The sequence below is a fragment of the Maribacter caenipelagi genome (assembly GCF_004364175.1).
GTDB lineage: Bacteria > Bacteroidota > Bacteroidia > Flavobacteriales > Flavobacteriaceae > Maribacter > Maribacter caenipelagi.
Genome location: NZ_SNZW01000011.1, coordinates 346,030 through 403,700 on the forward strand (window position 1 = coordinate 346,030; position 57,671 = coordinate 403,700).

At 35.0% G+C, this 57,671-nt stretch carries 52 protein-coding genes (2 of these 52 only partly in view); 28 read left to right on the top strand and 24 right to left on the bottom strand.

Translation table 11 applies throughout. The annotated features are described in order from the left end of the window. Positions 1 to 156 carry the 3' portion of an MATE family efflux transporter gene (locus DFQ03_RS02345; RefSeq protein WP_133671421.1) on the top strand. The gene continues 1,221 nt to the left of window position 1, outside the view, so the window shows 156 of its 1,377 coding nt (coding positions 1,222–1,377); its start codon lies beyond the left edge, outside the window; its stop codon occupies positions 154 to 156. Between the two features lie 206 nt (positions 157 to 362). Here the strand turns inward: DFQ03_RS02345 and DFQ03_RS02350 are convergent, their stop codons facing one another. Then, positions 363 to 1,667, bottom strand: coding sequence for an alpha/beta hydrolase family protein (locus tag DFQ03_RS02350; protein WP_133671422.1), 1,305 nt, complete (start codon positions 1,665 to 1,667; stop codon positions 363 to 365). 273 nt (positions 1,668 to 1,940) lie between these two features. Here DFQ03_RS02350 and DFQ03_RS02355 point away from each other — a divergent pair, with 273 nt between their 5' ends. From DFQ03_RS02355 to DFQ03_RS02365, 3 genes are all read left to right on the top strand, one after another. Beyond that, positions 1,941 to 5,084 (top strand): VPS10 domain-containing protein, encoded by a 3,144-nt coding sequence (locus tag DFQ03_RS02355; RefSeq protein ID WP_133671423.1) that lies wholly within the window; start codon positions 1,941 to 1,943, stop codon positions 5,082 to 5,084. 166 nt (positions 5,085 to 5,250) lie between these two features. Continuing rightward, entirely contained in the window at positions 5,251 to 8,376 is a 3,126-nt protein-coding gene (locus DFQ03_RS02360) for a VPS10 domain-containing protein (RefSeq protein WP_133671424.1), read from the top strand. 86 nt (positions 8,377 to 8,462) lie between these two features. Beyond that, positions 8,463 to 9,014 carry a CopD family protein gene (locus DFQ03_RS02365; RefSeq protein WP_133671425.1) on the top strand — a complete coding sequence of 184 codons (552 nt, stop codon included), beginning with the start codon at positions 8,463 to 8,465 and terminating at the stop codon, positions 9,012 to 9,014. Positions 9,015 to 9,053: 39 nt separating this feature from the next. On the opposite strand, the gene DFQ03_RS02370 is transcribed toward DFQ03_RS02365, so the two are convergent. Then, complete coding sequence (locus DFQ03_RS02370) at positions 9,054 to 12,305, bottom strand: ligand-binding sensor domain-containing protein (protein WP_133671426.1); 3,252 nt, start codon at positions 12,303 to 12,305, stop codon at positions 9,054 to 9,056. A gap of 488 nt (positions 12,306 to 12,793) precedes the next feature. Between DFQ03_RS02370 and DFQ03_RS02375 the strand changes: the two genes are divergently transcribed. From DFQ03_RS02375 to DFQ03_RS02390, 4 genes are read left to right on the top strand one after another with little or no spacing between them, the layout of a single operon-like run. Beyond that, entirely contained in the window at positions 12,794 to 14,206 is a 1,413-nt protein-coding gene (locus DFQ03_RS02375; protein WP_133671427.1) for an ATP-binding protein, read from the top strand. Positions 14,207 to 14,223: 17 nt separating this feature from the next. Continuing rightward, positions 14,224 to 15,006: an enoyl-CoA hydratase/isomerase family protein gene (locus DFQ03_RS02380; protein ID WP_133671428.1), complete on the top strand. Its 783-nt coding sequence runs from the start codon at positions 14,224 to 14,226 to the stop codon at positions 15,004 to 15,006. 17 nt (positions 15,007 to 15,023) lie between these two features. Next, positions 15,024 to 16,577 (top strand): hypothetical protein, encoded by a 1,554-nt coding sequence (locus DFQ03_RS02385; protein WP_133671429.1) that lies wholly within the window; start codon positions 15,024 to 15,026, stop codon positions 16,575 to 16,577. A gap of 49 nt (positions 16,578 to 16,626) precedes the next feature. Beyond that, on the top strand, positions 16,627 to 17,700 hold the full coding sequence (locus DFQ03_RS02390) for a PA0069 family radical SAM protein (RefSeq protein ID WP_133671430.1): 1,074 nt from the start codon (positions 16,627 to 16,629) through the stop codon (positions 17,698 to 17,700). A 96-nt stretch (positions 17,701 to 17,796) separates the two neighbouring features. Here the strand turns inward: DFQ03_RS02390 and DFQ03_RS02395 are convergent, their stop codons facing one another. After that, entirely contained in the window at positions 17,797 to 18,231 is a 435-nt protein-coding gene (locus tag DFQ03_RS02395) for an endo-arabinase (RefSeq protein ID WP_133671431.1), read from the bottom strand. Positions 18,232 to 18,511: 280 nt separating this feature from the next. Between DFQ03_RS02395 and DFQ03_RS02400 the strand changes: the two genes are divergently transcribed. Then, positions 18,512 to 19,912, top strand: coding sequence for a glycosyltransferase (locus DFQ03_RS02400; RefSeq protein WP_133671432.1), 1,401 nt, complete (start codon positions 18,512 to 18,514; stop codon positions 19,910 to 19,912). An 86-nt stretch (positions 19,913 to 19,998) separates the two neighbouring features. On the opposite strand, the gene DFQ03_RS02405 is transcribed toward DFQ03_RS02400, so the two are convergent. From DFQ03_RS02405 to DFQ03_RS02415, 3 genes are all read right to left on the bottom strand, one after another. After that, entirely contained in the window at positions 19,999 to 20,679 is a 681-nt protein-coding gene (locus DFQ03_RS02405; protein WP_133671433.1) for an HD domain-containing protein, read from the bottom strand. After that, a complete protein-coding gene (locus DFQ03_RS02410) occupies positions 20,676 to 21,260 on the bottom strand; it encodes a lysophospholipid acyltransferase family protein (RefSeq protein WP_317128152.1) in 585 nt (194 codons plus the stop codon). The genes DFQ03_RS02405 and DFQ03_RS02410 overlap by 4 nt, the downstream gene beginning before the upstream one ends. A gap of 234 nt (positions 21,261 to 21,494) precedes the next feature. After that, positions 21,495 to 21,905 carry a BrxA/BrxB family bacilliredoxin gene (locus tag DFQ03_RS02415; protein WP_027065332.1) on the bottom strand — a complete coding sequence of 137 codons (411 nt, stop codon included), beginning with the start codon at positions 21,903 to 21,905 and terminating at the stop codon, positions 21,495 to 21,497. A gap of 130 nt (positions 21,906 to 22,035) precedes the next feature. On the opposite strand from DFQ03_RS02415, the gene DFQ03_RS02420 reads away from it, so the two are divergent. The 4 genes from DFQ03_RS02420 (at position 22,036) to DFQ03_RS02435 (ending at position 25,518) form a co-directional block, all read left to right on the top strand. Continuing rightward, positions 22,036 to 22,776, top strand: coding sequence for a TerB family tellurite resistance protein (locus DFQ03_RS02420; RefSeq protein ID WP_133671435.1), 741 nt, complete (start codon positions 22,036 to 22,038; stop codon positions 22,774 to 22,776). Positions 22,777 to 22,801: 25 nt separating this feature from the next. Next, complete coding sequence (locus DFQ03_RS02425; protein ID WP_133671436.1) at positions 22,802 to 23,386, top strand: HupE/UreJ family protein; 585 nt, start codon at positions 22,802 to 22,804, stop codon at positions 23,384 to 23,386. Between the two features lie 84 nt (positions 23,387 to 23,470). Continuing rightward, the gene (locus DFQ03_RS02430; RefSeq protein WP_133671437.1) at positions 23,471 to 23,908 is read left to right on the top strand and encodes a deoxycytidylate deaminase; all 438 of its coding nucleotides are present in this window, start codon (positions 23,471 to 23,473) and stop codon (positions 23,906 to 23,908) included. 14 nt (positions 23,909 to 23,922) lie between these two features. Next, positions 23,923 to 25,518, top strand: coding sequence for a S41 family peptidase (locus tag DFQ03_RS02435; RefSeq protein ID WP_133671939.1), 1,596 nt, complete (start codon positions 23,923 to 23,925; stop codon positions 25,516 to 25,518). Positions 25,519 to 25,544: 26 nt separating this feature from the next. Here the strand turns inward: DFQ03_RS02435 and DFQ03_RS02440 are convergent, their stop codons facing one another. Together DFQ03_RS02440 and DFQ03_RS02445 are read right to left on the bottom strand one after the other, a co-directional pair. After that, positions 25,545 to 25,748 carry a hypothetical protein gene (locus DFQ03_RS02440; protein ID WP_133671438.1) on the bottom strand — a complete coding sequence of 68 codons (204 nt, stop codon included), beginning with the start codon at positions 25,746 to 25,748 and terminating at the stop codon, positions 25,545 to 25,547. A 36-nt stretch (positions 25,749 to 25,784) separates the two neighbouring features. Next, positions 25,785 to 26,363, bottom strand: a complete 579-nt coding sequence (locus DFQ03_RS02445; protein WP_133671439.1) for a MarC family protein — start codon at positions 26,361 to 26,363, stop codon at positions 25,785 to 25,787. 115 nt (positions 26,364 to 26,478) lie between these two features. On the opposite strand from DFQ03_RS02445, the gene DFQ03_RS02450 reads away from it, so the two are divergent. Next, a complete protein-coding gene (locus tag DFQ03_RS02450; RefSeq protein WP_133671440.1) occupies positions 26,479 to 27,048 on the top strand; it encodes a DUF3109 family protein in 570 nt (189 codons plus the stop codon). Here DFQ03_RS02450 and DFQ03_RS02455 read toward each other — a convergent pair. Beyond that, positions 27,041 to 28,978: a tetratricopeptide repeat-containing sensor histidine kinase gene (locus DFQ03_RS02455; RefSeq protein ID WP_243834396.1), complete on the bottom strand. Its 1,938-nt coding sequence runs from the start codon at positions 28,976 to 28,978 to the stop codon at positions 27,041 to 27,043. The two genes, DFQ03_RS02450 and DFQ03_RS02455, sit on opposite strands and share 8 nt — an antisense overlap. A gap of 52 nt (positions 28,979 to 29,030) precedes the next feature. After that, entirely contained in the window at positions 29,031 to 29,765 is a 735-nt protein-coding gene (locus DFQ03_RS02460; protein ID WP_133671441.1) for a LytR/AlgR family response regulator transcription factor, read from the bottom strand. A gap of 325 nt (positions 29,766 to 30,090) precedes the next feature. On the opposite strand from DFQ03_RS02460, the gene DFQ03_RS19130 reads away from it, so the two are divergent. Continuing rightward, positions 30,091 to 30,213, top strand: coding sequence for a hypothetical protein (locus tag DFQ03_RS19130; RefSeq protein ID WP_262711549.1), 123 nt, complete (start codon positions 30,091 to 30,093; stop codon positions 30,211 to 30,213). Between the two features lie 21 nt (positions 30,214 to 30,234). Continuing rightward, complete coding sequence (locus DFQ03_RS02465; RefSeq protein WP_133671442.1) at positions 30,235 to 30,792, top strand: hypothetical protein; 558 nt, start codon at positions 30,235 to 30,237, stop codon at positions 30,790 to 30,792. Positions 30,793 to 31,728: 936 nt separating this feature from the next. Here DFQ03_RS02465 and DFQ03_RS02470 read toward each other — a convergent pair. From DFQ03_RS02470 to DFQ03_RS02480, 3 genes are all read right to left on the bottom strand, one after another. Beyond that, positions 31,729 to 32,652 carry a hydroxypyruvate isomerase family protein gene (locus tag DFQ03_RS02470; RefSeq protein WP_133671443.1) on the bottom strand — a complete coding sequence of 308 codons (924 nt, stop codon included), beginning with the start codon at positions 32,650 to 32,652 and terminating at the stop codon, positions 31,729 to 31,731. 80 nt (positions 32,653 to 32,732) lie between these two features. Beyond that, complete coding sequence (locus tag DFQ03_RS02475) at positions 32,733 to 33,380, bottom strand: gluconate 2-dehydrogenase subunit 3 family protein (protein ID WP_133671444.1); 648 nt, start codon at positions 33,378 to 33,380, stop codon at positions 32,733 to 32,735. Further along, on the bottom strand, positions 33,380 to 35,089 hold the full coding sequence (locus tag DFQ03_RS02480; RefSeq protein WP_133671445.1) for a GMC oxidoreductase: 1,710 nt from the start codon (positions 35,087 to 35,089) through the stop codon (positions 33,380 to 33,382). Before DFQ03_RS02480 ends, DFQ03_RS02475 begins: the two co-directional genes overlap by 1 nt. Before the next feature lie 172 nt (positions 35,090 to 35,261). Between DFQ03_RS02480 and DFQ03_RS02485 the strand changes: the two genes are divergently transcribed. The 4 genes from DFQ03_RS02485 to DFQ03_RS02500 all read left to right on the top strand — a co-directional run bounded on the left by DFQ03_RS02485 (position 35,262) and on the right by DFQ03_RS02500 (position 39,252). After that, positions 35,262 to 36,254: a sugar phosphate isomerase/epimerase family protein gene (locus DFQ03_RS02485; RefSeq protein WP_133671446.1), complete on the top strand. Its 993-nt coding sequence runs from the start codon at positions 35,262 to 35,264 to the stop codon at positions 36,252 to 36,254. Between the two features lie 15 nt (positions 36,255 to 36,269). After that, positions 36,270 to 36,713 carry a DinB family protein gene (locus tag DFQ03_RS02490; RefSeq protein WP_133671447.1) on the top strand — a complete coding sequence of 148 codons (444 nt, stop codon included), beginning with the start codon at positions 36,270 to 36,272 and terminating at the stop codon, positions 36,711 to 36,713. Then, positions 36,714 to 37,943 carry a nucleoside permease gene (locus tag DFQ03_RS02495; RefSeq protein WP_133671448.1) on the top strand — a complete coding sequence of 410 codons (1,230 nt, stop codon included), beginning with the start codon at positions 36,714 to 36,716 and terminating at the stop codon, positions 37,941 to 37,943. A gap of 169 nt (positions 37,944 to 38,112) precedes the next feature. Next, on the top strand, positions 38,113 to 39,252 hold the full coding sequence (locus DFQ03_RS02500) for a Gfo/Idh/MocA family protein (RefSeq protein WP_133671449.1): 1,140 nt from the start codon (positions 38,113 to 38,115) through the stop codon (positions 39,250 to 39,252). 70 nt (positions 39,253 to 39,322) lie between these two features. Here DFQ03_RS02500 and DFQ03_RS02505 read toward each other — a convergent pair whose 3' ends face one another. Both DFQ03_RS02505 and DFQ03_RS02510 read right to left on the bottom strand, forming a co-directional pair. Continuing rightward, complete coding sequence (locus DFQ03_RS02505) at positions 39,323 to 39,784, bottom strand: ASCH domain-containing protein (RefSeq protein ID WP_133671450.1); 462 nt, start codon at positions 39,782 to 39,784, stop codon at positions 39,323 to 39,325. A gap of 64 nt (positions 39,785 to 39,848) precedes the next feature. Further along, positions 39,849 to 41,552: a GMC oxidoreductase gene (locus DFQ03_RS02510; protein ID WP_133671451.1), complete on the bottom strand. Its 1,704-nt coding sequence runs from the start codon at positions 41,550 to 41,552 to the stop codon at positions 39,849 to 39,851. Between the two features lie 160 nt (positions 41,553 to 41,712). Between DFQ03_RS02510 and DFQ03_RS02515 the strand changes: the two genes are divergently transcribed. The 6 genes from DFQ03_RS02515 (at position 41,713) to nadD (ending at position 46,516) form a co-directional block, all read left to right on the top strand. Continuing rightward, complete coding sequence (locus DFQ03_RS02515; RefSeq protein WP_133671452.1) at positions 41,713 to 42,765, top strand: sugar phosphate isomerase/epimerase family protein; 1,053 nt, start codon at positions 41,713 to 41,715, stop codon at positions 42,763 to 42,765. Between the two features lie 10 nt (positions 42,766 to 42,775). Beyond that, a complete protein-coding gene (locus tag DFQ03_RS02520) occupies positions 42,776 to 43,516 on the top strand; it encodes a 3-keto-disaccharide hydrolase (protein ID WP_133671453.1) in 741 nt (246 codons plus the stop codon). 12 nt (positions 43,517 to 43,528) lie between these two features. After that, complete coding sequence (locus DFQ03_RS02525; protein WP_133671454.1) at positions 43,529 to 44,353, top strand: 3-keto-disaccharide hydrolase; 825 nt, start codon at positions 43,529 to 43,531, stop codon at positions 44,351 to 44,353. A 132-nt stretch (positions 44,354 to 44,485) separates the two neighbouring features. Continuing rightward, positions 44,486 to 45,343, top strand: a complete 858-nt coding sequence (locus DFQ03_RS02530) for a YicC/YloC family endoribonuclease (RefSeq protein WP_133671455.1) — start codon at positions 44,486 to 44,488, stop codon at positions 45,341 to 45,343. Beyond that, positions 45,344 to 45,925, top strand: a complete 582-nt coding sequence (gene gmk / locus DFQ03_RS02535) for a guanylate kinase (protein ID WP_073241776.1) — start codon at positions 45,344 to 45,346, stop codon at positions 45,923 to 45,925. Positions 45,926 to 45,931: 6 nt separating this feature from the next. Beyond that, positions 45,932 to 46,516, top strand: a complete 585-nt coding sequence (gene nadD / locus DFQ03_RS02540) for a nicotinate (nicotinamide) nucleotide adenylyltransferase (RefSeq protein ID WP_133671456.1) — start codon at positions 45,932 to 45,934, stop codon at positions 46,514 to 46,516. Positions 46,517 to 46,538: 22 nt separating this feature from the next. Here nadD and DFQ03_RS02545 read toward each other — a convergent pair whose 3' ends face one another. From DFQ03_RS02545 to DFQ03_RS02560, 4 genes are all read right to left on the bottom strand, one after another. Further along, positions 46,539 to 47,258: a Tim44 domain-containing protein gene (locus tag DFQ03_RS02545; protein WP_133671457.1), complete on the bottom strand. Its 720-nt coding sequence runs from the start codon at positions 47,256 to 47,258 to the stop codon at positions 46,539 to 46,541. Positions 47,259 to 47,319: 61 nt separating this feature from the next. Then, positions 47,320 to 48,039: a DUF6503 family protein gene (locus tag DFQ03_RS02550; protein ID WP_133671458.1), complete on the bottom strand. Its 720-nt coding sequence runs from the start codon at positions 48,037 to 48,039 to the stop codon at positions 47,320 to 47,322. Positions 48,040 to 48,070: 31 nt separating this feature from the next. Then, positions 48,071 to 50,338: an inorganic phosphate transporter gene (locus tag DFQ03_RS02555; RefSeq protein WP_133671459.1), complete on the bottom strand. Its 2,268-nt coding sequence runs from the start codon at positions 50,336 to 50,338 to the stop codon at positions 48,071 to 48,073. Positions 50,339 to 50,571: 233 nt separating this feature from the next. Continuing rightward, complete coding sequence (locus DFQ03_RS02560; RefSeq protein ID WP_133671460.1) at positions 50,572 to 50,961, bottom strand: carboxypeptidase-like regulatory domain-containing protein; 390 nt, start codon at positions 50,959 to 50,961, stop codon at positions 50,572 to 50,574. Positions 50,962 to 51,134: 173 nt separating this feature from the next. Here DFQ03_RS02560 and DFQ03_RS02565 point away from each other — a divergent pair, with 173 nt between their 5' ends. Continuing rightward, positions 51,135 to 52,478 (top strand): deoxyguanosinetriphosphate triphosphohydrolase, encoded by a 1,344-nt coding sequence (locus DFQ03_RS02565; protein WP_133671461.1) that lies wholly within the window; start codon positions 51,135 to 51,137, stop codon positions 52,476 to 52,478. Here DFQ03_RS02565 and DFQ03_RS02570 read toward each other — a convergent pair. Together DFQ03_RS02570 and DFQ03_RS02575 are read right to left on the bottom strand one after the other, a co-directional pair. Then, positions 52,475 to 53,593 (bottom strand): DUF3078 domain-containing protein, encoded by a 1,119-nt coding sequence (locus tag DFQ03_RS02570; protein WP_133671462.1) that lies wholly within the window; start codon positions 53,591 to 53,593, stop codon positions 52,475 to 52,477. The genes DFQ03_RS02565 and DFQ03_RS02570 overlap by 4 nt on opposite strands. Positions 53,594 to 53,598: 5 nt before the next feature. Beyond that, positions 53,599 to 55,365: a 1-deoxy-D-xylulose-5-phosphate synthase gene (locus tag DFQ03_RS02575; RefSeq protein ID WP_133671463.1), complete on the bottom strand. Its 1,767-nt coding sequence runs from the start codon at positions 55,363 to 55,365 to the stop codon at positions 53,599 to 53,601. Between the two features lie 64 nt (positions 55,366 to 55,429). On the opposite strand from DFQ03_RS02575, the gene DFQ03_RS02580 reads away from it, so the two are divergent. Beyond that, positions 55,430 to 55,873: a nucleoside deaminase gene (locus DFQ03_RS02580; RefSeq protein WP_133671464.1), complete on the top strand. Its 444-nt coding sequence runs from the start codon at positions 55,430 to 55,432 to the stop codon at positions 55,871 to 55,873. Between the two features lie 64 nt (positions 55,874 to 55,937). Here DFQ03_RS02580 and DFQ03_RS02585 read toward each other — a convergent pair whose 3' ends face one another. From DFQ03_RS02585 to DFQ03_RS02595, 3 genes are all read right to left on the bottom strand, one after another. Next, positions 55,938 to 56,129, bottom strand: coding sequence for a cold-shock protein (locus tag DFQ03_RS02585; RefSeq protein ID WP_027065298.1), 192 nt, complete (start codon positions 56,127 to 56,129; stop codon positions 55,938 to 55,940). Between the two features lie 67 nt (positions 56,130 to 56,196). Continuing rightward, positions 56,197 to 56,466 (bottom strand): hypothetical protein, encoded by a 270-nt coding sequence (locus DFQ03_RS02590; protein WP_133671465.1) that lies wholly within the window; start codon positions 56,464 to 56,466, stop codon positions 56,197 to 56,199. 34 nt (positions 56,467 to 56,500) lie between these two features. After that, a protein-coding gene (locus DFQ03_RS02595) for a chloride channel protein (RefSeq protein ID WP_133671466.1) crosses the window boundary here: on the bottom strand, positions 56,501 to 57,671 show its 3' portion. The gene runs 614 nt beyond the window's last position; 1,171 of the gene's 1,785 nt are visible here — the last part of the coding sequence; its start codon lies off the right edge, out of view — the gene reads right to left on this strand; it ends in the stop codon at positions 56,501 to 56,503.

Sequence of the window (57,671 nt, forward strand, 5' to 3'; positions counted from 1 at the left end):
TGCCGACAGGGATTTTTCTTTATTCCATTAATTTTAATATTACCTAATTATCTTGGTGAATTAGGAGTGTGGATTTCCTTCCCCATTGCAGATGTACTTGCTACAATTGTTACCGGGTATTACTTAAGAAAAGAGATCAATACCAATTTGGTCTAATCTTTCTAAAAACCAAACCTCAAAAAACATTTTCCGTAAGTAGCTTTAGAAACACTAAAGAATATTGTTATGAATTTTATTTTATCACTATTAATTGCCGTTGCTATATTTCTATTAGCATGGAAACTCAAAGAATTTATAAGCAATCAAAATACCTATATAAAACTACTTAAGGAAAATGCTATTAAAGTTTCAAAGGTTAACTATTAGTTAGTTGGTGCCGCATGTAACAACTCCATACCTGTAGACGATCTTGGTTTAAATCCTGGCCAGTCTTTTCCATTTGAATTTTCTTGTACATCTAAAAATTGAGCATTGTCTTGGTTTTTAAGATGCTTGCCGATAAATGCTGTTACAAAGTGCTGATTTATGTTGTTTATTTTACGTTGATCCCATGATGGCTCTGCGTATCTATAATATTCATCAATATGTAAACCTGGTGCTAAAGCTTCTGCCGGTGGAGGATTAGGGGCTACATTATGTCTTGCATTTTCGTACGTTAGCAAGTAACGATCTGCATGTACCGCACCTTCGTAAATTGCTTTGATTCCTTTTTCATATCCTGAAATATCATCTTGGCTTCCGGCAACAAAGAAAATGGGGGTCTTTAATCCTTTCAATCCTTCTGCATCCCAAACACCACGTTCCATTCCCCATGGGGCAAAGGCAACTATTGCTTTAATTCTAGAATCTGCCATTTTCTGATATTCGGCATTTCCTGCTGTATTCACTGCAATTGCAGTACTACCACCTGTCATACCTGTAAAAAATTGACCTAAACCTTCGCTATATCCGGCTCCGCCAACATTTAATACACCGTATCCTCCCATAGAATACCCTATTATGGCTGTGTTACTGGCATCAACTAGTCCTTCAACCATATTCTTAGAACCTTTAGCTCCTAATTTTTCCATTTCATTGATTACAAAACGAATATCTTTTGGTCTGTTCAAAAGCGTACTTTGAAATGCATTGGCATCTTTAAAGGTGGAATCTGTATGATCAATTGCCGCCACAATATATCCTTTCGAGGCTAAATTCTCCGTTAGGTAGGTCATTAAAAAACGTGACCCTACATAGCCATGAGATACTACGACCAACGGAAATTTATTGCCCTGTAATGCTTCGGCATCTCTGTAAGCTCTTCCTTTAAACGTAAAAGGTGTTAACGGTCTTAGCGAATCTCCTCTTGTGCCCATTACTTCGTCATAAACAACGGTTTTTGCATCATCAGCTACACTTGCAGGATACCAAACTTCTATAGTTATAGGTCTGTCATAACTTGGGTCTTTACCTTCTTTTGAATTTAAAATATCAACTTGATTCGGATTCACAAGGTTTACCGTTTGTACGCCGATTTTATATTCGCCTCTAGCACTTAATTCAGGTGCATCGGGCATTTGGTCTCCGTATAAAAAATCTTGTGTTTGGGCATTTATCGAGTTAACAGCCAACCCGTTAAAAAGGATAGCAATTAATGATACCGAAAATAATAACGATCTAAATTTCATAATTGTTAGTTTGTTGGCTTAAATATATGAATACTTTAAATAATTAGTATTTTCTGTTGAATATGTTGAAGAAATATTTACTTGAAGAATGATTCTCTAGTTTGTTCTGTATAACTAGAATTATCAAATACTACTGAGAATTAAATATTGAAATACTCTACTGATTCTCAATTTGATAATTATGCTAGTTTAGAAATGCTAATAAAATCTTAAAATCAACATTTACACTACAAAATGTTTAATTTTAGAGAAGACTAATATCAAACTATCAAAATGAAAAAGCACCTTACCAATGCTGGCATTCTCATGCTGGCATGTTTCCTATTACCGTTATCTTTATTATCTCAAAGAAAGAGCAAAGCTCAAAATACCGCACCGACATATCCTGAAGAATTATACTCCAGTTTAGACTATAGATTAATCGGACCTTTTCGTGGTGGTCGTTCTGCAGCAGTTACGGGTGTGCCTGGCGAACCTAATTTGTTTTATTTCGGCGCAGCTGGTGGCGGAGTATGGAAAACCTTAGATGGAGGACGTACTTGGGATAATATATCTGATGGATATTTCGGTGGAAGTATAGGTGCCGTTGAGGTTGCAAAAAGTGATCCCAATGTAATTTATGTGGGTGGTGGTGAAAAGACCTTGAGAGGAAATGTTTCGTCTGGTTATGGAGTATGGAAAACAGAAGATGCTGGTAAAACTTGGGCTTCAGCAGGTTTAGAAAAAAGCAGGCATGTACCTAGACTTCGTGTGCACCCAACTGATTATAATACGGTTTATGCGGCTGTACTTGGTGATATTTATAAACCAACTAAAGACCGCGGAATCTATAAAAGTACCGATGGTGGTAAGAATTGGAAGCAGGTGCTGTTTGTAAATGAACAGGCTGGTGCAGTAGATTTGACTTTCGACCCAAATAATCCTAGAATTCTGTATGCTTCTACATGGCATGCACAGCGTACGCCATACAGTTTAATAAGTGGTGGTGACGGTTCTGCACTTTGGAAAAGTATGGATAGTGGTGAAACCTGGACAGAGATTTCTAAGAATGAAGGATTCCCTACAGATACTTTGGGTATTATTGGTGTAACGGTATCGCCAAAAAACTCTGAAAAGGTTTGGGCAATCGTAGAGAATAAAGAAAAAGGCGGTTTATATCGTTCAGAAGATGGTGGTAAAACATGGTCTGTTGTAAATGAAGAACGTAAAATTCGCCAACGTGCTTGGTATTACACTAGAGTTTATGCTGACACTCAAGATGAAGACGTGGTTTATGTATTGAACGTAAACTACCACAAGTCGACCGACGGCGGTAAAACATTCAATACGTTCAACGCACCGCATGGTGATCATCATGACTTATGGATCTCTCCAGAAGATTCGCAACGTATGATTATTGGCGATGATGGTGGTGCTCAAATTTCGTACGATGGTGGTGAAACTTGGAGTACGTATTACAATCAGCCTACTGCTCAATTTTATCGTGTTACGACGGATAACTCTTTCCCGTACAGAATTTATGTAGCACAACAAGATAATTCTACCTTACGTATAGAACATCGAAGTGATGGTAGAACAATCGATGATAGTAATTGGGAAGAAACTGCTGGTGGGGAATCTGCTTGGATAGCTGTGGACCCAAAAGATAATGATATTGTGTATGGTGGTAGTTATGACGGATTTTTAACTCGCGTTAATCACAAGAAGAAAACGGTTAGAGGTATAAACGTTTGGCCAGACAACCCAATGGGTGCTGGTGCAGAAGCAATGAAATATCGTTTTCAGTGGAATTTCCCCATTCTATTCAGTAGACATAATCCGAAGAAATTATATACATTTTCAAACTATGTACATGTAACGGAGAATGAAGGTCAAAGTTGGGAAGTATTAAGTGGTGATTTAACAAGAAACGACCCAACAAAACTGGGTTCTAGTGGTGGTCCAATTACCCAAGATAATACCAGTGTAGAATATTACTGTACCATTTTTGCAGCTAATGAGAGTCCGTTAAAAGAAGGTCTGTTATGGGTAGGTAGTGATGACGGATTAATTCATGTTTCTAAAGATGCCGGTGCAACATGGGAAAATGTTACTCCGTCTAATATGCCAGAGTGGAATATGATAAATAGCATCGAGCCTTCCAATTTTGACGAGGGTACATGCTATGTAGCGGCTACTAGATATAAACTAGGTGATTTTCAGCCGTATTTATACAAAACTACCGATTATGGCAAAACATGGACGAAAATAACCAACGGTATCCCTTCTGAACATTTTACTAGAGTAGTTCGAGAAGATCCTAAAAAGAAAGGTTTATTGTATGCCGGTACCGAAACAGGCATGTACGTTTCTTTTAATGACGGTGCCAGTTGGTCTCCTTTTCAAATCAATTTACCAATTGTGCCAATTACAGATTTGACTATTAAAGATGATAATCTAATAGTGGCAACGCAAGGTAGAAGCCTTTGGATAATAGATGATTTAACGGTGTTGCATCAATTAGATGAAAACAAAAAAAGTGCAAGTACCGTATTGTTCAAGCCAAAAGATTCGTACCGTACAAAAGGTAGGGCAGCTAAGAAGCCATCAAAAACTTCAGGTCAAAATCTGGAGAACGGTGTCATTACCCATTTTCTATTGAAGAACTATTCTGAAAAAGACACGGTTCAGTTAACGTATACAAGTATGGCTGGTGATACATTGGCAAATTATAGTACTTCTGCCAAGAAAAAAGACAAAAAGTTAGAAGCTAAAAAAGGAGGTAATACTTTTGTTTGGGATACCCGCGGTAAAGGAGCTGAAAAACTAGAAGGAATGATTTTCTGGTGGGCTAGTTTTGACGGTGCCAAAGCGGTACCTGGTAATTATAAAGTGCACTTGAATGTAAATGGAAATAATAGTAGTGAAAACTTTACCATTTTACCAGACCCAAGAGCAGAGAGTTCGGTGGCAGAAATGCAAAAACAATTCGATTTTATTACCGATATCAATACTACCATCGAAAATGCACATCAATCTATAAAGAAGATTAGAAATGTGACAAAGCAGTTGAATTCTTTCACGGAGCAATATAAAGATGATGCTAGAACTAAAGACTTGGTGGTAAAAGCTAAGGCTATGAAAGAGAAATTGGGTGAAGTAGAAAAAGCATTGTACCAAACTCAAAACAGAAGTGGTCAAGACCCTTTGAACTTCCCTATTAAATTGACTAATAAATTGGGTCATTTAAATAGCTTGGTTTCAATTGGTGACTTTCCGCCAACGGAGCAAGATGTTGCCGTGAAGAACGAGTTGACAGCTAAGATCAATAAAGAGCTTGAAATTTTTAATAATGTAATATCATCAGAGCTTCAAGAGTTTAATAAAGGATTTAACGAGCTTCAATTGAATTACTTGTTCATTGATGAAAGTAAGTAGCGTACAGTTTTGTCATTTCGAGTGAATTTTTGAAGTATGAAAAAATTTGTATCGAGAAACCTTTTATGTATAAAGGGTTCTTGATACAGTTTTTCTATATGTTTTACTCCAAAAAACCACTCTAATAGACAATATAAATACCAAAACAACATCCAAACAAACTATCATGAAAAAACAACTACTCTTTATTATGCTGGTACTCACAGCCACCATAACTTTTGCGCAGACAGCCAATGATTATTTTGAACCCTTAAAATTCAGGAATATTGGTCCGTTCAGAGGTGGTCGTTCGGTAACAGCTACGGGAGTTATTGGTGACCCTATGACGTATTATATGGGAACTACAGGCGGCGGAGTTTGGAAAACAGAATCTGCAGGGCAACGTTGGGAGAATATTTCAGATGGCTATTTTGAATTAGGGTCGGTAGGGGCTGTTTCGGTATCGGCATCTAACCCGAACATCGTTTATGTAGGTATGGGAGAACATGCACCACGTGGTGTAATGACATCTTACGGTGACGGAGTATATAAGTCTACTGATGCGGGTAAAACTTGGAAGAAAATGGGACTTGAAAAAACCCAGCATATTTCAAGAATCATTATACATCCTACAAATCCTGATATTGTTTATGTGGCTGCGCAGGGTGCTCTTTTTGAAGGTAATGCAGAACGTGGTATCTATAAATCTGTTGATGGGGGTAAGACTTGGAAAAACACGCTTTTCGTTAATAATTTAACTGGTGCTTCTGAACTTTCTATGGATGCCAATTATCCTGAAATTATGTATGCTGCAATGTGGGAGCATCAACGTAAGCCGAATATGGTAATAAGTGGAGGTGCAGGTAGCGGATTATACAAATCTACAGATGCAGGAGATACTTGGAAAAAAATTCATAAGGGTCTACCGGAAGAAAAAGGAAAAATGGCGATAGCTGTGAGTCCGTCAAATTCTGACAAAGTTTATGCACTTATTGAAAGTGATTCTAATGCCGATAAAGGCGGTTTATTCGTTTCTAACGATGCTGGTGAATCTTGGACCATGGTTAGTGGTGACAATCGTTTAGTACAACGTGCTTGGTACTATATTGAGGTTTTTGTAGACCCTAATGATGAAGATACTGTTTATGTATTGAGTGCGCCTGCTTTACGTTCTGAAGATGGTGGTAAAACATGGGAAGTTGTTGAGGTGGCCCATGGCGATACGCACGATTTATGGATAAATCCTGCAAATTCTAAAAATATGGTTTTAGCAGACGATGGGGGTGCTTCTGTTTCTTTTGATTATGGTAAAACATGGTCTACACAAAGCAATATGCCTACTGCACAGTTTTATCGTATTAGCGTAGATAATTTATTTCCATATAATATTTATGGAGGTCAACAAGATAACAGATCGGTAAAAATTACAAGTCTATCTACAGGTAGCGGAAGTATTACTACTAGAGATTGGACGGATTCTGCAGGTGGTGAAAGTGCATTTTTAGCATTTGATCCAAATAACCCAAGGTATGTAATGGGTGGTCAGTACTTGGGAACTGTTGAGGTGATGGATATGGAGTCTAAAGCGGCTACTCAAATCATGCAAGCGCCTATTCAATATTTAGGTCGCGAAGCTAGAGACATGAGATATCTGTTTAATTGGAACGCTCCAATTATAGCATCTACACATGAATTAGGCACATTTTACCACGGTGCGCAATATGTATTTAGAACTCGAGATATGGGTCTTACTTGGGATAAAATCTCTGATGATCTTACCCGAGATATCGATGCTAAACAAGGCAATGGTGGCGGACCGTATACTAATGAAGCAGTTGGGGCAGAAAACTACGGTACGCTTGCTTACATTTTAGAATCGCCACATGAAAAAGGATATATTTGGACGGGTAGTGATGATGGATTGGTGCACTTAACTAAAAACGGAGGTGAAACTTGGGAAAATGTAACGCCTAAAGGGTTAAATGAATGTTTGATCAATGCAATTGAGGTTTCCCCGCATGATCCTGCCACCGCTTATATTGCTACAACAAGATATAAGTTCAACGATTACACTCCTGGTTTTTATAAGACAACCGATTATGGTAAAACCTGGACGGCTATTAATTCAGGTATTCCTTATGGTGCTTTTACCCGTGTAGTTCGCGAAGATGAGTTTAAGAAAGATTTGCTATATGCAGGTACTGAAAAGGGAATCTATGCCTCATGGAATGGTGGTAAATCTTGGGAACCTTTTCAATTGAATTTACCTAAAACACCAATTACAGATTTAAAAATGCATAAAGGCGATATGGTAGTAGCGACTTCTGGTCGTTCATTTTGGATTCTTGATGATGTTGTTGCTCTTGGGCAATACCAACCTTCTAAAACGGGACTCCAAATTTTGAAACCTAAAGACGCATATAATGGTTCTTGGGGTAGTCCGTTGAGTGGTAATTCTGATAAATTTACCGGTAGCGATGCTTTTGAAGGTATTAATCCTGCAAACGGAGTAGTACTATATTATGAACTTCCTAAATTAAAAGATAGTACTGCTATAACTTTAGAAATTTCTGATGCTAAAGGGAAGGTGATTAGAACTATCAGTTCAGAAAAAGATTTAGATTATATACCTCATAATGGTGGTGGTGCTCCACCGGCACCGATTTTAAATAAGAATCAAGGGCTAAACCGTTTTGTTTGGGATATGAAATACCCAATTATGTCAGGTATACCAGGAGTGTATATTGAAGCAGGTTTCAGCGGACATAAAGTATCTCCTGGTACATATACTTTTAAACTAACGGTTGATGGGCAAACTGTTTCTACTACAGGTACAATTAATGAGGTGCCTACCTATGAAACAAAGCCAGGTCAGTATGAAGAGTATGATGCTTTTATGACTACGGCAGAGGCAGAGTTGACCGAAATGCACAATATGGTCAATCAGTTATATGCTGCTCAAAAGAACCTATCTGAAGTCTTAAAAAAGGTAACCGACACTACTGCGAAATCAGCCGGTGAAAAATTATTGGCAGACATGAAAGCTTGGGATGGTGATATGGTACAGCGTAAATCGCAAGCTTACGATGATGTAGAAAATTTTCCTAATAAATTTTCTGCCGAATATATATTTATGATCAATCAGACGAATAGTGGTATTCCAAGATTAAATGAGGCCAGTAAAGACCGTAAGGCTGAATTAGACGCACAATGGACTAGTTTAAAAGCCAAAGGCAATCAATTCATCAACATTGCTATACCAGCCTATAATAAAACGTTATGGGATGCTGGACTTGGCGCTATAAGATTATAAAATAAGTTCTATTCACTTTTGCTAACTTTGGACATAATTTAGTGCTTGAAGGTTAACTTGCACTTAATTGAAGAACAAAGCGAATTATGACAGAATATTACAACTATATAAAATCTCTGCATCTCATCTTCGTAATAACATGGTTTGCAGGGCTTTTTTATATTCCCAGATTGTTCATTTATCATATAGAAGCGAACCAAAAATCATCACCTGAAAAAGAAATTCTTTCTAAACAATTGAAGTTGATGACCAAACGGTTATGGTATATCATCACTTGGCCTTCATCTATACTGGCAACATTATTTGCAATTTGGTTACTGATAATTTACCCGGGTTGGTTATCGCAGCCTTGGATGCATGTAAAACTAGGTTTCGTTTTGCTGTTGATTCTTTATCATTTAAAGAACCATCAAATTTTCAAAAAGTTTCAACGTGATGATATTCAATATACATCGAACTATATGCGTATATGGAACGAAGGCGCTACCCTTATTCTATTTGCTATAGTTTTCTTGGTGATATTAAAACATACCTTCAACTGGATTTTTGGAGTTATAGGTATTGTGGTTTTAGGGATACTTTTAATGCTGGGGATAAAGCTTTATAAGAGAATTCGGAATAAAAATCCGGAGGCATAATTGCTTATATATTATGGTTTTTTTCTAATTTTTCAGAATTTAAGACATTAATGATTTTCTTGCATTTTGTGCAGCTATTTTAGCCTTCGGTAGTACAAGTTTAAATGTAGCACCTTTTCCTTTACCCTCTGATTCTGCGAGAATGGTACCGCCATGAGATGTGGCAATTTGTTTTACCATATATAGACCTAAACCGGTTCCTTTTACATTATCATGAAAACGTTCAAAGGGGGTGAATAATTTTTTCATTGCTCGCTCGTCCATACCTGATCCATTATCAATGAACATAAAGCTGTTGGTGTGACCATTATCTTCGTACGATACGATTATTTTAGGGTTTTCTTGGTCTCCCATATACTTAATGGCGTTATCTAAGAAATTACTGAAAACTTGAATTATTCTATTACGATCACCAAAAATATCGGGCATATTTTCAGCTATTGTAAGTTCTATATTTAGTTGTTTGATTTTGCTTTTAATTAGATTTCTTGATAAGTCTAATAGCTCGTTGGTTTTCAGTAACTCATTTTTATTATCTATTTTACCTAACCTTGCGATTTCAGTAATATCAGAGATTAATTCGTTCATATTATTACACGAAACATCGATAAGGCCCAAATATTCTGCAACACCAGGATGATCTTCTAATGATACTTCTAAAGGTATAAGACTTGCTAGTCCTTTTATATTTCCTAATGGACTTTTCAAATCATGCGAAACAGCAAACGTAAAACGTTGAATTTCCTCGTTTTTTGATGCTAAGTTGTCTGCAGCTTCTACAAGTTTATTTTTTTGATATTGTAATTCTTTGGTACGTTCGTCAACTTTCAACTCAAGTCTTCGTTGATTTTTTCTAATATTTTGTAGTTTAATATGTTGCGCTATATAGAATAACAATAATACTAGAGCAATAATTAATGTTTTAAACCACCAAGTTTGCCAATAAGGTGGTGTCACGATAATATAAAGATCTATTTCGTTATCGACCCAAACTCCGTCTGAATTGGTAGATTTAATTCTTAATGTATATTCTCCAGGATTTAAGTTTGTGTATGTTGCTGTAGGATTGTTACCGACATAATTCCAGTCTTTTTCAAAACCTTCAAGGTAAAATGCATAATTAACACTTTCTGGATGTCTAAAAGTAAGGGCTTTAAAATCTATATTAATTACAGATTGGTTGTAGTTAAAGGTTAACGAGTCTACTTGACTAATATCTTTATCTAATACTCCAAAATCATCATTAGGTAGTACGGGTTTATTGAAAATTTTTAATCCAGAAACAAAGAGGGTAAGGGTATCTTTTCGTTTTTCAACATCACTTGCAGTAAATATATTAAAGCCGTTAATACCACCAAATATATATTCGCCTTTTTTTGTAGTTATGGATGAACTTGCAATAAATTCTTTAGACTGAAGACCGTCACCTACATCGTAATTAATTGTTTTTCCGGTATTCGTATCATATCTAATGATACCTTCTTCAGTGCTTAACCACAAATGTTTTTTCTGGTCATCTATGATACTTTTTATAGCATCGTTTTTTAAACCATCATTTTTGGAGATCACTGAAAACGAATCAGTTTGTGGATTATACTTGTGAAGTCCGCCTTGAGTGCCAACCCAAATAGTTTCTTCTTTATCTTGAATTATGGCATTAATAAGACTATTATTTAAAGAATTTTTGGTATGATAATGAACAGCTGAATATTCGTCACCATTTTCTATCAATTTAAATAAACCGGTGTTCAAGGTCCCAACCCAAATATTACCTTGGTTGTCTTCAAATATTTGATATATGGAGTTAATTATACTGCCATCAATTTCTGATTTAAGCGTTATATCTCGGTGAGTTTTTGTTTTGGGATCATACACTTGCACTCCTGCAAAGTAGTTTACAATCCAAATTTTTTCGTTTTTATCCTTTAGGAGATCAGTTATTATGTTTGATTTTAAAAATGAATTCTCTGAAGTAAGTACACTGTTTGTTTTTGTTTTTGTATTTAGAACGGCTATACCATTTGTCCATGTTCCCGCCCATAACTCGTCATCTTTAATCTGTAGTATTGAAAGAACTACATCACTGGCAAATGTTTTATTAGTTAGTGAATAGTTGTCAAATGTATTTGAAGATCGGTCCCAGAAATCTATTCCTCCGCCATCTGTACCGATCCAAATATTTCCTTTATCATCTTCGATAAAGCAATTCACTAACTTATTACTAAGCGATTTAGGGTTGAATGGGTCAGAATTTATATGTTTAAATTTATAATATTCTTTATCATAAAAATTTAGTCCGCTTTTGTAAGGGGCTATCCACATTGTGCCATTTCGAGCACATAATAAAGCCCATATAGAATTACCAGAAATGGAATTGGGTCTAGTAACACTGTACTCTATATGTCTTATGAAATCTAGATTTTCATTGTAAATATATAAACCTTTATTTTCGGTGCCTATCCATAATTCATTTTCTAAGTTTCTTTCTAAAGAGCGTATGCCAAAACCGGGGCTAACATCTTTTTCTTTGGTGATGTTGATTGAAGTTTCAGCTATGGCTAGCTTATATAATGAGCCCATGCCCGACCCAAGTAAAAATGTATTTTCTGATGATTTTATGCTGGTAATAATCTCTTCTGTTTCTAATATTTCACTAATTATCTCCATCTCATAATTTAATATAAGTGCGTTATAAGTGAAAACAGCTAGAATACGGCGAGCATCTAAAATCTCAACTTTAACAACTTTATTAAATCTAGGGTTTTCAATTTTTACGTGTTCATTAGGTGGTGAAAGATGTTTTACTTTTCCAGTTTCTAGCTCGTATGTATAGAGACCACTTGATTCTGATCCTAACCAGAGTATGCCGTCTTTTTTAACTATAATCTCAAACACTTCGTCTTTGATGGTTTCACCTTCATTGATAAACGGGTAAGGCGTTATAATATTTAAATTACGAGTATAAAGACTTAACCCTTCATTTGTGCCGATGATAATATTTTGACCATCTTCATGTAAGGCTACAATATATTCGTGTTTTAGACCAGTTATTCCATCTAAACTTTTGGTGTAGATTTCAAAATCTTTTCCATCATATCTGTTCAGCCCATTTCTGGTTCCTATCCAAATAAAACCAAAATTATCTTCTAAAAGTACCGTTGCTGTACTTTGAGACATGCCTTCTTGAATATGTTGAAAGGTAAGCGGCTCAGAATATTGAGAATTTAGTGCTATAGGGGTGCCAAAGGCAATGAATATAGTAATTAAACTTAATAGTGACTTATATAACATCCCAGAATTTTATAGAAAAGATAAATTAGAACATAGTATTAACGTAAAAAAAAGTAAGAAATTACTTTCACGCTATGATTTTATAACAAAAATCATTGTGTTAAGTATAAAAGATAAATATCCTAATATGAACATCCTTTTTAGTTTAAATAAAACATTGATCTAAAGCCTCAAGAATTAGCTAGAAGTTTTAAGAAAATTATTGAAATGTAGACAATGGTAAACTAAGTCTGTTTATCACCTCGTATTAGTAAAAAGTTTAAAAGTTAGAATAATTTTTCTTTCTATCCTTTACAAAAATAGCATGGTTTTTATGCTGAAATATATAATCTGCTTGAAGTGTACTTATACAATAAAACGGTGCTTGAATGTTAATAAAGTTATCAAACTAATATTTCATATTTTTTGGTTCGATATTTGCTAACTTTAGACGAAATAGTAGAATCTTGTTAACGAGAGTATCTTTACGGTCACGCATTTTCTTATCCATGATATTTTTGGTGCTTATCGCATCGGTTTTGATTGCTGGTGTTACAGTCTATCAATACCGTGAGCAATCTAAAGATTACCATGAGAATAGAATGGAACGTAAAGAGGAGCAAATACGGCAAAGTATTGACCTTGCGATTCAGAAAACGACGTATCCGGTTACTACAGAAAACCTAGACCTTATTTTTAAAAATGAGATTTATGAGATTGCAGTGGTGCAAAACATGAATTTCAATATCTACAGCTTAGACGGGGAACTTATAAAAAGTTCACGCCCGAAATTTGCCAATGACTCTATTTCAATGTGTTTAGATGCTGAGGTCTTGAATAAATTGGAAATTAGTCCTAATAAGCATTATGTACGCGAAAACGCTTTGGCAGGAGATAAATACAAGGCATCTTTCTCTTATATCGCAGACCAAAAATTTAAACCTATTGGTATTCTTAATCTACCTTATTTCGAAGATAATTCATTCAATGATTATGAATTAAAAGAGTTTTTATTTCGGTTATCTGGAGTGTATTTATTGATGTTGCTCATGGCGATTGCTTTTGCATTTTTTATATCGAAATATATTACCCGATCTTTAGAAACGATTTCTACCATGATGGGGAAAACAAACTTGAGCAAACAGAATAAAAAGATTTATATAGACAACCCTGGCGAAGAGATAGAAAAGCTAATTGCGGCGTATAATGGTATGATAGATGAGCTTGGTCAAAGTGCTGTAAAATTAGCGCGTAGCGAGCGTGAACAGGCATGGCGTGAAATGGCAAAACAAGTGGCACATGAAATCAAAAATCCGCTAACGCCTATGCGATTGACAGTACAGAGTTTTGAGCGTAAATTTGATCCTAGCGACCCTCAGATTCATGAAAAATTAAAGGAATATTCTAATACCTTAATTCAGCAAATAGATACCATGAGTAGCATAGCCTCTGCCTTCTCAAATTTTGCTGAAATGCCCGCGCAGCAGAACGAAACCTTAAATGTGGTCAAAATTGTAAAATTGGCAATAGATATCTTCAATGAAGATTATATACATTTCATAGCCGATGAAGAGGAGATTATTGCGAAATTAGACCGGACGCAGTTAATACGTGTAGTTACTAATTTGGTTAAAAATGCTATACAAGCAGTACCAGATGTTGCATCGCCTAGAGTTTTGGTCAGTGTAGCATCAGAAGGTGATATGGTTAAAATATCAGTGGCAGATAATGGTCATGGTATTGAAAAGGATAATGAAGAAAAAATTTTTGAACCGAAATTTACTACAAAAACTAGCGGTATGGGATTAGGTTTAGGAATGGTAAAAAATATTGTGGAAACTTATAAAGGAACTATCAACTTTACATCTCATTTAGGTAAGGGTACGGTCTTCTGTGTTAAGTTTCCGAAAGAGAATACATAATCAACAAATCAACAACTATGTCATACAATACAATTCTTATAGATAGAGAAGCAACAACGGCAATTGTAACGATTAATCGTCCGAATAAATTAAATGCTTTAAACAAAGAAACCATAGGTGAATTACATGAAGCTTTTAAAGATTTACAAAAAGATAAAAATGTAAAAGCTATCATTTTAACCGGTAGTGGAGAAAAGGCATTCGTAGCGGGTGCAGATATTTCAGAGTTTTCTGATTTCAGCGAAAAGGAAGGAAAGAAATTAGCTGCGAAAGGTCAAAAACAGTTATTCGATTTTGTAGAGAAATTAGATACGCCCGTTATTGCCGCTGTAAATGGTTTTGCGCTGGGTGGCGGATTAGAATTAGCAATGGCCTGTCATTTTAGAGTAGCAAGTGATAATGCTAAAATGGGACTTCCAGAAGTTTCTTTAGGTGTTATACCCGGTTATGGAGGTACACAACGTTTACCGCAGTTGGTTGGTAAAGGCAGAGCTATGGAAATGATTATGACTGCAGGTATGATTACTGCAGAACAAGCACATGCTTATGGTTTGGTAAACCACGTTACTACTCAAGAAGAATTATTGTCGTTATGCCATAAAATTATATCTAAAATAACCAATAATTCATCTGTAGCCATTGCTTATGCAATAAAAGCAGTAAATGCTGGTTTTAAGAATACTGTAAATGGTTATGAGCAGGAAATTGAGGCTTTCGGTGCCTGTTTTGGAACAGATGATTTTGCCGAAGGTACCAGCGCATTTTTAGAAAAAAGAAAGGCAAATTTTCCGGGTTCATGACATAAACCAAACTGGTTATGTTTAAACGTAGCGCATTCTTATTCTTGTTCATTATTAATGTAGTTAGTTCTTTCGCTCAAGAAGAACTTGTATCATACACCATTGGTGAAAAATTCCATGATAAATATAGGTACTCTAACATGCTTGCCATCGCAGATGATGGTAACGAGGGTACTGTTGTAGTTCGTGCCTATTATACAGGTGTTATATTAAGACCTAAAGGCTATTTTATTGAACATTACAACAAAGATTTAGAGCTCGTTTCTGAATACAATTATAAGTTGAAAGATGCCAACTTTATAGACGCTTACGTGCGTAATGGTCAAGTATATTTGTTGTTTTTAGAATATAGTTACAAAAACAAGAGTTACCAGTATGAGGTGCATAGAAGTCCATTTTCACAATTTCAGTTTACCAAAGAGACTATTTTATCTATAGCATCTGACCCTGTAGAGCAGCCTTTAGACAGAAATTTTTATAACCGCAATTTCACGTCTGGGTTTACTACATCTATTTTATTTAACGATGATAAATCGGCTTTTGCCATAACTACGCATTATAAGAAAAGAAAGGTCGATCAACATTTAATTCATGTGTTCAATACAAATTTGAATAAGTTAGTGGAGCATGATTTTTCTGATGAGGTTGAGGAAAAGAACTATGCATTTGAAAATATAGCCTTTTCTAAAGATTTACAAAATGTGTATTTGGTAGGTAAGGCATATTTTAAAAAGAAACGTTTTAATGCTACAGAGCGTAAGTTTCAATATGAAATGGTTCGAATTTCGAACAATAGCAGAAGTGTACAGTCTTTTTATACTCCGGGTAAATTTCCTGAAGCTTTGAAACCTATTTTTAGAGAAGACGAATTGCTTTGTATCGGATTTTATGCGGATAGAAAAGATAATCGATATAACGGAATTTCTTATTTCAACTTAGACCCGAAATCTTTAGAAATGAAGACTGAAAAATTTAACCAGTTTTCAGATCAATTTATGATGGATAAGTTTGGTAGAGAGGAGGATAAGGCAATAAAAGATTTAGTGTTCAAAGGAATGGATTTTACCGAAGAGGGCAACATTCTATTTAATGCCGAAGAATATTTTACAAGTAACAGTGTACAATCTAATTCAAGCGGCGGGCGTGTTATGGTTACTAGATATCACCATAATGATATTATTAGTGCGAAATTAAGCCCAACAGGAGATTTGCTTTGGGCTCGAAATATCAATAAAACGGAAGTTACACAAGGCGATGGTGCTTATGCATCTTATAGCTCGTATACCAAAAACAATACTACATACTTTTTTATAAGTACGTCTGCAGAGAATCCTCAACAACTGAGCGATGATCGTATTATGTTCAAGCAAGGATTAAGTAGAAATAGAAATGTGTTCTTAATTCGATTGGATGAAAACGGACATATGAAATACGACAAAGTTATTGATGATACCGAAGCTCGTTTACCGCTAATGGTATCTGTACCCTACATTGATCGCCAGAACCATGAATTAGTGTTTTACGCTAAAAGAGGAACCAAAAAACAATTGGTTCAAGTGGGTGTTAAATAAATTTATGTTTAGGATTATTTCCATAAATTTGGAATAAATCCTATTTTTAATGAATTCTAATTCTTCGGTAAAAGGAAGAGGTGCCCAAAAAAATACCGGTAATAAATTTTCTACATATAGTTATGAAACAAGAGATGATTTTCTCGAGTTTTGCCGTGTAGAAGGGGAAGTTGCCGATAGAAATAAGACCCAATACCTTCCTGTTTTTTCTAAAACAATAGTGAACAAAGTCACTAGTCCAGATGTGGGTATGAGTTATTCAATGAACATGTATCAAGGTTGTGAGCATGGTTGTATTTATTGTTATGCTAGAAATGCACATGAATTTTGGGGCTATAGTGCAGGGCTGGATTTTGAGCGTAAAATACTGGTAAAACACAATGCGCCTAAACTGTTAGAAGCTAAATTGAGAAGTAAAAGCTGGAAGCCCACTACTATTGTGCTTTCTGGGAATACTGATTGCTATCAACCTGCCGAACAAGAATTTCAGTTGACAAGAAAATGTTTAGAGATTTTTTTGAAATACCGACATCCAGTAGGTATCATAACCAAAAATGCCTTGATTTTACGTGATTTGGATATCCTTAAGAAATTGAATGAACATGGGTTAATTGGCGTTAATATTTCGGTTACATCGCTATCGGAAGAAACTAGAAGAATTCTCGAGCCTAGAACCACCACTATAAAGAAGAGGTTAGAAGCTATTCGGGTATTATCTAAAAATGGAATTCCGGTAAATGCAATGCTAGCACCAATTATACCAGGTATTAATAGTCACGAGATTTTGAATTTGGCAAAGGCGGTATCAGAGAATGGTGCGCTATCTATGGCATTTACCGTAGTAAGATTAAATGGGGCAATAGGTGAGATTTTTACAGACTGGATCCGTAAAACGTTACCCGACAAAGCAGAGAAGGTATTGCATCAAATACAAGAATGCCATGGTGGTAGATTAAACGATAGTAGGTTTGGTTTAAGAAGCAGAGGTGAAGGTATAATAGCCACGCAAATACATGATATGGTATGTTTGGCAAAGCGTAAATATTTTAAAGGCAAAACATTTCCAAAACTAAATACTACTTTGCACGAAGCTTATAAAGATGGACAATTGAAATTATTTTAATTTCTCATAAGGATTTAGTTCACCTTCGCTTAAATCGAAAAATAAAATAATTGTTCAGAAGAATACCCCGTATGCTTGGTTCGAGGCCGTGGATTTTTATTCTGTTTTTCTCGGGTGTATCGATTGTCCTACGAGTTTCCAGCTACCATCAATTTTTTCTAGAATCCGCATTTCATAAGTATAATTGGTTATTCCTTCAGTATTGGTAGATTCTTCATCATGAGTAACCCAAGCGTGATTGCCACTTATATTCATCTTATAATTAGAATTTTTAGATGTCCCCCCTTTACCAACCAAGTGTTCTGGAGGATTGATCATCATTGCCGGTGGTACATCCATACTATTTCCATCTGCCATAGAAACAAAGATTCTACTATAGGGTTGAATTGACCAGCATGAAGCATGTGTTTCTAAATCACCTGAACGCCATGCAGAAGATTCTTTCTCTAAAAGTAAAATAATAGCCTCTTCATCTGTTTGTGCGAAGCCAGAAGTAATGGTGAACAATAACAATAGAAAAGCGTATTTCATGAGAAATTTATTTTAGATGTTTAAATATAGGTTAAAAATGATTGGCTGTTAAATGATCGGACTAACTGTATGAAAACGAGGTAAATATTGTAAATAAGTCAAAAATTTAGGGTTTTAAATTAGCAGATGAATTTTAAAAAGAGTGCAATAGTTATAGGTGAAATTATTCTTTAGAAAGTTTTGTTAAAATAAAGTCCAAAAGATACTTCTAAGCGTAGATAGGGAGAAGAAATAAATACGAGAACTATTTCTGAAAACCAAGAATACTACCAAAAACGAAATGAAAACATTAAAGAACAATACAGAAAAAACGGAAAAGAAGTCTTTCTTTTCAAGACTTAAACATCTAATTGAAAATGCCAATGCATGGGGTATTTTTGTAATGGGTAGCACATTCGTGCTAATGTTTGGTTCAGCTTATTTAGCTTACATATTACAAAACGACTTTACTGAACTACATTTGGAGAGAAGAAGCACGATGATCGGTTTAATTTTTATGATCGTAGCCGCTGCTTTTTTTGTGTTTAAATTGAGTTTCTTTATTTACACCTTTTTAAGATTTTTAAAATACAAGGCAATACCTTCTGTTTCTGACAAAGAATTACCAACGGTTACAGTTATTGTACCTGCATATAATGAAGGTAAACAAGTATGGGCAACGTTAAAGAGTTTAGCTGAAAGCGATTACCCAGAAGAAAAAATTCAATTGTTGGCTATTGATGATGGTAGTAAAGATGATACTTGGAACTGGATGCTTGAAGCCAAAAAAGAATTAGGCGATAGAGTTTCTATTTGTCAGCAGCCAAAGAACATGGGTAAACGTCACGCATTGTACAGAGGTTTTAATGAAGGTACAGGTGAGATATTCGTAACCGTTGATAGCGATTCAATAGTAGATAAAGACACCTTAAGAAATTTAGTTAGTCCGTTTATCATTGATGAAAACTGTGGTGCTGTTGCGGGTAACATTCGTGTATTAAATAATGACAAGATTCTACCTAAAATGCTAGACGTAAGTTTTGCACTTAGTTTTGAGTTTGTACGTTCTTCTGAAAGTACATTAAATTCTGTCTTATGTACTCCTGGTGCTTTAGCAGCTTATAGAGCCACTGCGGTTTTTGGCTGTTTAGATGCGTGGATCAATCAAACATTTATGGGTCAAGCATCAGATATAGGTGAAGATAGAGCTATGACGAATATGATCTTAAAGCAAGGTTTTCACGTTTTATTCCAAAGAAATGCTTTTGCATATACTAATGTTCCTGAAAAATATAAGGGACTTTACAAAATGTTCATTAGATGGGGTAGAAGTAATGTACGTGAGAATATTCAAATGTCTAAATACGTATTTAAAAACTTTAGAAAGGGTCCAAAAACAGGTACAAGATTATTGTTCTTTAGCCAATTCTCAAGAATCGTATTATGTTACCCATTTGTATTATTTATGTTGGTATTCGTAGTTACACATCCATTATTATTCTTAAGTTCTACTTTCGTAAGTATATTGGTTTTATCAACTTTTCCAGTACTATTTTATGCAAAAAGATATTCTTTTTCAGAGTCTATATGGGCGTATTCTTACAGTGTGCTTTTCACTTTTGGTCTTTTCTGGATCACACCTTATGCCATTGTAACAGCAAGCAGAAGTGGTTGGTTAACTAGAGAGTTGCCACAGAAATAGTAGAAAATATATAAAATGTAAAAAGGGTCTTAACGTAAGTTAAGACCCTTTTTTAATGGTTCTATGTTGTTGAATGTTCTATAAACTCAACTCAATTTTTTTAAAGGATTCCATTCTTGATAAAATTGCTCTAAAAAATCAATCATGTATTGGTGTCTTTCTTCAGCCAATCGCTTTCCTGTTTCTGTGTTCATTTTATCTTTAAGCAATAAGAGCTTTTCATAGAAATGATTTAATGTAGGTGCTTCAGATTTTTTATACTCTTCTTTTGTCATTTCTAGATTTGGAGCTATACTTGGGTCGTAGAGGGCTCTATTTTTAAATCCGCCATAGTTAAATGCACGGGCTATGCCAATGGCACCTATGGCATCTAAGCGGTCGGCATCTTGTACTACTTTAAGCTCTTTAGATGAGAATAACTTCTTCTTCATCTTGTCATCGGTTAAACCGGCTTTAAACGAACTGTATTTGATAATATTGGTTACGTGGTTTATGGTACTTTTAGGTACACCCAGACTTAACAAAAAGTTCTCTGCCATTTTTGGGCCTAAAGATTCATCGCCATCATTAAATTTAGCATCTGCAATATCATGTAAAAGTGCACCTAGACTAACGACCAATAAGTTTAGGCCATCTTCATCTTTTGCAATTAACATACTGTTATTAAATACCCGCTGTATATGAAACCAATCGTGCCCGCCTTCTGCATTTTGTAACGTTTCTTTGACGAAAATGATGGTTTCTTCTACTATTTCTGAGTCGGTCATTTAAAGGAGTTTACGCCGCTAACTACGGATGCTTCAATTTGTTTTACTAGTTCATCAAGATTGCCCTTGTTCTCAATAGGCTGTTGTACCTCTAATCGAACCTTGGCACCTAATCCCATAGGAAATTGCCCGAAGCGAACCAATTTCCATGAATTATTGATACTAATAGGAACAATCAATGCAGAAGGAGCCTTTTTAAGAAGCATTTTAAGTCCCATCGGTTTAAATGGCTTTGGGTGACCATCTCTACTTCTTGTTCCTTCCGGAAAAATTACGGCACTTCTTTTATGTTCTTCAATATAGGTGCCTAATTTTCCTATTTCCATTATTGCCGATTTGCCATCGTTTCTATCAATAAGTACAGAACCCCCATGAACAAGGTTAAAAGATACACTCGGTATGCCCTTTCCTAATTCTTTCTTACTTACAAATTTTGGGTGGTGTTTACGCATATACCAAATAAGCGGTGGTATATCGTACATACTTTGATGATTGGTAACAATGATCAAAGGCCTATCTGTGGGTAAATCATAATTATTTGTAAAGCGATAGGTCGTACCTAAAATGTTCGTACTACGCATTAAGCAAAAGTTCAGTTTGCTAACAGATGGTTTGAGTCCGCTGTAACCAAATATCTTAAACCCGATCCATTGAATAGGATGAAAAATAAGGAGGCACAGCCCAAATGCCACGAAAAAAAAGGGGGTAATAATGTAAGAAAGCAATTTCTGCATTCTACAAAAATAAAAAACCGCTCAATTAGAGCGGTTTTTTAATCCTATTATTTTATTAGAATATAGCTTAAGCTATAAAATCTAGCAAAACTCGTCGTAAGCCTGTGCTAAATTCTGAGCAATCATTTCAGCTGGTCTACCTTCAATATGGTGACGTTCTATCATATGAACTAATTCGCCATTTTTGAATAAAGCCATAGAAGGAGAAGAAGGAGGGAAAGGAACCATAAGGTTTCTAGCCGCATCAACAGCTTCTTTGTCTACACCAGCGAATACAGTTACTGCAAAATCTGGTTTTTTATCGTTCTGCAAGCTCATTTTAGCCGCAGGTCTTGCGTTTGCCGCTGCACAACCACAAACAGAGTTAACAACTACTAAAGTTGTTCCTTCTTTATTGATGGCATTTGCTACTGCATCTGCTGTATATAATTCTTCAAATCCGGCAGAGGCCAGATCATCTCTCATTGGTTTTACTAATTCCGCAGGGTACATATTGTTATTGTTTTAATTAAACTATTACAAAGATAATCAATTAGTCGCAGCAGTGCTTCAGACCTTAACTTTTCATTGGCCTAACTTTCTGATGGTAATATTTTATCTTTGGCAAAATTGAGAATACGACATGATTAAATGGTTAGGGGCTGTAGTCGGCTTTTTTTTAAGAGGTTTATCTGGAGCGGTTTTGGGGTTCTTTGCCGGTAGTATTATAGATAATTTTTTTGGACCTAGTAAAGGTAGCGCGCGTAGTGTGTTTGAAGATTATACACGACCAAATGTAACCGCAGCAGATTTTGAGCTGAACTTACTATCGTTATGTTCTCTTGTTATTAAGGCAGACGGACAAGTGAGTCAGTCCGAAATGGATTATGTGCGTCAGTATTTTGTAAGTACCTATGGTAAAGACAAGGCGAATGCTATTTTTAGAAGTTTTAATGAAATAAATAAAAAAGGAAAAATATCTGCTCAAAACGTTTGTACGTTTTTGGCACAACGCACCCGTTATGAGGTTCGTTTACAGTTATTGCACTTTTTATTCGGTATCGCTCAGGCAGATGGTAGTATTAGTAATCTCGAAATTCAAAAAATTCGAGAAATAGCTGGTTACCTTAGAGTTTCGCTCAATGAATTTGAAAGTATAAAAGCCATGTTCGTGAAATCAGCGAACAACTCGTATAAAATTTTAGATGTTGAAAAATCTGCAACAGATGCAGAAGTTAAAAAGGCCTACCGAGAGATGGCTAAAAAATATCATCCAGACAGGGTGAATACCAAAGATGAAGCCATTAAGAAAGGTGCAGAAGAAAAGTTTAAGCAAGTACAAGCAGCTTATGAGACTATTCAAAAAGAACGCGGATTAAATTAGAATAAAATTATTTTAAAATAGAAGCATGCAAGAATTTTGGTTTTATATAGAATTAGGTCTGCATCATGTTTTAGACATAAATGCATATGATCACATATTGTTTTTAACGGCACTTGCACTTCCATTCACGTTTAAAAGTTGGAAGAATGTTTTGCTTTTAGCTACCGTTTTCACCTTTACACATTGTTTGGCCTTGGTTTTTTCTGTATACGAGATTATTGTCATAGAAGTAAGCTGGATAGAATTTTTGATACCTGTGACTATTGTAAGTACTGCACTATTCAATATAGTCGACAGTAATGACCAAAAAGAAAATAGAAACATCTGGTTTCACGTATTGGCGACCGGTATTTTTGGACTAGTACATGGCTTCGGATTCTCAAATTATTTTAAAATGATGATTATGGGAGAAGAAGATAAGCTGGCGCCATTATTAGGTTTTGCCGGTGGTATTGAAATATCTCAAGTAGTTATTGTTTTGCTGGTATTGATGTTGGCATATGTGGTTCAAACCATATTTAAGGTAAAACAAAGTTTATTTGTTATGGTAGGCAGTATATTAATCATATTAATAACACTACCACTACTTTATGAAACATTTCCTTTTTAGATTGTTAAAGTTTACCCTAAGATATTGTCGGTACTGATCAAAGCAGCTACCTTAGGGTTAGGTGCTTAATAAAGCGTATTGTAAATGAAGAAAGAGAAACAATTAAAATATGATAGGGCCTATTTAAGAATGGCTAAAGAATGGGGAAAATTGTCTTCATGTAAAAGAAAACAGGTAGGTGCAATTATTGTTAAAGATAGAATGATTATCTCTGATGGATATAATGGTACACCAACCGGATTCGAAAATTATTGCGAAGATGAGGACGGGTACACGAAATGGTATGTTTTGCATGCCGAGGCCAATGCTATTTTAAAAGTAGCAAGTTCTACACAATCTTGCCAAGGAGCTACTTTATACATTACGTTATCGCCTTGCAGAGAATGTAGTAAGTTAATTCATCAGTCTGGCATTAAACGTGTAGTGTATCAAGTAGGATATAAAGATGATTCAGGATTACAATTTTTAGCAAAAGCAGGGGTTGAATTACAACATATGCCAGAAATAAATGTTACTATCTAACGTTTACATTAATGATGAATAAAAAATACAGTGCTCTATTTCCTTTAATTATCGCTATTGCGCTTGCATTAGGGTTTTTTATAGGCGGAAAACTGAATTTTAACGACTCTCCAGAACGTCTTTTTTCTACAAATTCTAAAAAAGACAAACTCAACAGACTTATAGATTACATTGACTATGAATATGTAGATGATGTAAATACCGATAGTATCGTTGATGTTACTGTTAACAGTATTCTTGAAAAACTCGACCCGCATTCTGTATATATTTCTGAAAAAGAAATGTCTGGCGTGACCGAGAATATGAAGGGAGATTTCGTTGGTATCGGTATTAACTTTTACTCTTATCACGATACTATTGCTGTCATAAAAACAGTCAAAGACGGACCAAGTTTCGTGAAAGGAATTTTACCAGGTGATCGAATTCTAATGGCAGATAACGATACGCTGTATGGTAAAGATTTTCCGAGTGAAGTTATTGTAGAGAAATTAAAAGGTCAAGAAGGTACATCTATTGATCTTACCGTATTTAGAAAAGCAGAAAACAGAACATTTAATGTAAAGGTAAAGCGTGGCATTGTTCCTTTGAAAAGTGTCGATGCATTTTATATGCTTAACAGGGATATAGGCTATATTAAAGTTAATCGCTTTGCTGAGTCCACTTATAAAGAGTTTAAAGATGCCTTGGTAAAATTACAAAAACGAGGTGCTAAAAAGTTAGTACTTGACCTGCGAGATAATCCTGGTGGTTATTTAGGTATGGCAGAAGAAATGGCAGATGAGTTTTTAGAAGATGGTAAACTTATTTTGTTTACTAAAAATAAAAAAGGAAAAATCAATAAGAGTTTTGCTACAGATGAAGGTAGTTTTGAAGATAAACCTATTTATGTTTTAATAAACGAAAGATCTGCCTCTGCAAGTGAAATTGTAGCAGGTGCCTTGCAAGACAATGATATTGGTACTATTGTGGGTCGTCGCTCTTTCGGTAAAGGTTTGGTACAGCGAGAAATGGCTTTAGGTGATGGCTCCGCAGTTAGACTTACGGTTTCTAGATATTACACACCTACAGGTAGAAGTATTCAAAAAACTTATGCTAACGGAACCAAAGATTACTACCAGCGTTTTACAGATAGATTCCATAGTGGAGAAATGATTTCTGTAGATAGTATTAAAGTTGCAGATTCACTAAAATTTGTAACTCCGAAAGGAAAAGTTGTTTATGGTGGTGGAGGTATTATTCCTGATGTATTTGTTCCCATAGGAAGCAATGAAGAGGAAGCTGTTGAGAGTATGGATAATCTAGGTTTCTTGTCCTTTTTTGTATTTGAACACTTAGACGAGGATCGAGAAAGGTATGCTCAATATACCCAAGAAGAATTTGTGAACGATTTCAAAGTTGACGATATTCTCTTCGAAAGATTTGTACAGTATTCGGTAGATAGAAATCTAAGAATGAATTTCTATGATTACGAGCAGAGCATTAAACGCTACTTGAAAGCTAATATCGCAGAACAATTATTCAATACCAACATACACGCCAAAATTAAGGCAGATGAAGATCTTATGCTGCAAAAGGTATTAGAATTAGATGGTGGTGGAATTCTGCAATAAGAACTTGGCGAGATTAAAGCCAATAATTAATCCTTATTAATTTTATCTTGAATTTTTCTACTGGTAACGAATACCAAAAGAAGCACAATGGCACATAACGACGCCATTATTCCAATTAATGCTATCGTACTATTCTTCTCAAAAGGGTCGGCAAAATTCACTAGAGTTACATTGTAGGCTATAAGCGCTATTGCAATTACTATGAAAATTATGGATAATGTCTTGCTCATAAACTTATTTTTATAAAAATACAACCTTCTTACGGGCTAGAAAAGCTCATTAATATTAGCTGCGAATAATTTAACAGCAATTGCCATTAGAATTACTCCAAATACCTTTCTAATTACATTTACTCCGTTTTTACCGAGCATTTTTTCGATTTTCACAGATGATTTAAGTACAATGAAAACGAAAACGATATTAACTATAATGGCTACTATAATATTTTCAACAAAGTACTCTGCTCTTAAAGAAAGCAAAGAAGTAAGGGTACCTGCACCCGCAATTAACGGAAAGGCTATAGGTACAATAGAAGCACTTTCGGGTTCGTCATCTTTATATAAAGTGATGCCCAATATCATTTCAATAGCTAAAAAGAAAATAATGAAGGCCCCGGCTACGGCAAATGAATTTACATCAATGCCAATAAGATTTAAAATTTCTTCACCAAGAAATAAAAATGCGACCATTATAACCGCAGCCACAACAGATGCTTTCTCAGACTGAATATGTCCGACCTTTTTTCTCAAGCCAATTATAATGGGAATACTGCCCAAAATATCAATAACGGCAAACAATACCATACTAGCGGTTGCAATCTCCCTTAAATCAAAATGAAACTCCATACTTCAAATTTTTTGCAAATTTACGTTTATAAATATGCACTTAGACGTTTATTCTTAAAATTTTCTGGGACCATTACTTTTTAAAAAATGTATCTTGCGTCCTTTAAATTAGGTCATGTTTCAATTAGGGAAAACCATAGTATCTGAAGAGATCATAGAAAACGATTTTGTTTGCAACCTTAGTGCGTGTAAAGGTGGTTGCTGTGTAGATGGCGAAGCCGGTGCCCCAGTAGAAGATTCAGAAACCGAGATTATGGTCGATATCTACGCAAAAGTCAAACCTTTTCTAAGACCCGAAGGTATCGCTGTAATTGAAGAACAAGGTGCTTTTGTTAAGGGTGAAGATGGTGAGTGGGAAACCCCTTTAGTAAATGGAAGTGAATGTGCCTATGTTTTTTTCGATGAAAAGAAGATAGCTAAATGTGGTATAGAAGAAGCGTATAACCAAGGCGAAATTAACTGGAAAAAACCTGTCTCTTGTCATTTGTACCCAATAAGAGTGCGAGAGTATACCGAGCTAACAGCAGTTAACTATCATAAATGGCAAATTTGTGATCCAGCATGTGCTTTAGGTGATGAGTTAAAAGTGCCTATTTATAAATTCGTTAAAGAAGCTTTAATTAGAAAATTTGGCGAAGTGTGGTATGGCGAATTAGAAGAGGTTGCTAAAGAGCATCTTAAATAGTAGGTATATATATTACTATCTGTGTACCTATTGGGTTGGTATCATCGTCAAACTTATCAATGATATCTACATGAAAAAAATTTTCAAAATCACGAGAAAAATTTGCTAGTCGCTCTTTGGTAATATCAATACCTACCGACTTTCTCTTAAGAACCTTGCTATCCTTTATTCTTTCGGCAGCATTTCTACCCACACCATTGTCAGTAATGATTATTTCAATAAACCCGCTTTTACCTTTTTTAACATCTAAATCTATATTTTTCGCTCCATCTTTAGAAGATAGACCATGCCATAAGGCATTTTCTAAAAATGGCTGTAGAATTAGAGATGGTACTTTAATATTGTGGGTGTCTATGTCGTCTTTGATATCAATATTAAAATTGATTTCATTTGAAAATCTAATGTTTTCAATATTCATATACAGTGCTACCGTTTCTAACTCTTCTGCCAAAGAAATTTCTCGTTGAGACGATGCTTCAAGAATTTTACGTACCAATTTTGAAAATTTATTTAGATAATGAACAGCATTCTTTTTCTCATTATTAATAATGTATAGTTTAATCGAGTTTAGGGAATTGAATAAAAAATGAGGATTCATTTGACTTCGTAACATACTTTGCTCTAATGTCAAAAGTTTTTTCTCGGCATTTAATTGACTCTGTCTGTATAGAATATATAAAATGCCAATAAGTAGAATTAAGAAGACACCAATGATAATTAGCATGGTCCTATTTTTCTTTAACTTTAAACGTACAGATTCATTTTCTTCTGCTAATCGCTCTAATTGGTTCGCTCTCATTTGAGATTCGTACCGTAAAATCATATCATTTACATACCGTAGATTAAGAGAGTTGGTAATGCGTTCTTCGTACTTTTTAGATTCCTTAAAGTATTGCATACCTTTCTGGTAATCGTCTCGCTTGATCCAAAGCTCGGATAAGAATTTATTAGCTTCTGATATTTCTGCATTTAGTCCATTTGATATTGCTAAACTTAAACCAGCCTCTAGATTGGTTTCTGCTGCGTCGTAATTGCCCAAACGTATCAATGACCATCCTAGGTTTATATAAATAGTGGTTATGATTTTTTGGTCTGCAATAGAGATGGCTTTTAATAGATTGTTTTCTAAAATAGAAATTGCTTCTTCGATTTTGCCCATGTGAACATATACATGTGCTATACTATAATTACATATTATTTTTCCGCGGTTAGAATCAATAATTTCATTGTAAACAAGTGCTTTTCTGAAGTTTTTTAAAGCAGGTTTAAGCTCTCCTTGGTATTCATAGCTCTCGCCTAAATTTTGATGGCTAATGGCAAGTCCTTGTTTGTCGTCCAATTCTTTTTGAAGAATCATCGACCTTTTATATTTCTCAATGGCCAAGTTATATTGTTCTAGCATTTGATATATTCCGCCGATACTGTTTAGAGATTCACTAATGCTTCTTTTTAAATGGTTATTAGGTTCGCTAACAGTTTCTGCCAATTCTAATGCTTCTTGACTATAGTCTAATGCAGATTTTATAGCATCAGTACGTCTATATACGGTACTTAGCATATTTAGACTATGTACCCTGAGCTCAATATTATTGGCTTCAACAGATATATTTAAGGCATCTTGGTAAAGATCTAGTGCTTTTGGGTATAAAGTCAAGTCACGATAGAGAGTTCCTAGTTGGTTTAATGCGTAAGCTTCACCTAAAAGATACTTGTTAGTTGTTGACTTGTTTTCAATGTAGCGCAAAGCAATACTATCATTACTAAATATTGCTAAGGTCGAATGTATTTTTTTATATTCTCGTGGAGGTTTGGATAGCAGGCTATCTACTATTTCTTTTAAATTTTCTGGTATATCTTGAGAGTAACTATGGTGTTGAGGTACTAAAGTATACAGAAGAAAAAATAGAATTTTGAACTTGAATTTATACACTATAATATTTAAAATATGCTTAAGATTTATACGAGAATAGCTTTTTAGTATGCTACAACATGTCTAAGAAATCAGATTTTTTTTGTCTTGAGACAGGTATTTTGTGATTTGATTTTAGCACCACATAACCATCTGTTTTTAAGAATTCTTTTATTTTATTCAAATTGATGATATATGAATTGTGAATTCTAAAAAAAGAATCTGCCGGAAGCAATTCGTTAACCTCCTTTAGTTTTTTGGTAAGTACTATTTTTTGACCGTCGGTTAAAAATATGGTACTGTAATTACCGTCAGATTCTGCATAGAGAATCTCATCACTCTCTAAAAACAATAATTTACCATCGGTGTTTAATGTAATACGTTTATGTAATGATCTTGAGTTATAATTTAAGAGTGCTTTTTCTAATTTTTCAACAGAAAAATTCTTGCTATTAAATTTTTTTATTTTGACAATAGTCTCTTCTAGATCATCGGTATCAATCGGTTTTAACAGATAATCTAAAGCCTGACTTTTTATAGCTTTTAGTGCATATTGATTATAAGCGGTAGTGATAACAACAGGGAAATTCTTATTGGTGAGTTTTCTAATAAACTGAAAACCGTCCATAGTGGGCATTTCGATATCTAAAAAGAGGCAGTCTGGAGTATTTTTTTCTAAGTAAGAAAGTGCTTCATTGGGGTTCGTAAATGAGGCGATAACATTGATTTCATCGCTGAAATTAGTAAGCTCCCATGTTAAGCTCTGAAGGGCTTTAATTTCATCATCAACTATTACAGCTTGTAACATATAAAATCTGGTATCAAGTTAGGAAGTTATGAAAAAATAAGCTTTTGCGTTGTTTTCAATTGCTAATTTGTATCAATGGAAGAAATATTAGTGTAATCGGTATATAAAGCGCTAAAGGTGTTAATTTTTATTAAATACTTACATTAATAAAGAAAAAGACTACAAATAAACAATTTTATTAAATATGCCTGAAATTCATTTTCCGATTATACATAAAATGGAACAGGTTATACAATATAGACATTTGCTTTTTCAGCTTAAAATTATCTTTAGCAAAGAACTTCAGTATGTTATAAATAAATTTGACGTGAAAAAGTGCGGTATAATGTTAGCATTATTTATTGTGGTCTTAATGGTCGCTTCGCAATTTATGCAAGATAAAGATGGGTTAAATGAAAACATTACTGTTGCACTTGAAGCTCAAAAACGAAATAAGATTAGACCATAACTATAACAATTTCTTACAACCATGCTTAAGCTAATTCAGTTTTCCGGTAAGTTTTTGAAAATATTCTTTTTTGGAATAATACCATTTATTTTACTGTCTGGTGGGTCAAAAGGAGATGTTGATTACTTAAGAATTGAAAAAGGAACTTGCAGTTTTAATGTTGAAGGGAATATTAATTTTCATTTAGATGGTTTGGCCACCTTTACAAATGTAACAGAGCAAGATAAATTCGGCAATACAACAGACAAGTTGTTGTTGAGTTTTACGTCAGGTACTGATGGTGAGATACAAACTTTGGAGTTTATTATAGCAGCTAAATCAAAAAAGCATCATGGAGTAACATTAGGTGTACATAGAATAAAAAATTTAGACCGTTTACTTAATAGGTTTAGCGGTGTTTACGGTTTTGCAGATCTAGGTAGTGTAAGTGAACTGCCTTTTTTTATAAAATCTGGTGATATTATTATCACCGAAATATTTTCTAACAAAGTCGATGGCAAGTTAGAAGTGCAATTAGAAAATGCTAATGGAGAAACTTTGAATGTTGAAGGTTCTTTTAATGCAGATATAAAAGTTTAAAATTTAGTACGGTTCTTTATAAGGTAGTGTATGTTATCTTATATCTAATGTTTGAGCGCCAAAATAAGTATAACTACGATTCGTCGTATGATTACGTTCTAAGAAAAGGTTTCGGGGGAACTACCTTAATTAGGCTTGGTGGGCATTTTTCATAAAAGAAGCATTAGTGGGACCGTACATTTTTTATGCCAAAAAGTAAATCTCATACTAATTTTAATTCAAGATTCTAAGATTATATAGTATGTTTTTTCATTCCAGTAGTTTGAAATTCGTTAGTTATTTTATTGGGTTTTAAAATTCAAAAAAGCTACTTGGAATTGAAATTTGTCGCTAGCGCGTATGTTTATAATCAAAATTTAAATTAAGAAATGATTTATACTTAAGGTCATTTCGCAATATGAAAATAAAAAAGACCCCACATTATGGGGTCTTTTTTAAATACGGCTAAGCCGAGGTTAAGTAAGGGGAATCTTATTTATCGTTTTTGATATAAGGCTTTAATACAGTCGAAAATAACAACGCTGCAGCGTATATCATCAATATTGTAATATAATTTTCCATAGCTTATGTATTAGACTATAAGTTATATACGCAACAAAATCCTTTTTGGATTACGGAAATTTGATAGTATTATTAAAAAAACTATGATACGTTAATCTAATGGTACTTTTAAGATTGAACCATTTAAAATTTAATCTCATTTTAAACAATTCAAACGAATTTGACTTTATCTTTTTATAGAAATAAAAAGATAATTTTGATGCCAAAAGTAAACCGGCATAAACGAGTAATGTGTGTAGGTAATGGGACATATACAAAAGAACGAATAAGTAGGTGAATTCTTACATATTAAAAATGCATTTCATCGAAAAAGTGATAACTATTCGATAAAATGCATTTTATGCTACTTTGTTATGCTTGTTAATATAAATGGTATTAAAGAAAACTATCTACTTTTTTATACGCTTCTATTACAGCGAGTTCACCTTCTTTACCATCTCTTGAGTTTCCGTGCTCCATACCTAATACACCAGTAAAGCCTTGCTCATGAATCCATTTAAAAACATTGTGGTAGTTAATTTCACCGGTAGTTGGCTCATTTCTACCAGGGTTGTCACCTATTTGAATATAGGCTATCTCTGACCAAGAGGCTTCCATATTCGGAATCAAGTTTCCTTCTTGAATTTGTTGATGATAGATATCAAATAATATTTTGCATGCAGGAGAATTTACCGCTTTGCATATTTCAAAGGCCTGTGGAGAATCGGTCAAAAATAACCCAGGGTGATTTCTGAAGTTCAATGGCTCTAGAACCATAGTAATATTATGTGGTTCTAATAGGGCAGAGGCTTGTTTAAGACTTTCGACTACATTGGCTGTTTGGTACCCCATTTTCAATTTAAGGTCTACATGACCGGGTACTACTGTCATCCATTTTGCATTTACTCGCTTTGCTACTTCAATTGAGCTTTTTATATCATTTAAAAATTCTTCTCGTTTAGTTAAATCTCCTGATGCTAGATTTGGTGTTTTCCAATGAATTTCATGAGCTACAAAAACACCCATTTCAATACGACGTTTTTTCATTGTTGCCGCCATTTTTTCTTGCTGTTCAATGGGGCGTTTGCGCATCTCATTATCTTCAAAGGCAGTATAACCTTGATCGGCCATAAAGTTCAATTGGTCAATTGGATCATCGCCTGCAAGGTGTTTGAACATACCTAAGTGGGGCGCATATTTTAAATTGTATTTATGCGTCGTTGTATTGTTGCTTAACGTATTGGCAAATGATACGGTACTTGCTACTGAAAGTGCACCTGTAGTTAATGCAGATTTTTGAATGAAGCTTCTTCTTTTCATGAGTAGTGTATTAAAATGAAAATAGCCAAGAGCGATAATAAATCATACTCTTGGCTATTAAATATTAGAATATTATTTGGCTATAAGGACCATGCCTTACCGCCTGTAAGCTCTTGTAGATCGCCACAAGGTACATATTCTCCTGGTACAGGTAGATAAGCTAAAACTTCTTCACCAACATATTCTGAAGCTTTATAGCCCCAAATAGTCATACCTCTTAAATTATTTGCAAAGGCAAATCTTGAAATTTCGTCACCTATTTCTGTAGTAGTGCCTTCAGAGATTGCTTTAGTGTAGCTATTTATGGTCTCGAACATTTCTGCTTGTTGCTCTTTAGTATACTTTAAAGAACTAGCTATAACAGGTTCAAGATCTTCGGTAGTTAAATCTTCAGCTTTTTCCTTACCAGAATCTGCCAAGGCTTTATCGATAAACTTGTTCATAGACATTTTAAGGAAATCTTGTTGCTCCGTTTCCATTACATCTTTAGCAAACTTGTCTATAAAAATATCTACTTGTACTTCTGTAGCAGAAGGAGTGTCTGTTTTAGGTAAAATTATATCAACCAATTTAGAGAGAACAGACCCTTCGTTTTGAGCTAAAAATTCAGGTGTCCAAGTAATTGCTGGTTCACTTTTACAACTTTGTACTATTGATAATAAAGTTGGGGTGGCCACCATATATCCAAGTGACATCCCCATATTTTTTAATACGCGTCTTCTATCCATTATATGTTTCCTTTTTTAAGTTCTTTAACTGCATGGTCTGCAGCTCTGGCCGTAAAAGCCATATAAGTTAATGATGGGTTTACACAACTGGCAGAGGTCATAAATGACCCATCTGTTACATATACATTAGGTACATCATGTAATTGGTTGTTTCCGTTTAAAACAGATGTTTTTCTGTCTCTTCCCATACGGGCAGTTCCCATCTCGTGAATACCCAAGCCTAAAGCACTTTCATTATCATACCCTTTTACATCTCTTAGTCCGGCTTTTTCTAACATATCTACAGCAGATTCTAAGATATCTTTACGCATTTTAAGTTCATTCTCTTGAAGTTCTGCATCAAAAGTAACTGTAGGTAGACCCCAATCATCTAACTTGTCGTAGTCTAAGGTAAATCTGTTGTTTTCATATGGTAGTACTTCTCCAAAGCCCATCATACCAAACGTCCATCCACCTGGTTTTAAAACAGCATCTTTTAAATCTTTACCATGAGATAGTTCGGCAATAGATTCTTCCCAGTTACCTCTAGAAGCACTACCTTGATAGCCAAACCCTCTCTTATAATCTCTGTCAGTATCTCCACCTAAGTTTCTAAATCTTGGAATGTAGATTCCACTTGGTTTTCTTCCTTTATAGTATTTATCTTCAAAGCCATCAAATTTACCAGAGGCACCTACTTGAAGTTGGTGGTCCATTATGTTACGGCCTAATTGATCAGATTCATTACCCATACCATTAGGGAAGGTTTCAGATTTAGATTGCATTAATATAGAAGTAGATGCAATTGCAGATGCACATAAGAAAATAACTTTCGCCTTAAATTCAAAAGTTTCTTTCGTATTTGCATCGATAACTTTTACACCTGTAGCTTTCTTTGTCTTTGGGTCATAGATTACTTCATGTACAATAGAATCTGGTCTCAATGTCATATTACCTGTAGCTTCTGCTGCTGGTAATGTAGAAGATAAACTACTGAAATATGCTCCAAAAGGACACCCTCTAATACATCTATTTCTAAATTGACATTTACTTCTTCCGTCAAATTGTTTTGTACCTGTAATATGTGCTGTTCTACCTGCGGTTACTACACGGCCATCAAAATTTTCGGCAACTTTTTCTCTGAACTCTTGCTCTACACAGTTAAGTTCCATCATCGGTAAAAATTGACCGTCGGGCAACTGCTCTAAACCTAAATTTTCACCACTTACACCGATAAAGGTTTCTACCTTATCATACCAAGGTGCGATGTCTTTATAACGTACGGGCCAATCTACGGCAATCCCTTCTTTTTTGTTAGCTTCAAAATCGATATCGCTTAAACGGTAACTTTGACGGCCCCACTGTAAAGAACGACCACCTAAATGGTACCCTCTCATCCAATCAAAACGCTTTGTTTCGTTGTATGGATGTTTAAGGTCATTTACAAACCACATATTACTAGCTTGGCTCGTAGTATAACCAGTTCTGTTTTGTTTTGGTTGTTGTTCTATGATTTCTTTGGTCGGTTCGCCTGCATTTGGGAAATCCCAAGGGTCTTTATTCGCAGTCTCATAGTCATCGATATGTTTAACCATTCTACCACGTTCTAAAACCAATGTTTTAAGGCCTGCCTCGCATAGTTCTTTTGCGGCCCAACCACCACTTATACCTGTTCCTACGACAATTGCGTCATAGGACTCTTGTTCTTCGTTGTAATAAAATTTGCTCATAAAAGTTGTTTATTCTCTAAATTTATTAAATATAAAATTAATTCTATACATTTAATGTCCTTACTTCTTGCAAAATTCGCTAAAACTAGCATCAAGTTAGAATAATGTACCAATTCATAATTTTAACGTTAACAGTTAAGGTTATATTTCAAACAACAACAAACTACCAAAAATGAAAAGAAAAAAATTTATTCGTATTGCCTCTATTGTAGGTATTGGAATCTCGTTATTAGGAACTTACGCTTGTAAGGAAACTAAAAAAGAAAAAGTTGAAAATTCTGAAGTCGTAGTAAAAGGCAGCAAAGCTGAGCCATTTTTTAAATTATCTCTAGCACAATGGTCGATGCATAAAATGATCAGAGAAGATGGCGTTGATCCATATTCTTTTGCTGAAAAAGCTAAAAAATGGGGATTTACTGGTTTAGAATACGTTAGCCAATTGTATAATCCTGAATTAGAAGAAGCAGGTTATTCTGAAGAAGCAATGGCAAATTTCGTAGCAAAATCTAATGCTGAAGCTGAAAAATACGGAATGACAAATGTATTGATCATGATTGATGGTCAAGGTAATTTAGCGGTTAATGATGAAGCTGAAAGAAATGAAACGGTAGAGAAGCATAAAAAATGGGTAGATGCCGCTGCAGCTATGGGTTGCCATGCTATAAGGGTTAATCTAAACGGTAGCAATGTACCAGAAGAATGGATCAAGAACTCTGTCGATGGTCTTACCAAATTAGCGACTTATGCAAAAACCAAAAATATTAATGTATTGGTAGAAAATCATGGCGGATTGTCTTCTAACGGAGAATTACATGCGCAAGTGATGAAAACAGTTAATATGGATAACTGTGGAAGTTTACCTGATTTTGGTAACTTCTGTATAGAGCGTAAGCCTGATAGTTGGGACTGCTTAAAGGAGTATGACAAATATAAAGGTGTAAAAGAATTAATGCCATACGCTAAAGCAGTGAGTGCAAAATCTAATAATTTTGATGCAGACGGATATGATACAGGAATTAACTATGTACAAATGCTTGAAATTGTAAAAGAAGCAGGTTATACAGGTTTTATTGGTGTGGAATTTGAAGGGTCTGAAATTAGGGAAGAAGCAGGTATAATTGCTACTAGAGATCTTTTGTTGAAAGCGGCAAAAGAAATAGAATAATCAAGAGTATGATTTATGGAGACTTTTTTTAATGAAATATTCGATTATAACTTTCACTGCAACAAGAAATTGATAGAACAGTCTTTGGCACTAAATACAGTACCACCAGAAACGATGCGTTTATTTAGTCATATCTTAAATGCGCATCATATTTGGAACGCAAGAATCTTAGGTAAACCAAGTGATTATGGGGTTTGGCAAGAACATGATATAAAAAAATGGGCAGATATTCATTATGAAAATCAGCGTAGCTCTTTTGAAATTATCACTAATGCCGATAATTTTGATAAACGTATAGATTATGAGAATACCGAAGGGCGATTGTTCACCAATACGTTGCAAGATATTCTTTTTCATATCATCAATCATTCTACAAATCATAGAGGGCAAATTGCTGTAGATTTTAGAAATAATGGTGAAATTCCTATGAGTTCAGATTATGTTTATTATAAAAGATAGATGAAAAATCAAGTCAGAGTGCAGCTTTGCTTCATGATGTTTTTAGAATTTTTTATTTGGGGTGCTTGGTTCGTAACTCTAGGTACATTTTTAGGAAACAACTTAAAAGCAACAGATGGTGAGATAGCCTTGGCATTTTCAACACAATCATGGGGAGCTATCATTGCTCCCTTTGTTATTGGTATAATAGCCGATAGATACTTTAATGCAGAAAGAATTTTGGGGGTTTTACATCTTCTAGGTGCGGTGCTTATGTATTTCATGTACCAGAGCTCCGACTTCGATAATTTCTATATGTTGGTTTTGGCATATATGATCTTGTATATGCCCACATTAGCATTGGTTAATTCGGTTTCTTTTAATCAGATGAAAAATCCGGCTAAGGAGTTTTCTTTGGTTCGTGTTTTTGGAACTGCAGGATGGATTATTTCCGGACTCTCAATTAGCTATGTTTTTAACTGGGACCAAGGTGAAAACATAGGGCAGGGTTTATTGAAAAATACTTTTTTAATGACTGCTATAGCCTCTTTAATTTTAGGTTTTTTTAGCTTTACGTTACCTAAAACACCGCCAAAAGCGGCAAGTTCAGAGAAACTTGGAGTGAAAGAAATTTTAGGTTTAGATTCTTTAAGTTTATTTAAGGATAAGAACTTTTTAATATTCTTTATTTCGTCGGTCTTAATATGTATTCCATTGGCATTTTATTATCAAAATGCGAATCCGTTTTTGGTGGAAATTGGTATGGATAATCCGACAGGGAAAATGACCTTAGGTCAAATTTCTGAAATTGCCTTTATGTTATTACTACCGTATTTTTTTACAAAATTCGGCTTTAAGAAAACCATTCTTGTAGCTATGGTGGCGTGGGTAGTTCGTTATTTATTATTTGCATTTGGTGATGTAAATGAACTTGGGTTCATGCTCATAATCGGTATTGCACTACATGGTATATGTTATGATTTTTTCTTTGTCTCAGGGCAAATCTATACCGATAGCAAAGCAGGTGAAAAGTTTAAAAGCTCAGCACAGGGTCTTATAACACTGGCAACTTACGGTGTGGGTATGTTAATTGGGTTTTGGGTCGCAGGTAAAATATCTACCACATATCTTATAGAAGACGGTAAACACATTTGGGAAACCATTTGGATGTATCCGGCTGGTTTTGCGCTGGCTGTATTTATTTTGTTCGCGATTTTCTTTAAAACCGAGAAAATAGAATATCAGTCTTAGATAAATTCTTTAATTTAAACGCCTGAAAATTGTTTCCATGAAATGCCATAGCTATTTTTTAATGGATAAATCAGATAAAAATTTTTAGATAACAAAACGAATGTAAATCCAACAGGATTTTAAACAATACTATTTTCAATAACAAACAACAACTTAAACAACAACAAAAATGCCAAAGAAAATACGATTAGGAATATTAGGTGGTGGTGGAGATTCGCTTATAGGAGTGTTACATAGGGTAGCTTCTTTTATCAATGACAATTATCAAATAACAGGAGCTGTTTTTAATCCTGATTATGATGCCAGTATTGAATTTGCAAAAGAAATTGATGTGCCTTTAAACCGAATCTATAAAGATTTTGATACATTAATTGAAGAGGAATTAAAACTACCAGAAGATGAACGTATTCAAGTATGTTCTATACTAACACCCAACTTTTTGCATTACCCAATGGCTAAGAAGTTGTTGGATAACGGTTTCCACGTCATTTGTGAAAAGCCGATGACCACAACTTTAGATGAAGCAAAAGACTTACAGAAATCTCATGAGAAGGCAGGTACCGTTTTCGCTTTAACGCATACCTATACAGGTTACCCAATGGTGCGCCAAATGCGCGAAATGATCAAGGCTGGTGCTTTAGGTAAAATACATAAGGTTGATGCGGTGTATTACCAAGGTTGGATTAATACTATTATTCACGATAAAGAGAAAAGATCTTCTGTTTGGAGGTTAGATCCAAAGAAAGCAGGTATTAGCTCGTGCATGGGCGATATCGGTGTTCATGCTTTTAATATGGTTGAATATACCACAGGGCTTAAGGTAAACGAACTACTTTGTGACTTCAACTACCTTTATGAAGATAACCAGATGGATGTAGACGGTACTGTTCTTATACGTATGGGAAACCATGTAAAAGGTGTTATTAGAGGTAGTCAAGTAGCTACTGGTGAAGAAAACGGACTAGCCATTGCAATATATGGTGAGAAAGGCGCTTTTCGTTGGGAGCAAGAACGCCCTAACTTTTTATATAAATTAAGCGATACAGAACCAACGCAAATCTATAAGCCTGGTCATGCCTATAATTCTGAATTGTCTTTAGATGGCACTAAATTACCTGCTGGTCACCCAGAGGGTATTTTTGATTCTATGGCAAACATTTATAAAGGTGTAGCGAAAGCAATTAGAGGCCAAGAATATAATAGTGGAGAATTCCCAACTATGTCAGACGGTGTACGTGGTATGAACTTTATTGAAGCAACAGTAGATTCACATAAAAGCGGAAATACCTGGGTAGCTTTAGAGAATTAAATTATAATTAGATAGTATAAAAAAGAGCCGCAATTTGCGGCTCTTTTTGTTTTATAAATTTTAATGATACTTAAGAGTTTACTACTTTAAAATGTTGGCATATAACTATCATACTTTCTCTTGGTTCTCTTTTAAATTCTTGTAATTCTCTGGTAAAAAAGTCCCAATGATATTTTTTCCAGCTTTCTAAAGATGTATCTCCATTTGCTTCTAATTGAGCATAAGTAGAATCAATACTGAAATACGGTTTAAGAGAAACTGCTGTGGTAGCAACTATGCATTGTGCTTCACCACTCCAATTTGTAACCACTACATAATCTCCTATTTTTGGTAAAGGTTCATTTCTATTTTGTAAACCTAGTAATGAATGTGAGATTGCCTTTTTAGCTCCACTCTTTATTAATCTGGCATTTTCGTTGGCATCTTGTTCATTGTCGCCAAAATACATCGTTTTTGGTGTCTCATGAAAGACATCTTCAAGGTGATTTTTTAGATAATTCCCCCACATGTTTCTGGCTGAAGCATTTTCCATAAGTTGTTGTTTTCTTTAATCTATAGGATTTAATAAACGTAATTCTTTCTAATTAATTTTAAATTCAGGAAAATATACCTGCTTTTAATTGTTCGGCTGCATGATTTGCTGCTCTTGCGGTAAATGCCATATAGGTCAATGACGGGTTTACGCAACTAGAAGAGGACATAAAAGCGCCGTCGGTCACGTACACATTAGGTACTAAATGCACTTGATTGTACTTGTTTATAATAGAGGTTTTTGCGCTGTGCCCCATTCTAGCCCCACCCATTTCATGAATACCTAAGCCAGGTCCACTAGACTCTTCATAAGATGCAACATCTTTAAAGCCAGCTTCTTCGAACATTGTCACAATTTCTTTTTTAATGTCTTTGCGCATTTTGTATTCATTCTCTTTAAACTCAACATCAAAAGCCAATTGCGGTAAACCCCATTTGTCTTTTTCTGATGGGCTAAGGGTAACTCTATTATCATCATAAGGTAAAAACTCTCCAAATCCGGTTACGCCGATTGTCCATCGACCTGGTTTTAGTACAGATTCTTTTAACTCTTTTCCGTAACCTAGTTCGCCAATTTCTTGCGACCAATCTCCTCTGCTTGCAGTACCTTGGTAACCGAAGCCTCGTAAATAACCTTCCCGTTTTGTTTTCTCGTTTAAGTTTACAAAGCGAGGTATATAGAAGCCGTTTGCACGTCTGCCTTTATAATATTTATCTAGGTAGCCATCAACTTTAGCTGTTGCTCCAAGTTTGTAATGATGATCCATGATACCTCTTCCTAAAGCATCAGAATCATTACCCAATCCGTTAGGGAAACGTTCAGATTTAGATTGTAATAATATGCCAACAGAAGCCATGGCCGAAGCACAAAGAAAGATGATTTTAGCTTTGAATTCTAATTTTTCATTGGTTTCAGTATCAATAACTCTTACGCCTGTTGCTTTTTTAGTAGTATCATCATAGATAATTTCATGAACAATAGAATTTGGTCTCAAGGTCATATTGCCAGTACGTTCGGCTGCAGGCAAAGTAGATGAGTTACTGCTAAAATAGCCTCCAAAAGGGCAGCCTCGCCAGCAACGATCTCTATTTTGACATGTGCCACGACCTTCAAATTTTGCATTAGGGTCGGTAATATGTGCCGCCCGACCTATGGTAATCAGCCTACCATCATCGAATTTATCTGCGGTAATTTTTTTGAAATCCTCTTCTACGCAGTTTAATTTCATCGCTGGTTGAAATTTGCCATCGGGTAAGACCTCTAAACCTAATGCTTCACCACTTACTCCGATATACTCCTCAACCTTGTCATACCATGGGGAGATATCTTTGTACCGCACTGGCCAGTCTACTCCAACGCCTTCTTTTTTATTTGCTTCGAAATCAATATCGCTCAATCGGTAGCTTTGTCGCCCCCAAGTAAGTGATCTACCACCTACTTGATAACCTCGTATCCAATCAAAACGTTTGGTTTCTACATATGGGTGATCTAGGTCGTTTACGAAAAAATGTTTCGAATCTTCTGTTGGTGCCCAATTTACTCTTTTTTGTACATGATATTTTTTTTCATCCTCCTTGGATAACTGACCTTTCAAAGGGTAATCCCAAGGATCGTCGTGCATGGTAGGATAATCTTCTATATGCTTCACCATTGGACCGCGTTCCAAAACAAGTGTTTTTAAGCCCTTCTCTGTTAATTCCTTAGCAGCCCAACCGCCACTAATTCCTGTTCCGACAACAATTGCGTCGAATATTTCATCCTGATTCATGCTTGAATTTTTATCTTTTTCTGATGGTATTCCCTATATTTATAGCAAATCTCCAAAGTATTGAGAAGAACCTGATACAATTCTTAAATATAAGATTTTTTGATAGATGTGACATCTCAAACACAACAACAAATTCAAACAACAACAGATAGTAAATTTTATGAAAACAATCAAAGGACCAGCCGTATTCTTGGCGCAGTTTGTAGACAGTAAAGCTCCATTTAATTCCTTGGACGGAATGTGTAAATGGGCAGCTGATCTAGGTTATAAAGGAATTCAAATTCCTACATGGGAAAGTTTTTTAATTGACTTGGATAAAGCAGCTGAAAGTCAGACGTATTGCGATGAGCTAAAAGCCAAAGTAAACTCTTATGGGTTGGAAATAACAGAACTTTCAACGCACTTACAAGGGCAATTAGTCGCAGTAAACCCGGCATACGACTTAATGTTCGATTCTTTTGCCCCTAAAAATGTTCACGGAAACCCGAAAGCAAGAACAGAGTGGGCAGTAGAAACCGTAAAGAAAGCAGCAACGGCTAGTAGAAGACTTGGGTTAAATGCGCATGCTACATTTTCTGGCTCTTTATTATGGCATACCATGCACCCTTGGCCACAGAGACCAGCTGGTTTAGTGGAAATGGGCTTTGAAGAATTGGCAAAAAGATGGACACCGATCTTAAATCATTTCGATAAAGAAGGTGTAGATGTTTGTTATGAAATTCATCCTGGTGAAGATTTACACGATGGTGATACCTTTGAGCGTTTTCTAGCAGCTACAGGTAATCATAAAAGAGTAAATATTCTTTATGATCCAAGCCATTTTGTATTGCAACAATTAGATTATATCACATACATAGATCACTATCATGAGTTTATAAAGTCTTTTCATGTTAAGGATTCTGAGTTTAACCCTACGGGTAAAAAAGGTGCTTTTGGCGGTTATAACGATTGGAGCGATAGAGCTGGTAGATACCGTTCATTGGGTGATGGTCAAATTGATTTCAAAACGATATTTTCTAAATTAACACAATACGGTTGCGATGTTTGGGCGGTAATGGAATGGGAATGTTGTATTAAGAGCCCTGAACAAGGTGCGCGTGAAGGTGCTAAATTTATTGCAGACCATATTATCGAAGCTACTGAAAAGACCTTTGATGATTTTGCAGGGGCAGAAATCGATAAAGAAATGTTGAAGAAAATGTTAGGGCTTTAAAATGAAGAGGATGAAAAAATATATAATTAGTACAGCTTGTTTATTAGCATTTGTTGCATGTAAGCAAGAGAAAAAAGAAACAACTGAAGCAGCCGTTGTTGAAGAAGTTGCCGTTGTACATAATGAATGGGAAGTATTGTTTGACGGTACTTCTTTAGATAAATGGAAAGAATTTAAAACAGACGACGTAAGTGATGCTTGGAAAATAGAAGATGATGCATTGGTATATACACCGCCTGCTGAAGGTGAGGAGAATAAAAATCATGATCTTGTTACTAGGCAAGAGTATACTAATTTTGTATTAAGCTTAGATTGGAAAATATCTGAAGCTGGTAACAGTGGAGTATTTTGGGGTGTAAGTGAAGATGAAAAATTTGGAACCGGTTACCAAACGGGTCCAGAAATTCAAATTTTAGATAATGAAAAACACCCAGATGCAAAAGCGGGTACAACACATCAAGCAGGTGCTTTGTATGATATGGTTTCACCGGCCAAAGATGTTACTAACTCAGTGGGGGATTGGAACACAATGGTCATTACAGTAGATCATAATGCACACGTAGGTAGTGTTACCTTAAACGGTACTGTAATGGTTACATTCCCAGTAGCAAATGCAGAATGGGACGCTTTGGTAGCAAAATCTAAATTTGCTGATTGGGACGGATTTGGAAAATACACTACCGGTAAAATCGGATTACAAGATCATGGTAATGTAGTAGCGTTCAGAAATATAAAAATTAAACAACTTTAATAGCATTTACGTATGAAAAATAGATACTCATTACTACTGTTAGTTGCTTCTTTGGGAGTAATATCTTGTCAAGAAAAAGTAACTGTCGCTGCTGACGCAAGTATGGAGGCTGTAAAGGATAGTGTAATCGTTCATGAAGAATACATGGGCGAGGAACCTACTACGCCCGAAGAAACTGAATTCTACGAACCAAAAGTTGTCGTTGTTAAACCTGCAACTGCTAGTTCTGCCCCAAGTGATGCTATTGTGCTTTTTAATGGCACCAATTTAGATAATTGGATAAGTACAAATGATAGTACTGCGGCTAAATGGCATTTGAACAAAGATGGTAGTATGACGGTAAATGATAAAACCGGAAACATTCAGACAAAGCAGAATTTTGGTGATGTACAGTTGCATTTAGAATGGAAATCTCCGCTGCCAGTACAGAGAGATAATCAGAATAGAGCAAATAGCGGTGTGTTTCTTAACGGAATATATGAGGTGCAGATTTTGGATCAAAATGATAATCCTACTTATGTAAATGGGCAAGTAGGTTCTATTTACAAGCAACATGTGCCATTAGCGATGGCATCTGTGCCAACAGGTGAGTGGAATACGTATGATATTATTTATCACGCGCCAGAATTTAATGTGGATGGTGGTAAAATAAAATCTGGTGATATTACTGTAATTCATAACGGTGTATTGGTTCAAGACCATGTTGAGTTAAAAGGAACTACCCCTTATATTGGTTGGCCTAAAAACCCTGCTCATGGTAAGGGACCATTATTGTTACAAGATCACGGCGATGATAGTCGTGTTAGTTTTAGAAATATTTGGGTCAGGGAACTTTAATATTTTATCGATTAGAATTTAAGGAGTAAACAAGATATTTTTTTGTTTACTCCTTTATTAATTTTGTAAGGTGAGATGATTGACATTGAAATTTTCATTTACCTTACCTTTGTCTTATTCTAAAATGTATTTATGATTCAATCAATGACCGGCTTTGGAAAGCATGTAGTTCAATTACCCAATAAAAAGATTACGGTAGAAATAAAATCGCTGAATAGTAAGAGCATTGATTTAAATGCACGTATGCCTTCAAGTTATCGCGAAAAAGAATTAGAACTAAGAAAATTGGTCGCTAATTCATTATTGCGTGGTAAGGTGGACTTTAACCTATATGTGGAGCTTACAGGAGACACAACTTCTACTCAGGTTAATGAAGTTGCTGTTAAACAATATATGAATCAGTTAAAAAGCATAGCTGACGGGGATGATATGAGATTGTTGGAAATGGCATTGCGTTTTCCTGATGCTATGAAGACGGATAAGGAAGATATCGATGAATCGGAATATGAAGCTATAAAAGAAGCTTTAAAAGGAGCTTTGGTAGAGATTAATGAGTTCAGGTCAGAAGAGGGGAGTGTCTTGGAAAAAGATTTTTTAGAAAGAATAGCTTCTTTGAAAAAATTGCTAGATGAGGTTGTGAGTATCGATCCAGATAGACAAGCTACAATACGTGAGCGATTAGAAAAAGCGGTGCAAGATCTTAAAGCAGATGTTGATGCAAATAGATTTGAGCAAGAGCTTATTTACTATTTAGAAAAGTATGATATTACCGAAGAAAAGGTACGCCTAGCAAATCATTTAGACTACTTCAGTAAAACATTACAATCAGACGATAGTAATGGTAAAAAATTAGGTTTTATTTCTCAAGAAATCGGTCGTGAAATCAATACGATCGGTTCCAAAGCAAACTATGCACCTATGCAACAAATAGTTGTGCAAATGAAAGATGAGCTAGAGAAGATTAAAGAACAAATGTTAAACGTACTATAGATGAAAGGTGGAAAACTAATCATTTTTTCTGCGCCCTCAGGTAGTGGGAAAACAACCATTGTACGCCATTTATTGGCACAGCCAGAATTGAATTTGGCTTTTTCGGTATCGGCCACTTCGCGCCCTAGAAGGGGAAAAGAAAAGAATAAAGAACATTATTATTTCATGTCGGTATCCGAGTTTAAAAATCATATTAAGAATGATGATTTTTTGGAGTGGGAAGAAGTTTACAGAGATAATTTTTACGGGACATTAAAAAGTGAAGTAGAACGACTTTGGGCAGAAGGCAAGAACGTCATTTTTGATATTGACGTTGTTGGCGGTTTAAGAATTAAAAAGAAGTTTCCTGATCAAACATTGGCTGTTTTTGTAAAACCACCAAGTGTCGATGAACTAAAGATTAGACTTAAAAAGCGAAGCACCGAAAGTGAAGACAAAATAAACATGCGTATCGCCAAAGCGTCTGTAGAATTGGCAACAGCACCACAGTTCGATAAGATAATTAAGAATTATGATCTTGATGTTGCTTTGCAAGAAGCAATAGACTTGGTAGCTGACTTTGTTTCTGAAGATAAAGAATAACTGCACATGAAAAAGGTAGGATTATACTTTGGTACCTTTAACCCTATTCATATCGGTCATTTGGTTATAGCGAACCATATGGTAGAGTTTTCAGACTTAGATGAGGTTTGGTTTGTAGTAACACCTCAAAGCCCATTTAAGACCAAGAAAACGCTTCTAGATAATCATCAAAGATTCGAAATGGTGTATGAAGCTACAAAGGAGTATACCAAGTTGAAGCCAAGTAATATTGAGTTTAAGCTTCCACAACCGAATTACACGATAAATACGCTTGTTCATTTGGCTGAAAAGTATCCAAAAGGATATGATTTCTCGTTAATAATGGGCGAAGACAATTTAAAAGGACTTCATAAATGGAAGAACTATGAAGCCATCTTAGAACTTCATCATTTGTATGTGTATCCAAGAATATCTGATGGGGCTATTGAGCATCAATTTAAGGAGCATGAAAAGATTCATCATGTAAATGCACCTATCATGGAAATTTCTTCTACGTTTATTCGTAAAGAGCATAAAAACGGAAAAAACATCAAACCGTTATTACCACCAGAAGTTTGGAAATATATGGATGAAATGAATTTTTATAGATAAAAAGTAGTGATTTTAACCCAAGTTATGGTGAGGGAACTAAGTTAGCAGGAATTATATTTTTAGTCTTCGCAAAAGCAAGAGATAATTGCCCGTCTTGAATATCATCTAGCACCCAGTTGCCATTAGTATACTCCATTACCCAAATTTTTTCTTCATCATCAAATTTACTACTGCCTTGTACAATTTTATTAGTGTCTTTGTCCTTAAGATAATCCATTATGTTTGCTGTAATTAAGAACGCAATTCTAGATCCTTCTAAACTTTCCTCTTCAGAAATTTCTAGATATAATGGTTTAACAGACTTTATACCATTTACCTTACAGACATTTTTAAGGTTGTCTTTTTTCCATTCATCTAAATGTACCAACTGTTGATTTTGCCAGTACCAGTGGCTGATGTAACTTGATGCTTCTTTTAAATCTTGATTATTCCAAGCTATGTATACACGAGAGAATATATTACGCACATTCTTATCTAAATTCAACCAAGAGAAATCTTTGTTTCTTTTTCCTAATAGTAACAACTCTTTTTTACATTTTCTTATGGTAAAGTATTCTCTAAGATATACATAAATCGTAAGAGGAAGTAAAACAATGGCTATGATACTCATGAGAACTTTACCCCACCAAGTCTTAAAAATTGCCTTTACCACGGTTCCACCTGGACCGGCATACATAGGGTCAATATCAAAAAGAATTAAGGCAATAACCAGTACTAAAAGTATAAAATGACTCTTTTTCATAACTAGATTTAATTAGGGTTCATTAAATAACTAGAAAAGAAGTGTTTTTAGTATGTTAATACTAATCTATACTATTCGTTTTAAGAAGATTATCTGTTGCAAGAAAAACGTCTCCCTTGTTATAATACCACTTGCGTACTTTAGGTAATTTGATTCCGTTTACCGTAATTATTTCAGAAAGTAAAATATATTCTCCGTCATTCTTACTTTCGTCATGAAAAAATTGATAGACTTCCATGGCGTAAGTCTTGGGGTCAAAATAGAAGTACCAAGTGTCGTTGCCGACTTCTTTTTCATAAGTGGCTTTAAGTACTAGATACTCCTTTCCTTTAAATTTTTTTTTAACTACTTTGTTATCTATTAGAGTACCAGGGTCTTTTAATTTCATAGGTAGTCCGTATAGATATGTATAGTAGTTTTTCATCATTTTAGCACGATCACAGCTAATGTTTAAACTATCTTTTATCTTAGGGAAAATAGAGGTGCTACCATTTAATTTTAACGTGCACTCCTCATTATTCAATTCAGATTCAATAACATAATTGTCTTTTGTAACGGTAGTTTTGAAATAATTGTCAGGTAATTTCATTTCTACAACTGTACGGCGAGGGCTCCCTTTTGGATTCTCCATTTCTATGAGCATTTTGCCCTTAAAGGATGACCAATTGTTTTCTGGGTCATGAAATGCTATAGCTTTTTCTAATAATTCATTACCACTTATTTCTTGTGCGTGGTTGTAAATTCCTGAAAGTAGAAAAGCAAACAAGACTAAATATTTCATAAATGTATTTTAGTTCAATAGAAAATGAGAGTTAATCTAAGGTTGCTGGTGCAACATCGGCATCATGTTCCTTATAATATAATTCTAGCAGATTCATTGTTGCAGTCATTAAATCTTTGGTTTCAAGCAAGATGGTGAAATACAATGTTGTGTTTTTAGGACTAGATTCTTCTGACCTTGTGCGCTCTACTTGTAGGCTTATTTTTTGAGAAACCAAATCATATAATTCTTGCTTATTATTTAGAATATTACCAATTTTTTCAAATGACCTTTCTTCAAAAGCATGGTAGGTATTGTCTAAAATCTCCGCTAGTTTTATATCTATTTGTTTAAGCTCTTTTATTTGATTGTATTTTAATTTCTTATGGTTGTTGTTGACATGCTTGTGGCTTACTTTACCTATATATTCCAATGATTGTGAAATATCGGTTAAGTGACCCATGGCATTGATATAGAAATTACTGGCACCAATATGAGCTTCTTCTAAGTTCTTAATAAAATAGAAGGTGTGATTTCTTAAATCTTCAATCTCGTTTGCCAATTTAGCGCCCTGCTTCTTATTTTTATGAAGCGAGTTGAGGTCTTGTTTTGCCAATCCATTAATAGAATTAGAGTATATTTTATTTGCTCTTTTTACAACGTTGGCAATGTTCTTTGCACTCTCTTCAATAACCCCTTGAATAGAGCTACTTTCTGCTCGTTCTAAAATCTCTTCTTCTTTAGTCTCTTTTAATTTCTTAGTATGAGATAAGTAGTTTTTACCAATCAAAACAAAAGCAAAAATCAGTAATGCGCTAATTGCCCAAATACCACCTAAGTGAATAATGTAAGCTATTATGGCGGCAGCAACAAAAGCTACTATTGCGGTAAAGAACCATCCGCCAATAACATTAAGTACACCTGCAACTCTGTAAACGGCACTTTCTGAACCCCAAGCTCTGTCTGCTAAAGATGTTCCCATAGCAACCATAAAGGTTACGTATGTAGTAGATAGCGGTAGTTTTAATGAGGTTGCAAGAGAAATTAGTACACTTGCCACCATTAAATTTACCGAAGCTCTAATAAGGTCAAAAGCTGGTTGATCTTTTGCTTTTGCCTTTTGGGCATATGAAGTTGGTTTAACAAATTGGGTGTTTATTCTGTTTTGTAATGAAACAGGGATTAATCCGTTTAAATTATCGGATGCTTTGATAGAAAATTTTACAATTTGTCTAGAAAGATAATTAGGTTCAAAACGTTCATCACCCTCATCTTGTCTAGAAAGGTCCACACTTGTTTTTACAACATTCTTCGCTTTTGAAGAAAACCATAATGTCACTACCATAATCACTCCTGATGCTAATAGTAAATAGGTCGGTGTTTGTACTGCAACAGCCAAACCTTTCATATTATATTCGGAAGCCAATTGACCAGAATCTGACCAGCTTAAAAAAGATTCGTATGCCGCTAAAGGCACACCAATAAAGTTAACCAAATCATTGCCGGCAAAGGCCATTGCCAAAGCAAACGTACCTAATATAATAATGATGGTGTAAATGTTCCATTTCATGAAGGTGGTTGCCAGCCATGATAGTGTAAACCATAATATAAAGTTTCCTAATAGGAATAATTCAGGGTTTTCACCAATAAACATAGATGCTTCTGGGCTAATAATAGAAGTTCCTTTAAGACCTTTAATAAGTATAAAATAAATAATTGCCGTGATGGCCATACCACCAAAAATAGCACCGACCCATTTCGGTTTATCGTTGAATTTGAATGAAATCAATACTCTTGTTAAGAATTGTACAATGGCACCAATGGTAAATGCAATGACCACTGATAATAGAATACCTATAATAATTTCGGTAGCCTTGTCGGTATTTATGTAGTTGGATAGATGGGTAAAATTTCCGTCTCCTGAATATATTTTAACCAATGATATGGCTACTGCAGCACCTAATAATTCAAAAACGATAGATACCGTAGTTGAAGTTGGCATACCTAATGTATTGAAAAAATCTAGTAAGAGAATATCGGTAATCATAACCGCCATAAATACAATCATGATTTCAGCAAATACAAATTCCGAAGGGTTAAATATCCCTTTTCTAGCCACTTCCATCATTCCGCTTGAAGAAACTGCCCCGAAGGCAATACCTACACTGGCTACAAGCATGATGGTTTTAAAAGAAATCGCTTTTGAACCTATTGCCGAATTTAAAAAGTTGACAGCATCATTACTAACACCAACAATTAAATCTGTTATTGCTAAAACTGCTAAAGCAATAATCATGAATAAATATATGTTCTCTCCCATCAAAAAATTAAATAAGGAACAAAAATGATACTATAAATTATCATTAAGGTTAAAATAAGGTTATGAAGTTAATTTTGTAAAAGTTGTAATAATGTTTAACTATTACATAGAAACTGAATTTTGTGGATGAAAATACTAATTTCTTTTTGAAAAAGTATTTTTTGTTCTGTATTCTAATAGGCTTTTTCAAATGAAAAAGTCAACTAATACCTTTACATTAAAAAAATGTAAGCTTATTTCGCTTTGTTTGTCACTAATTGTAAAGCATCTTCTGTAGTGGAGCTTACTTTAGCGGTAGAAGGCATTGGTAGACTTTTAGCGTATAACGTCTCTAATATTTCAGTTTGTTCTCCTTCTTTAACCGTAATTTTTAGGTGCATTGGTTCATATCCTACGAATTGGACTAAGACATTATGCGTACCTGCAGCAATGTCGTTAAATTCAAAATTGCCTCTAAAATTTGTTTGTGTAGAAAGAGTGGCGTTGTCTATGCTTACTGAAGCCATAAGTAATGGTTCATTAAAAAACTCGCCGTCTAAAATTTTACCTTTAATAGAACTGGTCTCCTGTGCAAAAGACAAAGAGCAAATCATTAAAGCGAATAGAATATATAATTTTTTCATGTGTTAAATAACTTACACAAAGAAAACAACCCAAGGTTAAGATAAGGTTACCTAAGGATTATTAATACATGTTTTAAAGGTTAAGGTTCTAGTACATAATAAATTAGTCTAATTTATACTTTCGGCATCAAAATGAGCAAATGCTGTATCTTGCACGCTTTAAAATAACGAACATGAATTGGGAGCAATTACTTTCTTTACGAAGACAAGGCGATAAAAATAAGAGGTTACGAAATGAACAAGATGAAACTCGTTTAGGTTTCGATGTTGATTATGATCGTATTATATTTTCATCTGCCTTTAGAAGTCTTCAAGATAAGACCCAGGTCATACCGCTTTCAAAAACCGATTTTGTCCACACCAGACTAACCCATAGTCTTGAAGTTTCTGTTGTGGGTAGAAGTTTAGGTAGATTGGCGGGAAAAAAAATAATAGAGAAACACCCGTATCTAAAAGAGGTTCATGGGTATCAATTCAATGATTTTGGGGGTATTGTAGCTGCAGCAGCTTTGGCCCATGATATTGGTAACCCGCCTTTTGGACACAGTGGAGAAAAAGCCATAGGCGAATATTTTAAAACCGGAAACGGATTGAAATTTAAGGATCTACTTTCTGAAGTGGAATACCAGGATATTATTGATTTTGAAGGTAATGCTAACGGATTTCGATTAATGACCCAAGATAGGGCAGGAGTTTCTGGCGGACTCCGTCTTAGCTATGCCACTTTGGGTGCTTTTATGAAATACCCTAAAGAGTCGTTGCCTAAAAAACCAAGTAACCATATCTGTGATAAGAAGTTCGGATTCTTTCAAAGTGAAAAACATATTTTTGATGAAGTAGCCCAAGATTTAGGACTGCCGATGAGAAGTAAAGACGGCACCATTTCTTATGGTAGGCACCCATTGACATTTTTGGTCGAAGCTGCAGATGACATTTGTTATACTATAATTGATTTCGAAGATGGCATTAACCTAGGTCTTATATCTGAAGATTATGCTTTAGAATATCTGATAAAACTAGTTAAGGATACCATAAATACCAAGAAGTATAATTCTTTGGAGTATATGGAAGATAGGCTTAGTTACTTACGAGCCTTAGCGATTAATACACTTATACAAGATGCAGTTTCTATATTTATCGCAAATGAAGAAAGTATCTTAAACGGCACTTTTGAGGTGTCTTTAATGGATAAAAGTGGATTTAAAGCACAAATTGAAGATATTATAAGCCTAAGTATTCAGAAAATCTATCAATCTCAAGAAGTGGTAGAAAAAGAAATCGCCGGTTATACCATAATTTCTGATATTCTAGACGTTTACATCGATGCTTTAATTGGCAAGAAAAACAATGCGGCATCTAATTATCATAAACTGATTTTGCGAACCTTGCCTGGTTTATATCAGCAAACCAATACTTCGCTTTACCAAATAGTATTGAATACTTGTTGCTACGTTGCTAGCCTATCTGATAGTGCAGCGGTACATATTCACAATAAGATAAAGGGAAGGCAGCTTTAGAAGCCGTAGAGGATACCTACGCCTAGTACTTGCTTAAACTGTATTTTTGGCACACCAGGGTTTACTATGGTGCCGTTATCGTTTTTGACCACATCAAAAAGAATATCGTCATCATAAATCATTTGTGTGCCTAAGCTTGTACTTATAAATTTATTTACTTTCATGTTAAGTGTAAGTTCCCAGTCAACATCAATGTTACCAAAGCTTTTTATATAATCTGTGTACAGATTAAGTCTGCTTTTTAATTCAATATTATCAGCAACGGTATAATTGAAATTGTTGGTAATAAGTATACCGATTTCCAATAAATGATTTTCTCCGGGAGTAAGAACATTGCCTTCTGCATCTAAAATAGCTTCTTGAACACCAAAAGATCCATTGTCAGCTAAATCTTGGTCTAGTACAAAAGTTGATTTCTGGGTTAATGGAGATAGGTAAAGGTTGAACTTTTCATCTTTACTGATATACGATGTACCCGCACCAAACAGTAAATAGCCAGGTGCCATAAATCTTGAAATTGGTGTATCTCTATCAGGGTACTTGTAACCGTTAGAGAATTGTGTGTTAAAATTCAGCTGTACGGAATAAAACCATCTACTATCATTATCTTTCTTAAAACCTAAGTTTGAACTTAAACGAATAACATCTTCAGTTTTTCTAAGCTTACGTCCTTCTTGTGCATTTAATCCGTATCGTAATTCTAGGTTATTATCCCATTGAAAACTGCTAAATTTATATTTTCGCGCAAACTTTAAAAATCCCAAACCACTAACGGCATTATCACCACCCGCGTTCCAGTTTATAAAAGCTACTTCGCTAATATTAATACCAAAGCTGTTTTCTGTTTCCCAAAAAGACGGTACTCGAAAACGTTGAAAACCTTTCTGAAGAGTTTTTGTTTTTTTAAAATCAATATTGGGTATTTGTAGATTTACATCTTTTCTTGGTGAGTAAATTTTATCTACCGTTCTACGAATTACGATGGTATCTACTGCGACACTATCTACAGTAACGCTATCTACTATAATGGGTGCCGGTATCGAATCTTGACCAAACGAAAGTGATGTTACCAAAAGAAGTAACAGAAATAAGAATTTAAACGATTTTGAAGCCATTATATTTATAGAAATTGTTGTACATATTGTTTTACGGACATCTTATCTATCCCTGCTTTTATATACAATTTTTCGGTAGCACCGTGTGTAAGAAAGGCATCAGGAATGCCAAATATCTTAATTATTTTATGGATTCCAATATTATTTGCAAATTCTAACAAACCACTCCCAAATCCGCCAATTGCTGAACCATCTTCTAATGTGATGATATGATCGAATTTCTGAAGTATCTCTTCTAGTAAGTTTGCATCTAAAGGTTTTATAAATGGGAAGTTATAATGGGCGATTGCAGGGTTGTTATCGAATTCATTTATTAGTTCAGAAATCATGTTTCCAATCGGCCCTGTGCTTAGAATAGCAATTTTATTCCCTTCTTTTAAAAGTTGCCCATCTCCTATATTAATATTTTTCATTGGAATTTGCCAGTTCAATTCGTTTCCACGTCCACGTGGATATCTTATAGCAATAGGATGGTCTAAACCTAACTGAGCAGTGAACATGATGTTTCTGAGCTCTATTTCATTTAAAGGAGAACAAACGATTAGGTTAGGTATACATCTTAAATATGAAATATCGAAGACACCGTGATGCGTTGGTCCGTCTTCACCTACTAAACCTGCACGATCTAAACAGAAGATAACGGGTAGATTTTGTATAGCTACATCGTGTATGACTTGATCGTAAGCTCGTTGTAAAAAAGTAGAATAAATATTACAGAATACTATTAAACCATCAGTTGCCATACCTGCAGCCATGGTTACCGCATGCTGTTCGGCAATACCAACATCGAAAGCTCGATCCGGAATAGCCTCCATCATAAATTTTAAAGAACTACCTGTGGGCATAGCAGGAGTAATCCCTACTATTTTTTTATTTTTTAATGCAAGTTCCACTAAAGTCTTACCGAACACATCTTGAAACTTAGGCGGTTCGATAGTATTAGTTTTCTTTTGTAATTCACCAGTTTGTTTATTGAACTTACCAGGCGCATGGTAGGTTACTTGATTTTCTTCTGCCTTTTGCAACCCTTTGCCCTTGGTGGTGATTACGTGTAGTAATTTAGGACCTTCAATATTCTTTAGACGTTCCAATTCTTTTACCAAAACAGGCAAGTCATGACCGTCTACAGGACCAGTGTAATCAAAATTAAGACACTCGAAAATATTCTCTTCTTTTGCGGTTCCTGTTTTTACATTGGTGAGGTATTTTTTTAATGCACCTACACTTGGGTCTATACCCATGGCATTGTCATTAAGCACAACAAGAATATTCGCATTGGTTACCCCTGCATGATTTAAGCCTTCAAATGCCATACCGCTGGCAATAGATGCATCACCAATAACGGCAATGTGTTGTCGTCGTAATTTTCCTTGTAATTGTGCGGCCAAAGCCATACCTAACAAAGCTGAAATAGAGGTAGAGCTATGACCAGTGCCAAAAGCATCATACTCGCTTTCTTGCATTTTAGGAAATCCACTTATACCACCTAATTGCCTATTGGTATCAAAAACATCTTTTCTGCCGGTCAGTATTTTATGGCCGTAAGCTTGGTGACCAACATCCCAAATAAGTTTGTCTACTGGTGTGTTGAAAACATGATGCAGTGCAATAGTCAATTCTATAACACCTAAACTAGCACCCAAATGACCTTCTTTAACCGATACAATATCAATAATGAACTCACGTAATTCGATAGCCAGACGCTCTAAATCTTTTATAGTTAAAGTTTTTAGGTCGTTAGGTGATTTGATATGTTCGAGAATCGATTTCAAATTGTGCGTTATAATGGGAACAAAAATACTTTTTTAAAAATGAAACTATCGTATTTTTGAAGCTATGGTTTTACCTTACGATGATACTTATTTTATGAAAAAGGCACTTCAAGAAGCAGTATATGCTCTTGAAGCTGGTGAAGTGCCTGTAGGCGCTGTAATTGTAGTGCAAGACAGGATTATTGCAAGAGCTCATAATTTGACCGAAAAATTGAATGATGTTACGGCACATGCAGAAATGCAAGCCATAACATCTGCAGCTAATTTTTTAGGTGGAAAGTATTTAAAAGACTGTACGTTGTATGTAACCTTAGAGCCTTGCCAAATGTGTGCTGGTGCTTTGTATTGGAGCCAGATCGGTAAAATCGTTTATGGCGCTACAGATGAACAACGTGGTTGCGGAGTTATGGGAACAAAACTTCACCCTAAAACCAAAATATCTGGAGGTGTTTTAGAAGATGAAGCTGCACGTTTGTTGCTACAGTTTTTTGCAAAAAAAAGAAAATAGCAGTTTAGTTTAGAATAAATAACCACGCGAAAGCGTGGTCATCTAATTTTTTAAAAGAGAAATATTATAATACCTGCACTTGCCCGGCAACCGTACCTTTTCTTCCTTCTTCCTCTTCATAGCTCACTTTATCACCTTCTCTAATTTCGGTGCCATGTAAAGCGGTGGCGTGAACAAAAATATCTTTTCCAGTTTCTTCATTGGTTATAAATCCATAACCCTTAGATTCATTGTAAAATTTGACGGTACCAATCATTGTATTGAAATTTTAATATTAACATTCTAATTTAATATATTTTTGCTTTGATTGGTAGTGAAACGGATTATAAATTTTTCGGAGTATCTTGATTATCAGTGTTTCTAGGCTTTTTTCCTTGCATTTTTCGCACATTCTCATCAGTAAGCATGTAGTCATTGAATTTTTTACCCTTACTTTCTTTTATTAGAAAAAGTGGCATTGCAAGTAAAAACAATCCTAAGGTTCCTGACCCTATATATTTATGTGATAGCGCTTCTTGACCGGCATCTAAACTAAATCCGTAAATAATCAGTCCCAGGGAAATTAAGACTATGATGGTTATAATGTATTTCATGTCTGAATTTTTTTCGTCAGTTTTATTGCTTGAATTATTTTGTAAATCTAATTAGCTCTCTTCTATAGGCGGTCAACAGTTTTGATTTCGACACAAAGCCCATGTACTTTCCATTCTTGACCACGGGTAAATTCCATGCTCCGCTATCTTGAAATTTCTGCATTACAATTTGCATACTATCCAGTCCGTAATAAATATGATCTGGGGCTTTATGAGTAAATGTCTCCACCTTTGTGGTGTTATAAAGTTTGGTGTCGAACATAAACTCCCGTATATCGTCCAATAGAATTATACCTAAAAATTTTTGATTGGTATCCACTACAGGAAAAATATTTCGAGCAGATTTTGCGACGGAATCATGTAGCATTTCACCTAAGGTCATATCTGGGTGTACGGTTTTAAAGTTGGTTTCTATTACAGTATCCAAATCCATAAGGGTAAGTACTGCTTGATCTTTATTATGGGTTAATAGATCTCCACTTTCTGCCAATTCTCTTGTATAAATGGTGTAATCAACGGTGTTTTTTGTGATGATATAAGATATGGATGCCGTTATCATCAAAGGTACAAATAGGGCATAACCACCTGTAATTTCAGCAATAAGGAAAATAGCCGTTAGGGGAGCATGCTGTACACCGGCAATAAGACCTGCCATTCCTATTAAAGTGAAGTTGCTTTCAGATACCGAAAACCCTAACCCGGAGTTGTTTATCAGTTTTGCCACTACATTACCTAAAGCACTACCCATAACCATTGTGGGAATAAAAATTCCCCCTGCTCCACCTGCTGCCAGTGTTGTGGTCATTGCTACCGCCTTGAAAATAGTAATACCTACCAAAAGTGCTATTACTACCCAAATATTATCCATGTAGGCGTCAAATGGAGTTTTGCCCAGCGCTTTTATATGATCACCTATTAAAAGGTCGTTAATGAATGAAAAACCTTCACCATACAACGGAGGGATCATATACAACATGATACCAATAGCTAGACCACCCACTAGTAATCGATATTTGGGACTTTTCAATGGTTTAAAAAGATTAATAATACCAAAGTACATCTTGGTAAAGTAAATAGAGGCTATGGCAGTGCCAACTCCTAAAACTATATAAAACAAGGTGTCTTTAACTTCAAAAGGTTCAGTAATAGAAAAGTTGAAAAGTACCTCGTTGCCCATAAAAAAATAGGAGGTAAGTACACCGCTG

Coding starts and splice junctions, on each gene's coding strand:
- DFQ03_RS02350 (WP_133671422.1), bottom strand. CDS start 1,667: ATGAAATTTAGATCGTTATTATTTTCGGTATCATTAATTGCTATCCTT.
- DFQ03_RS02355 (WP_133671423.1), top strand. CDS start 1,941: ATGAAAAAGCACCTTACCAATGCTGGCATTCTCATGCTGGCATGTTTC.
- DFQ03_RS02360 (WP_133671424.1), top strand. CDS start 5,251: ATGAAAAAACAACTACTCTTTATTATGCTGGTACTCACAGCCACCATA.
- DFQ03_RS02365 (WP_133671425.1), top strand. CDS start 8,463: ATGACAGAATATTACAACTATATAAAATCTCTGCATCTCATCTTCGTA.
- DFQ03_RS02370 (WP_133671426.1), bottom strand. CDS start 12,305: ATGTTATATAAGTCACTATTAAGTTTAATTACTATATTCATTGCCTTT.
- DFQ03_RS02375 (WP_133671427.1), top strand. CDS start 12,794: ATGATATTTTTGGTGCTTATCGCATCGGTTTTGATTGCTGGTGTTACA.
- DFQ03_RS02380 (WP_133671428.1), top strand. CDS start 14,224: ATGTCATACAATACAATTCTTATAGATAGAGAAGCAACAACGGCAATT.
- DFQ03_RS02385 (WP_133671429.1), top strand. CDS start 15,024: ATGTTTAAACGTAGCGCATTCTTATTCTTGTTCATTATTAATGTAGTT.
- DFQ03_RS02390 (WP_133671430.1), top strand. CDS start 16,627: ATGAATTCTAATTCTTCGGTAAAAGGAAGAGGTGCCCAAAAAAATACC.
- DFQ03_RS02395 (WP_133671431.1), bottom strand. CDS start 18,231: ATGAAATACGCTTTTCTATTGTTATTGTTCACCATTACTTCTGGCTTC.
- DFQ03_RS02400 (WP_133671432.1), top strand. CDS start 18,512: ATGAAAACATTAAAGAACAATACAGAAAAAACGGAAAAGAAGTCTTTC.
- DFQ03_RS02405 (WP_133671433.1), bottom strand. CDS start 20,679: ATGACCGACTCAGAAATAGTAGAAGAAACCATCATTTTCGTCAAAGAA.
- DFQ03_RS02410 (WP_317128152.1), bottom strand. CDS start 21,260: ATGCGTAGTACGAACATTTTAGGTACGACCTATCGCTTTACAAATAAT.
- DFQ03_RS02415 (WP_027065332.1), bottom strand. CDS start 21,905: ATGTACCCTGCGGAATTAGTAAAACCAATGAGAGATGATCTGGCCTCT.
- DFQ03_RS02420 (WP_133671435.1), top strand. CDS start 22,036: ATGATTAAATGGTTAGGGGCTGTAGTCGGCTTTTTTTTAAGAGGTTTA.
- DFQ03_RS02425 (WP_133671436.1), top strand. CDS start 22,802: ATGCAAGAATTTTGGTTTTATATAGAATTAGGTCTGCATCATGTTTTA.
- DFQ03_RS02430 (WP_133671437.1), top strand. CDS start 23,471: ATGAAGAAAGAGAAACAATTAAAATATGATAGGGCCTATTTAAGAATG.
- DFQ03_RS02435 (WP_133671939.1), top strand. CDS start 23,923: ATGAATAAAAAATACAGTGCTCTATTTCCTTTAATTATCGCTATTGCG.
- DFQ03_RS02440 (WP_133671438.1), bottom strand. CDS start 25,748: ATGAGCAAGACATTATCCATAATTTTCATAGTAATTGCAATAGCGCTT.
- DFQ03_RS02445 (WP_133671439.1), bottom strand. CDS start 26,363: ATGGAGTTTCATTTTGATTTAAGGGAGATTGCAACCGCTAGTATGGTA.
- DFQ03_RS02450 (WP_133671440.1), top strand. CDS start 26,479: ATGTTTCAATTAGGGAAAACCATAGTATCTGAAGAGATCATAGAAAAC.
- DFQ03_RS02460 (WP_133671441.1), bottom strand. CDS start 29,765: ATGTTACAAGCTGTAATAGTTGATGATGAAATTAAAGCCCTTCAGAGC.
- DFQ03_RS19130 (WP_262711549.1), top strand. CDS start 30,091: ATGTTAGCATTATTTATTGTGGTCTTAATGGTCGCTTCGCAATTTATG.
- DFQ03_RS02465 (WP_133671442.1), top strand. CDS start 30,235: ATGCTTAAGCTAATTCAGTTTTCCGGTAAGTTTTTGAAAATATTCTTT.
- DFQ03_RS02470 (WP_133671443.1), bottom strand. CDS start 32,652: ATGAAAAGAAGAAGCTTCATTCAAAAATCTGCATTAACTACAGGTGCA.
- DFQ03_RS02475 (WP_133671444.1), bottom strand. CDS start 33,380: ATGGATAGAAGACGCGTATTAAAAAATATGGGGATGTCACTTGGATAT.
- DFQ03_RS02480 (WP_133671445.1), bottom strand. CDS start 35,089: ATGAGCAAATTTTATTACAACGAAGAACAAGAGTCCTATGACGCAATT.
- DFQ03_RS02485 (WP_133671446.1), top strand. CDS start 35,262: ATGAAAAGAAAAAAATTTATTCGTATTGCCTCTATTGTAGGTATTGGA.
- DFQ03_RS02490 (WP_133671447.1), top strand. CDS start 36,270: ATGGAGACTTTTTTTAATGAAATATTCGATTATAACTTTCACTGCAAC.
- DFQ03_RS02495 (WP_133671448.1), top strand. CDS start 36,714: ATGAAAAATCAAGTCAGAGTGCAGCTTTGCTTCATGATGTTTTTAGAA.
- DFQ03_RS02500 (WP_133671449.1), top strand. CDS start 38,113: ATGCCAAAGAAAATACGATTAGGAATATTAGGTGGTGGTGGAGATTCG.
- DFQ03_RS02505 (WP_133671450.1), bottom strand. CDS start 39,784: ATGGAAAATGCTTCAGCCAGAAACATGTGGGGGAATTATCTAAAAAAT.
- DFQ03_RS02510 (WP_133671451.1), bottom strand. CDS start 41,552: ATGAATCAGGATGAAATATTCGACGCAATTGTTGTCGGAACAGGAATT.
- DFQ03_RS02515 (WP_133671452.1), top strand. CDS start 41,713: ATGAAAACAATCAAAGGACCAGCCGTATTCTTGGCGCAGTTTGTAGAC.
- DFQ03_RS02520 (WP_133671453.1), top strand. CDS start 42,776: ATGAAAAAATATATAATTAGTACAGCTTGTTTATTAGCATTTGTTGCA.
- DFQ03_RS02525 (WP_133671454.1), top strand. CDS start 43,529: ATGAAAAATAGATACTCATTACTACTGTTAGTTGCTTCTTTGGGAGTA.
- DFQ03_RS02530 (WP_133671455.1), top strand. CDS start 44,486: ATGATTCAATCAATGACCGGCTTTGGAAAGCATGTAGTTCAATTACCC.
- gmk (WP_073241776.1), top strand. CDS start 45,344: ATGAAAGGTGGAAAACTAATCATTTTTTCTGCGCCCTCAGGTAGTGGG.
- nadD (WP_133671456.1), top strand. CDS start 45,932: ATGAAAAAGGTAGGATTATACTTTGGTACCTTTAACCCTATTCATATC.
- DFQ03_RS02545 (WP_133671457.1), bottom strand. CDS start 47,258: ATGAAAAAGAGTCATTTTATACTTTTAGTACTGGTTATTGCCTTAATT.
- DFQ03_RS02550 (WP_133671458.1), bottom strand. CDS start 48,039: ATGAAATATTTAGTCTTGTTTGCTTTTCTACTTTCAGGAATTTACAAC.
- DFQ03_RS02555 (WP_133671459.1), bottom strand. CDS start 50,338: ATGGGAGAGAACATATATTTATTCATGATTATTGCTTTAGCAGTTTTA.
- DFQ03_RS02560 (WP_133671460.1), bottom strand. CDS start 50,961: ATGAAAAAATTATATATTCTATTCGCTTTAATGATTTGCTCTTTGTCT.
- DFQ03_RS02565 (WP_133671461.1), top strand. CDS start 51,135: ATGAATTGGGAGCAATTACTTTCTTTACGAAGACAAGGCGATAAAAAT.
- DFQ03_RS02570 (WP_133671462.1), bottom strand. CDS start 53,593: ATGGCTTCAAAATCGTTTAAATTCTTATTTCTGTTACTTCTTTTGGTA.
- DFQ03_RS02580 (WP_133671464.1), top strand. CDS start 55,430: ATGGTTTTACCTTACGATGATACTTATTTTATGAAAAAGGCACTTCAA.
- DFQ03_RS02585 (WP_027065298.1), bottom strand. CDS start 56,129: ATGATTGGTACCGTCAAATTTTACAATGAATCTAAGGGTTATGGATTT.
- DFQ03_RS02590 (WP_133671465.1), bottom strand. CDS start 56,466: ATGAAATACATTATAACCATCATAGTCTTAATTTCCCTGGGACTGATT.